This window comes from Planococcus chinensis, from assembly GCF_042681545.1.
GTDB lineage: Bacteria > Bacillota > Bacilli > Bacillales_A > Planococcaceae > Planococcus > Planococcus chinensis.
Genome location: NZ_JBHUFW010000004.1, coordinates 633,055 through 689,868, shown reverse-complemented (window position 1 = coordinate 689,868; position 56,814 = coordinate 633,055). Strand labels below are relative to the sequence as shown.

Sequence of the window (56,814 nt, the reverse complement as noted above, 5' to 3'; positions counted from 1 at the left end):
TTCCGGAAACGCCTTCGCGATGAACGGTGCAAACCGCTGCCATAACGCTTCCGCTTCTTCCATATCCGTTAAAGTAACAGGCAAATGCGGCAGATCCGCCATCCTTTGGAGCTTTGGGTTCTGCCAGAAAACCGGCTTTAACGATACAACATCCTGAAGCAACGGGTATTGCTTGATCCAATTCTCGATTTGCTGCTGGGTGAATGCCATGAAATCCTTCCTTTCCAATGACGCTTGCACTTTGACTCCATCATACACGATATCGATTATTTTTTGGCTGAAATGCTGAATATTTTAGCAGCGGCGAGAAACGCCAGACCGCAAGCTGCATAGACCCACCACTCAATCTGCATGACGGGGCCGAAATCCGGAATCAGCCAAGCAGAAGAGACAATGATCGCGAACGCTGCCGCTCCGATAATCCCTGCTTTCAGATAGCCCGCACGCAGCTTCTTTTGGGGCTGGAATAGCGTGGAGCGGATGATTTTGAACAAGAGGACGACCACGGCAAAACCGACCAGCACGACCGTCCCGAATGTTATCAAGAGCCCGCTGAGCGAGGCTGAGGTGTCCACCGGCGTGAACAAAGACAAAAGAAAGTCGATCACCCCGTAGGTTAACGAGAACCATCCCGCCAAGCCGAGCACTTGCGAAAAGACGAACGCCGCCACATTGCGCTTCTTTTCGCGCGGCAGATTCTCAAGCAGCTCATCCGCCCATTCCTGCGGACGATTTCCGAAAACTTCCGCTGCTGTCTTACCATGTTCCTGGGCCTCGAGCAGATGATCCAGCACATCCATCAGGACCTCTTCGCTCGCCTGTTCATCCACGCGGAGGTCGGTCCGCAAATACAGAAGAAAATCTTCGTACACCGCCAAGTTCTCCTCGTTCAAATCCTCGCGCTTCAAGTTGTTCTGTTCAATCAAATCGGTTGCCATTCTCATCCCTTCCACCCCTTTGCAATAATTCACTGACCGGCGCAGCAATCTGCTGCCATTCCTTCGCAATCCCTTCGAGCTCTTCTTTTCCTTCGGCTGTCAAAAAATAATATTTGCGGTTCGGCCCGGATGCCGACGGCTTAATTTCACTGCGGATAAAGCCATTTTTCTGCAGGCGCAGCAAGACCGGATAAATGGTGCCATCGCTGATATCCGGCAGCCCGATGTTCTGCAGCTTTTCGGAAAGCTCATAGCCATAAACAGGTTCTGCTTCAACAACTGCCATCACGCAAGCATCCAGAACCCCTTTCAACAATTGGCTTCTGCTCGCCATATCTTCACTCCTCTTCGGTACTCGGTAAAACAAGATAGCTTGTTAAAAAAATAACTATCTTGTGTTGCCAAGTAGTTAAGTAGATAGTATACCGCTTTGAAAAATAAGTCAATCCTTCTAGAGGAAATTTACAATTTTTTCATTTACTTTCCTTATCGGCTTCTATACTTTCCTTTCCCCCTCCTATACTTTCCTTCCCTTCTAAAATACAAAAAGCCGACCCGGAGGTCAGCTCTTCAACGTGCCCGCTTTCAGGCTGTCGTGCCAGTCAGCAAGCATCGGCAGATCCTCTTCCTGGATCGCTTTCATTTCCATCGCTTCTTCGACAAGCGCCGGGAAATCCGTCAAGGTGTGGAACGTGAATCCTGCACCCGTGATTGCGTCGATCGACTGTGGCAGGTCATAAGTGAAAATCGCGACGATGCCCAAGACGTCAAAGCCTGCCGCTTTCAAGCCCTCTGCCGCCTGCAGGACCGAGCCGCCTTTGGAGATCAAATCCTCCACGACCACCACTTTTTTGCCTGGCTCGACCTTGCCTTCGATCATATTGCCCTGGCCGTGCTCTTTTGGTTTTGAACGCACATAGACCATCGGCAGTTCCAGCCTGTCGCTGACCCACGCGGCATGAGGAATGCCCGCTGTCGCGGTACCGGCCACCACTTCACAATCCGGGTAGAACTCTGTGATCAATCCTGCCAATCCTTTAGCGATTTCTTTGCGCACCTCCGGATAGGACATGGTTAAGCGGTTGTCGCAGTAAATCGGCGACTTGATGCCCGATGCCCATGTGAAGGGTTCTTGCGGACGCAGCTCCACTGCGCCGATATTCAGTAATTGCCTTGCGATATGCTGTTTCATTTATTGGCCACTCCATTCGTTTGTAATTTGGCGGTAGCTTGCTGCCGGGTCGTCTGATGTGGTGATGGCGCGTCCGACCACGATATGCGTCGAGCCTTGTAGACGTGCTTTTGCCGGAGTGGCAATCCGTTTTTGGTCATCGGCATTGCCGTCCGCGAGCCGGATGCCGGGAGTGACTTTTAGAAAGTCCTTGCCGCAAGCCTGTTCGATTGCGCCAGCTTCCATGACCGAGCAGACGACGCCGTCGAGGCCGGCGCGCTTTGCCTGTTTGGCATAATGCAGGACTGATTCCTCGAGGCTTACATAAATGAGCTGGTCTTCGTGCATTCCGGCTTCATCGGTCGAAGTCAACTGAGTCACTGCAATCAATTGCGTGCCGCTCCCCTCAAGCCCCTTCTTCGCCGCTTTCATCATGTCCATGCCGCCTGCCGCATGGACATTGGTCATATCTACCCCAAGCTTCGCCAAGCCGCGCATGGCCGACTCCACGGTGTTCGGGATATCGTGCAGTTTCAGATCAAGGAAAATCTGGTGGCCCATCGCTTTGATGCTGCGCACAAGCTCCGGCCCTTCCTGATAGAAAAGCTCCATCCCCACTTTGACAAACAGGGATTCATCGAACTTCGAAAGAAATTCCTCCACTTGCGTACGCGTGGAAAAGTCTAAGGCAATAATGGGTTTATTCACAGGCGATGGCTCCTTCCGACCAGTTCTTCAACGGATTCAAATCCGAGGCTGTGCAGTTTTTCCGGCAATTGGCTGATGATTTCAGGGCACACGAACGGATTCACGAAGTTCGCTGTCCCGACGGCTACTGCGTTGGCGCCAACCGATAAAAAGTCGATGACATCATCGATATCCGCGACGCCGCCCATTCCGATAATCGGCAAGTCGGTATGTTTGCGCACTTCATAGACCATACGGAGTGCCACGGGCTTCACGGCAGGCCCGGACAAGCCTCCGGTGATATTGGCGATGACCGGCCGCCCGGTTTTGGTATCGAGGCGCATGCCGAGCAGCGTGTTGATCATCGTGATGCCGTCCGCTCCGCCTTCTTCCACCGCATTGGCAATCTTCACAATATCGGTGACATTCGGTGAAAGTTTTACGTATACCGGCACCGAGGAGACGTCTTTGACAGCGCGCGTCAATTCGCGTGCAACATCCGGATCGGTTCCGAACGTGATGCCGCCTTGCTTGACGTTCGGGCAGGAGATATTGATCTCAAGTGCGTGGACGTTCGGCGAATTCGAAATCTCTTTCGCCACTTCCACATAATCCTCGGTCGTTGTTCCGGCGACATTGGCAATGATCGGCACCTCAAATTGTTCGAGCCAAGGCAGCTCTCCGTCCATCACTTTTTGGAGGCCGGGATTCTGGAGGCCGATGGCGTTCAGCATCCCGGCAGCCGTTTCCGCGACGCGCGGCGTCGGATTGCCGAGGCGCGTTTCCACAGTCGTCGCTTTGATCATGATTGCGCCGAGCTGGGACAGGTCATACAATTGCGCGTATTCCTTGCCGAAACCGAAGCAGCCGGAAGCCGGCATGATCGGGTTTTTCAGATCGAGTCCTGGAAGTTTTACGTTCAAATTGGTCATGAAATCACTACCCCCGCTGGAAAGACTGGCCCGTCCGAACAGACCTTGATGTAATCCGTTTCGCTTCTGGTCGTCCGGCAGACACATGCGAAGCAAGCGCCGATGCCGCAGCCCATCCGCTGTTCGTAGGACAGGAATCCTCTTTTCTCCGGATACGCCCATTGGACCGCTTCGAGCATCGGCGTCGGGCCGCAGCTGTAATAGGTGTCAAAGTCTTTTGGCAATTCATTCAGAATATGCGTCACAAAGCCTTGCGTGCCGTGGGAGCCATCTACTGTTGCAATATGTGTTTCGCCCAGCGCACGGAATTTGTCTTCATAGAAGACGGCTGTTTTGCTCTCAAAACCAAGGATATGGACCGTTTGGATTCCTTTGGCATTCAATTCTTTTGCCAGTTCATAAAGCGGGGGCACACCGATCCCGCCGCCGATCAGATACGCTTTCCCTTCCGCTTCGTCTACTGGAAAACCGTTGCCGAGCGGGCCGAGGACGTCCACCGTGTCGCCTGCTTTTTTCTCGGCCAGCAACGAAGTTCCTCTGCCTTCCGCGCGGTAGATCATCGTGAATTGCGCTTTTTCGTAATCGATCGAAGCCACTGAAATCGGCCTGCGGAGCAGCGGTTCATAGCTGTCTGCGACCCGTACATGGACAAACTGCCCGGGAGCTTTCATTTCCCCGGCCAGTTCGCCTTGCACCGTCAATTCAAAAATATGGTGGGCGATCTCCTGTTGAGCTGCTACAAGCATCCGTTCCTGTTTGATCACACGCCAGCCCCCATTTCTTCTGCAGAAAATGTCATCGATTCAATTACGCGAAGCATCGCTTCTGCCGTATCCAGCGATGTCAGGCATGGGACGCCATTTTCTACTGACTCGCGGCGGATGCGGAATCCGTCGCGTTCAGGCTGCTTGCCTTTGGTCAAGGTGTTGATGACCAGCTGCGCACGGCCGTTCTGGATGGCATCGACCAAGGTCGCGCCTTGTTCGCCGATCTTGCCGATTTCTTTGACGCGGATGCCCGCTTCTTCCAATGCTTTCGCCGTTCCTTCGGTCGCCAAGATCTGGTAGCCGATTGCTGTGAAGCGTTTTGCCAGTCCCACCGCTTCTTCTTTGTCTTTATCCGAGACCGTCATCAGTACGGTGCCATGGTCTTTGATCTCCATGCCGGCTGCGACCAGGCCTTTGAACAAGGCTTTTTCAAGCGTTGCGTCCTTGCCCATCACTTCGCCTGTCGATTTCATTTCCGGCCCGAGCGTAATGTCGACGCGGCGCAGCTTCGCGAATGAAAACACCGGCACTTTCACATAGACACCTTTGGCAAGCGGCGCAAGGCCTGGCGTATAGCCTTGCTCGACGATCGTCTGCCCGAGAATGGCTTTCATCGCGATGTTCGCCATCGGGATGGCGGTGATCTTGCTCATGAACGGCACCGTGCGGCTTGAGCGCGGGTTGACTTCGATCACAAACACTTCACCTTTTGAGATGACGTACTGGATATTCAAGAGGCCGACAATGTTCAAGCCTTTTGCCAGGCGGGTCGTATAATCAACGAGCGTATCGAGAAGCTCCTGTGAAATGTTCTGCGTCGGATAAACTGCAATCGAGTCGCCTGAATGGACCCCGGCGCGTTCGATATGTTCCATGATTCCCGGAATCAGGACGTTTTCACCGTCTGAAATGGCGTCCACTTCGATTTCAATCCCTGTCAAATAGCGGTCGACCAAGACCGGATGCTCCGGGCTTGCTTCCACTGCATGCTCCATGTAATGGCGCAGGTCCTCTTCGTTGTAGACGATTTCCATGGCGCGGCCGCCAAGGACGTATGAAGGGCGGACCAGGACCGGATAGCCGATGTCGCCAGCAATGACCACGGCTTCCTGAGCCGATACAGCAGTTTTGCCAAGCGGCTGCGGGATGCCGATTTCATGCAGCGCCGCTTCGAATTTATTGCGGTTCTCCGCACGGTCCAGATCCTCGAGAGATGTGCCAAGGATCTGCACGCCCTGCTGCTCCAATTTTTCCGCGAGGTTGATCGCTGTCTGGCCGCCGAACTGGACCACGACGCCTTTTGGCTGTTCGATTTCCACAATGTGCATGACATCTTCGACTGTCAGCGGTTCGAAATACAGTTTATCGGAAATGGAGAAATCCGTCGAAACTGTTTCCGGGTTGTTGTTGATGATGATCGCTTCGTAGCCTGCTTCTTTGATCGCCCAGACCGAATGGACGGTTGCGTAATCGAATTCAACGCCCTGGCCGATGCGGATCGGGCCGGAACCCAGCACGATGATGCTTTCTTTTTCGGTGCGGACCGACTCGTTTTCGTCTTCATAAGTCCCGTAGAAATACGGCGTTTCCGATTCGAATTCCGCAGCACATGTATCGACCATCTTGTAGACCGGCATCAATTTCTGTTCCTTGCGCCAGCGGTAGACCACTTCGGGAGTGGACTCCCACAGCATGGCGATGGTCTTATCTGCAAAGCCCATCCGCTTCGCTCCTTTCGCTGTATCGTAATCGAAAGGATGATCCTTCAACACTTCCTCGTAGCGGACAATGTTCTGGAATTTCATCAGGAAGAAGAGATCGATCTGGCTCCAGTCATGGATCGTCTCGATGCTCACACCGCGTCTCAAGGCTTCGCCGATAAAGAATAGGCGCTCGTCGCCTGCACGGCGGATGCGTTTTTCGATCCACTCGTCGCTCATCGTGTCTCCGTTTTTCAGCGCCAGATGGAACTGGCCGGTTTCAAGGGAACGCACCGCCTTCATGATCGCTTCTTCGAAATTGCGGCCCATGGCCATCACTTCGCCGGTCGCTTTCATCTGGGTGCCCAGGTTGCGTTTTGCCGATTCGAATTTATCGAACGGCCAGCGCGGAATCTTCGCGACCACATAGTCGAGCGCAGGTTCGAACGCCGCATAAGTCCGGCCGGTGACCGGATTCATCATTTCATCAAGCGTCAAGCCGACGGCAATCTTGGCTGCCAGCTTCGCGATCGGGTAGCCGGTCGCTTTCGAAGCGAGTGCAGAAGAGCGGCTGACCCGCGGATTCACTTCGATGATGTAGTAATTGAAGCTGTCCGGATCGAGCGCCAGCTGCACGTTGCAGCCGCCTTCGATTTTCAATGCACGGATGATCTTCAGTGAAACGTTTCGGAGCATCTGGTATTCGCGGTCGGAAAGTGTCTGGCTCGGCGCTACGACGATCGAGTCGCCGGTATGGATGCCCACCGGATCGATGTTTTCCATATTGCAGACAACGATGGCCGTGTCATTGGCATCGCGCATCACTTCATATTCGACTTCCTTGAAGCCGGCAATCGATTTTTCAAGCAGGCATTGCGTCACCGGGCTGTATTTCAAGCCGCTTGTAACGATTTCCTGCAATTCTTCGGGGTTGTGGCAGATCCCGCCGCCAGTGCCGCCAAGCGTAAACGCCGGGCGCACGATGACCGGGTAGCCGACGCGTTCTACAAACGTCTTGGCTTCCGCAAGGTTGTGGATGATGTCGGAATCCGGCACCGGTTCGCCGAGTTCGTTCATCAATGTCCGGAACAGGTCGCGGTCTTCCGCTTTATGGATGGCTTCAAGCTTCGTCCCAAGAATTTCAATCCCCAGTTCATCAAGAATGCCAGATTCGTCAAGCTCAATCGCCATGTTCAATCCCGTCTGTCCACCGAGCGTCGGAAGCAGGGCGTCCGGTCGCTCTTTACGCAAGATGCGGCTGACAAACTCGAGCGTGATCGGCTCGATATAGACTTTATCTGCGATTTCCGTGTCGGTCATGATGGTCGCCGGGTTGGAGTTGATCAGGATGACCCGGTACCCTTCTTCTTTGAGCGCCAGGCAGGCTTGTGTTCCGGCATAGTCAAATTCCGCCGCTTGTCCGATGACGATCGGACCTGATCCGATTACGAGAATACTTTGAATGTCTTGTCTTTTAGGCATATTGCTGCTCCTTTCGGTTTGCGCTCATCATTTCGATAAAACGGTCAAACAGGTAATTCGAGTCTTCCGGGCCTGGTGAGGATTCCGGATGGTATTGAACGGTGAAGGCCGGGAAGTCCAGATGGGCCAGCCCTTCATTCGTGCCGTCGTTCAACGCGCGGTGCGTCACTTTCAGGCGCGTGCCCTGAAGGGTCTCTTCGTCCACTGCATAACCGTGGTTCTGGGAAGTGATCTCCACTTTGCCGGTGGTCAAATCCATCACGGGGTGGTTGCCGCCGCGGTGGCCAAATTTCAATTTGAACGTATCTGCACCGCAAGCCCGTGCAAACAATTGATGGCCAAGGCAGATTCCGAAGACCGGCACCTGTCCGAGCAGTTCGCCGACGACCGCTACACATTCCTCGACGTCTTTCGGGTCTCCCGGTCCGTTCGACAGCATGACGCCGTCCGGCCCCCATGCCATGATCTCTTTTGAAGTCGTATTATAAGGGACAACGATCACATCGCAATCCCGGTTGTTCAATTCGCGCAGGATGCCGTGCTTCATCCCGTAGTCGATCAGCACGACCCGCTTGCCGCGTCCCGGGCTCGGGTAAGGGCGGGCCGTCGAGACTTGCGCCACTTGGTCCCGCGGCAGCACCGTCTCCTTCAATTTCCCGGTTACTTCATCCACATCCACGTCTTCGCCCGCCGCCGTCAAAACGCCTTTGATCGATCCTTTCGAACGGATCAGGCGCGTCAGTTTGCGTGTGTCGATGCCTTCGATCCCCGGAATTCCCTTGATGCGGAACAAGTCATCGAGCGTCGAGTTGCTGCGGAAATTCGATGGGAAGTTTGCCGCTTCGCGAACGACCATGCCTTTGACAGCCGGTTCGATCGATTCGAAATCATCGCTGTTGATGCCGTAGTTGCCGATCAAAGGATACGTCATGGTGACAATCTGCCCGCAATAGGAAGGGTCCGAAAGGATTTCCTGATAGCCTGTCATACTGGTATTGAATACCACTTCCCCAACCGACGCTGCCTCGCTGCCGAACGCCGTTCCTTCGAATACCGTACCGTCTTCTAAAATCAAATACCGTTTCATCCTTGCATCTCCTCCTGCCAAGCGATTTGTCCTTCGAATATTGTCATAACCGGCCAGCCTTTGCACTGCCAGCCGCCGAATGGCGTGTTCTTTCCTTTTGATAGGAATGCGTCTGTGTCGATCGGCTGCTCTTTCTCCAGATCCAGCAGCACCAAGTCGGCACTTTGTCCGGCTTCAATTTTCCCATACGGCAAGCCGAATGTTTCACATGGCTTTTTCGTCATCCAGTCAATCAGCTGCTGGAGTGTCCATTTGCCCGTTTCCACATAATGTGTGTAGAGCAGCGGGAATGCCGTCTCCAGGCCGACGATGCCAAACGGCGCTTTTTCCATGCCGTTCAACTTTTCCTCCAATGTATGCGGCGCATGGTCCGTGACGATAAAGTCGATCGTGCCGTCGAGCAGCCCTTCGTGCAATGCCTCTACATCTTCCTTGGCGCGCAGCGGCGGGTTCATCTTCCAGTTGGCGTCGTCTCCCGGAATGTCGTCTTCGCTGAGCAGCAAATGGTGCGGGCAGACTTCAGTCGTCACATGCACGCCTGCACGCTTCGCATCGCGGATGATGCGGACCGATTCCTTCGTCGATACGTGGCAGACGTGGTAATGGGCGCCTGCTGCTTCGGCCAACAGGATGTCGCGTGCGATATGGACCGATTCCGCAACCGATGGGATGCCCTTCAGCCCCAATTCCTTGCTGCGTTTGCCGTCGTGCATGACGCCGTCATAAATCAGGCTGTTGTCTTCACAATGTGCAACGACCGTCATGCCGATTTTTGCTGCTTCCTGCATCGTCTCAAACATCATGCCCGCTTGCTGGATGCCAACGCCGTCATCAGTGAAAGCGAACGCTCCGTTCTCCTTTAATTCTTCAAGATTCGTACGTTCCTTTCCGGCTTCCCGGATCGTGATGGACGCATACGGCAAAACTCGGATAAGCGCATTTTTTTCGATCAAAGCGTTGACATGCTGCAGATTCTCTTTCGTGTCCGGAACCGGCCGCGTATTAGGCATCGCGCAAATTGTCGTGTAGCCGCCTTTCGCTGCTGATTTCGTGCCGCTTTCAATCGTTTCTTTTTGCTCGCCGCCCGGCTCACGCAAATGCACGTGAACGTCTACAAACCCCGGTGCGATCATCCGGCCCTTGCCGTCAATTTCCATTTCTCCCTGCACAGCCAATCCGCTTCCGATTTCAGCGATTTTGCCGTCTTTTACACGGATATCCGTCGGAACCATTTCGCCCTCTTTTAGCATGTGTACGTTTTTGATGAATAAATCCATTCTCAATCTCTCCCTTTCATTGCATACTCGAGTACTGCCATCCGGACGAACACACCGTTCGCCATCTGCTTGAAGATCCGTGAACGCTTGCACTCCACCAGCTCATCCGCTATTTCCACTCCCCGGTTGATCGGGGCAGGGTGCATGATGATTGCCGAGCGTTTCATTTTCCGTTCACGCTCCACTGTCAGCCCGTAGGTTTCATGGTAATTCTCCTTGGAGAACAATGCTGCCACCGCATGGCGCTCGTGCTGCACCCGCAGCATCATGACGACATCCGTTTTTTCGATAAATTTATCGAGCTGTTCCGATGTTTCATATTCCCCGCTCCACTCCTTCGGACAGACGAACGATACTTCTGCGCCCATCTTCTCGAGCGCAGCCGCATTCGACTTGGCCACCCGGCTATGGGCGATGTCGCCGACTATCGTGACATGGATCCCGTCGAACCGGCCGAACTCCTGGTGGATCGTGTAGAGGTCGAGAAGCGATTGGGTCGGATGCTGCCCTGAGCCATCGCCGCCGTTGATGATGGCTGCTTTGCACCCTTCGAGCTCTTTGTAATATTCCTCTTCTTCGTGGCGGATGATGACGCCATCCACGCCGATCGCCTCCAAGGTGCGCACGGTGTCATACAGCGTTTCCCCTTTCAACGTGCTGGAGAAGGCCGTTTCAAAAGGAAGGACCGTCAAGCCCATCTTATGCTCCGCCATTTCAAAGCTCATTTTCGTCCGGGTGCTCGGTTCGAAGAACAAGTTGACGAACACGCCGCTCAGCCGCTGTTTCGCGCCCCGTTCAAACTCCCCTGCCCGCTGCAATAACTCCATGATGGTTCCATTGTCCAACCCTTTGATGCTCAATACATCCGGCAAAGCTGCCACATCCTTTCGATTTTCATAAAAAAACACCTTCCCGGAAGCAGGAAGGTGTGAGGAAATAAGGGCAGTCTCCGCCCTCGATCCAAATCCCTTTCCATGCCTCTCTGGACATTCATTAAAAGGTGACGATTCAATTGTCTCCAAAATCAACTTCTTGTTTGATGCGTCCCGGCAGCACCAGGTTCAGCAATACGCCGATGATGGCGGCAAGCGCCATGCCTTCGATCGAGAACGACTCGCTGAATTCAATTTTCGCTCCGCCGATCCCAATGACCAGGATGACGGATGAGATGACCAGGTTGCGCTTGTCGCCGAAATCGACGTGGTTGTCGACCAGCATGCGCAAGCCGGAAGATGCGATGATGCCGAACAGCAGGATGGAAATGCCGCCGAGCACCGCTGTCGGGATCGTTTCGATGACCGCCATCAGCTTCCCGAAGAACGAGAACGCGATGGCAAAGACCGCAGCGCCGATGATGACGTAGATGCTATAGACCCGTGTGATGGCAAGGACGCCGATATTTTCTCCGTACGTTGTCTTCGGCGGTCCGCCGACAAGCGAGGAAATCAGGGTTCCAAGGCCGTCTCCAAGAATCGAACGGTTAAGGCCCGGGTCCTTTATGTAGTTGCGGTTGACGATTTTCCCCAGCACCAGCTGATGCCCGATATGTTCTGAAATGGTGACGATGGCGATCGGGACCATGATGAACAGCAATGTCGGCGTGACCGTGAAGCTGTAATCGACGCCCGGAATCAGGAAGTCCGGCACCTGGAACCAAGTTGCTTGCTGGACCGGCGCAAAATCGATGATGCCGATTGCCGCTGAGTAGATGTAGCCGGCCACAATGCCGATCAAAATCGGCATGAGGCTGATGATGTTCTTAAAGTAAATATTGCAGACGATCGCTGTCACGAGCGTTACAAGCGCCGCTGAGAAATGCAGCAGGCTGTATTGGCTGACCCCGTCGACAGTCGTGTTCATGGCCATGCCCACCGCTGTGCCCGAGAGCGCCAGGCCGATGACGATGATGACCGGGCCAACCACGATCGGCGGCAGCAGCTCCATGAGCCACCGGTAGCCGGTCTTCCAGATGATCAGCGCCACAATGGCGTAGACCAGGGACACGAACATCGCTCCGATCATCGCTGAGCCGATGCCGCCTGTTTCTGTCGCAATTGTGATCGGCACGATAAAGGCGAACGAGGAGCCGAGGTAAGCCGGCACTTTGAATTGGGTGATCAGGATGAAGATGATGGTCGCGATGCCGCTCGTCAAAAGCGCGATTGCCGGGCTCAGGCCGACCAGTTTCGGAACCAGGATCGTTGCGCCGAACATGGCGAACATGTGCTGCAGGCTCAATGAAATCCATTGGGCCGTTTTCGGTTTGTCTTGTACATCCAATATTGCTTCACTCACGTTATTTTCTCCCCAATCCTATTCGTGTATGGCTACGCGGTCGCTGCCGTCGCTTTCCTGCATTTCGACGACAATACGCTCATTGCTTGATGTCGGGATGTTCTTGCCGACGAAATCCGCCCGGATCGGCAGTTCCCGGTGGCCCCGGTCGATCAGCACTGCCAATTGGATCCCTGCAGGCCGGCCAAGATCCATTACGGCGTCCATCGCCGCCCGCACCGTGCGCCCGGTGTAGAGCACATCGTCCACGAGCACCACTTTCTTGTTGGAGATGTTGTGTGAAATATCCACTTGCTGCACGAGCGGCTCCTGGTTCTTGTTCTTGACGCTGAGGTCATCCCGGTACAGTGTAATGTCCAGTTCACCGGTCATGATCGGCTTTCCTTCGATTTGTTCAATTCGTTCCGCCAGACGCTTCGCGATGAATGCGCCGCGCGTCTTGATGCCGACCAGTACGCAGTCGTCGATGCCTTTATTGCGCTCGATGATTTCATGTGCGATGCGGGTGATGGCCCGGGCAATCGCTTTTTCATCCAAAATATCCGCTTTTTCTACCATGGTTCCACTCCTTTTTCCAAATAAAAAAACCTTTTGCCGGAGGGCAAGAGGTTATATGCGCAGAAAAAATGGGCACGGAAGACAGACCCTTCCGGCTTTAGCGTAAATACCTTCTCAGCCTCTCTGGACTGTTATTAAAGGTGTTGCTTATTCGATTGATTTGTTTCAAGTATAGAGAGGAATTTCCGCTTTGTCAATCCTTGTCGCGGAGAGATTCCAGAAGCTCTGAAAATTCCGCAGGCGGTTCAGCCGAAAATTCCATGTATTCCCCTGTTTTCGGATGGTTGAATCCGATCACTTCCGCATGCAGCGCCTGGCCGCCGATGTCCATCGTCTTTTTCGGTCCGTACTTCGGATCGCCGACAAGCGGATAGCCGATGTACTTCATATGGACGCGGATCTGGTGGGTCCGGCCGGTCTCTAAGCGGCATTCAACCAATGTGAAATTGCCGAAGCGCTCAAGAACCCGGAAATGGGTGACCGCATTCTTGCCTTTATCAATGACAGCCATCTTCTGGCGGTCTTTTGCGTCGCGTGCGATTGGGGCATCGATCGTCCCTTTGTCATGCGGAATATGGCCATGGACAAGCGCCACATATTTGCGCGTGACGGATTTTTTCACAAGCTGATCGACAAGCGAATGATGGGAAGCGTCATTTTTGGCAACCATCAATAGCCCGGAAGTGTCTTTATCGATCCGGTGCACGATTCCCGGGCGCACCACTCCGTTGATCCCAGACAAGTCTTTTACATGGTACATCAGCCCGTTGACGAGCGTGCCTCTCGAATGGCCGGGCGCCGGGTGGACAACCATGCCTCTCGGCTTGTTGACGACCAGGACATCGGCGTCTTCATAGACGATTTCAAGGTTCAGGTCTTCCGGAACCACGTCAAGCTCTTCCAGTACCGGCGGTGTGACGATGATGATATCTTCAAGCCGAACTTTGTAATTCGGTTTGACCGTTTCGCCGTTCACTTTTACAGCGCCGTCCTTCACCCAGTTCGCAATCTGCGAACGCGACCAGTCTTCATCAATTGACGAGACCGCCTTATCGACTCGGACGCCCGCCATTTCTTCAGTTATTTGTATTGTCAAATCTTCAATTTCCATTAAGACACCTTTTTCTTTTGTTGTTTTTCGTCATAAAAGACGAATATGATCATGATTACTACGCCGATCGTCAAAGCCGCATCCGCTACATTGAAAATCGGAAAATCGTAATTGATGACCGGAATGAGAACATCCACAAAATCGACAACTTCGCCCCGCAGCATACGGTCGATAAAATTCCCTACAGCTCCTCCAAGAAGGACCATCAAGCCCAATTGCAGCAGCGGCTGCCCTTTGGCGTGTTTGTGGAAATAATACAGGATGGCGATGATGACTCCGACTGTGATGATGCCGAACAGCCACATCTGGCCTTCGAGCATTCCCCATGCCGCGCCGCGGTTCCGGTGCGAAAGCCATCCTAAGTAAGGTTCAAGAACCGGGATGCGCTCCCCGAGTTCCATATTTTTTATAACGAGCCATTTGGTCCATTGATCCAAAATGATGATCAAGGCCGCGATTCCATAATAAATAAACATGTGTTTCCCCCGTCAATTCAGCAGTCATTCTATTTTACCACAAACCGGTTTAAATGAATATGCGCCCTTCCCGACACAAGGGCTGGCAATTCTCCCGCACCCCCTTCACCTGCAATAAAAAACCAGGAATACCGGCACTCCGGTATTCCTGGACAATCATCATTATGCAAACTGTTTTTCGACGACGCTTGCGCAGCGCGGGCACAGGGCCGGGTGCGAATCGTTCTGGCCGATCTCCTGGGAGATGGTCCAGCAGCGCTCGCATTTTTCGCCTTGCGCTTTTTCTACAACCACTGCAGCATCGAACGTTTTCAATGCATGTTCCGGTGCTCCTTCAAGCGGACCGCCGAATTCATATTGAGAAACGATGAACAATTGGGCCACATTGTCATCGATGGAAGACAACAGGCTGTTCAATTCTTCATTGCCATATAGGGTCACTTTCGCTTCAAGAGACTTTCCGATCGTCTTCGCTGCACGCGCTTCTTCAAGCGCTTTTAGCACATCGTCGCGGACATCCATAAAGCGGGTCCATTTCGCTTCCAGGTCGGCAAATGCCGGATGGGTTGCCGCTTCCGGGAAATCGGTCAACTGGACGCTTTCTTCCGTGACGAAGTCCAGGTAGCCCCACATCTCATCGGCCGTGTGCGGAATGATCGGCGCCGACAGCTTCAGGATCGCCATTAACGAATCGAACATAACGGTCTGCATCGCACGGCGGTGCGGATGGTCAGCCGCTTCGATATAAACGACATCTTTCGCTACATCCAGATAGAACGAGCTCAAATCATTTGCGCAATAGCCGTTCAATGCATGGTAGATGGACGAGAATTCATACGTTTCATAGCCTTTGCGCACTGCATCGATCATTTTCTGCAGTTTCATGGCCATGTACTGGTCCATCTCGCGCATGTCTTCAAATGCGACGCGGTGTTCTTTTTCATTGAAATCAGCCAAGTTTCCGTGAAGGAATTTCAGCGTATTCCGGATTTTACGGTAGACTTCCGACACTTGCTTGAAGTTGTCGTCGGAAACACGCACATCTGCCGTATAATCGACAGAAGCCACCCACAGGCGCAGGATATCAGCGCCCATCTGGTTCATCACTTTTGCCGGAACAATGACATTGCCGAGCGATTTGCTCATTTTGCGGCCGTTGCCGTCGAGTGTGAAGCCGTGGCTCAGGATGCCTTTATAAGGCGCGATGCCGTTGATCGCAACACTTGTCGTCAACGATGAGTTGAACCAGCCGCGGTACTGGTCAGAGCCTTCCAGGTACAAATCTGCCGGATAGCGAAGATCTTCGCGTTCCACCAATACCCCTTGGTGGGATGAGCCGGAGTCGAACCAGACGTCCATGATGTCCGTCTCTTTTGTGAAGATGCCGTTCGGGCTGCTCGGGTGCGTAAAGCCTGGCGGCAGCAATTCATTGACTGACCGCTCGAACCAGACGTTCGATCCGTGTTCGCGGAACAGTTCAGAGATATGCGAAATCGTTTCTTCCGTGATGACCGGATCGCCATTTTCTGCGTAGAATACCGGAATCGGTACACCCCATACCCGCTGGCGGGAAATGTTCCAGTCGCCGCGGTCGCGCAGCATGTTGAAGAGGCGCGTTTCGCCCCAAGCCGGCGTGAAGCTGGTTTCGTTGATCGCTTTCAGGATCTGGTCGCGGAACGCATCGATCGATACGAACCATTGCGCCGTCGCACGGTAGATGACCGGCTTTTTCGTGCGCCAGTCATGCGGATACGAATGCGTGATGAACGCCAGATGTTCAAGCGCACCAGCTTTATCCAGCGCTTCCGTGATCGATTTGTTCGCTTTGTCGTAGAATTCGCCTTCGAATCCAGGCGCTTCCGCCGTCATGACGCCGCGCTCATCGACCGGGCAAAGGACATCGAGGCCGTATTTTTTGCCAACCAGGAAGTCATCTTCCCCGTGGCCGGGCGCTGTATGGACACAGCCTGTCCCTGAATCCGTCGTCACGTGCTCGCCGAGCATGACGAGTGAAGTTCGGTCATAAAGCGGATGCTGCGTCAGGATATGCTCAAGCGCCGCACCTTTCATTTCGCGGACCACTTCATAATCTGTCCATTCCAGTTCCTTCGCCACTTCTTCCAGAAGCGCGCGTGCGATGACGAACAAAGAACCGTTGGCAGCCACTTCCACGTAATCCAGATCCGCATGGACCGTGATTCCCAAGTTGGCTGGAATCGTCCATGGCGTAGTTGTCCAGATGACCAGTTTCGTGCCTTCAGCCAAAACGCCTTTGCCGTCAACAACCGGGAAGGAAACATAGATGGACGGCGATTTCTTGTCGTGGTACTCGATCTCCGCTTCCGCGAGCGATGATTCGCTTGACGGGGACCAGTAGACCGGCTTCAAGCCTTTGTAGATATAGCCTTTATTGGCCATTTTGCCGAACACTTCGATTTGGCGCGCTTCATAAGCCGGCTTCAGCGTGACGTACGGATTTTCCCAGTCGCCGCGGACGCCGATGCGCTTGAATTGCGAGCGCTGGTTGTCGATCTGTTCATACGCATATTCCTCGCAGAGTTTGCGGAATTCGGCAAGCGTCAATTCTTTGCGGTTGACGCCTTTGTTCGTAAGTGCCTGTTCGATCGGCAAGCCGTGCGTGTCCCAGCCTGGAACATACGGCGCGTGGAAGCCCATCATCGAACGTGAACGGACGATCATGTCCTTCAATACTTTGTTGAGGGCGTGGCCCATATGGAGATCGCCGTTTGCGTAAGGCGGCCCGTCATGGAGAATGAAGAACGGCCGGCCGTTTGTGCGGTCCTGCACTTTTTTGTAGATGTCCATTTCATCCCATTTTTTCTGCATTTCCGGTTCGCGGTTCGGCAGGTTTCCCCGCATCGGGAAATCGGTTTTCGGCATCAATAACGTGTCTTTGTATTCCATTGAAATTCCTCCTAAAAGCATAATAAAAAGCCTCCCATCCCTGGAAAGGGACGAGAAGCTCTCGCGGTACCACCCTTGTTGCAGCGTTTAGCTGCCACTCGAAAGCCGTAACGTGGCAGGACGGAACCGGCTAGCAACTGTTCACCGGTTCTGCTCGGGAGTGATCTTCCCCACATCATTCTCATCAGGCTCCCACTGCCCCTGATTCGCTGGTTCGAATTGATATGGCTACTGTCTCCGTCAACGCGTTTGTTAACTATGGAAGAGCGCCAAAGCGCTTCCTTTTTTGTTCGTTATCTGGTAATTATAAAAGTTGTAAAGGAAAGCGTCAAGTTCAGTAGACTTCTCTTTTCTCTTCCAGCTTCTCCAGGTTCGTCGTGTCGATATCGTACTCCATCAGTGTTTCCCAGTCATCCGTATCAATCAGGTCGAGCTGTGCTTCAACCAGCATTCTGAAACGGTTGCGGAATACTTTGGACTGCTTCTTCAGCTCTTCGATCTCCATGGCGATGCGGCGGGCTTTTGTCAACGATTCGTTGACGATCCGGTCGGCGTTCTTCTCCGCCTCGCGGACAATCAGCTTCGCTTCTTTCTGGGAATTGCGGCGGACTTCTTCCGCAGCTTCCTGCGCAACGACAATTGACTTCTGGAGTGTCGCTTCGATTGTTGTGAAATGGCCGACGCGTTCATCTGTCGATTTCAAGCGGTCTTCCAATTCCTTTTTCTCACGCAGCAGCACTTCATAGTCTTTGATAATCTGATCCAAAAACTCGTTTACTTCGTCTTCCTGGTATCCGCGGAAGCCGCGGCTGAATTCTTTGTTATGTATATCCAACGGGGATAATGGCATTCGGTGCACCTCTCCTTAATAAAAACTTCATTTCTCTCCATTATACAGGTCATAGCAGCAAATATCAGTATTAATTTGCAATTTTAAAGAGGGGCGTCATTTGGCATTTTCAAGACGCCCGATCTGCAAGCGGATTTTGTCCTTTTTGGTCCGGCCTTCGATCATGCCGATCTTGATCCGCCCATATCCCCGTGAAGAGAGGATATCGGATTCGTTCAATTCAAAAGAAGGCTGCTCCTGGACGGTCCAATTGACTTTCACCTTGCCGCCGTTGATGAGGGCTGAAGCTTTTTGGCGGGAAATATTGTAGACCGATGAGATGACCGTATCAAGCCGGAGCGAACTGACGGTATGGCTTTCGTCGGTCCATTCCTCCGATGTCCCGATAAGATCCTCGGGATCCGTGACTTCTTCAAGATGGACCTTCACTTTCGCAGCCGTCGTGAAGTTGGCCTGCAAATAGCTTTTCACTTCATCCGCCACAGCAATCTGGATGCGCTGGCCTTCTATGCGGATATCCCCGTACTTGCTGCGGTCCAATCCGATGGACATCATGGACCCTAAGATATCCGGATGCTTCAAGGTGACGAATTTCACCGGATAACTCAATTCGAAAACAGTGATGCCGAAATCTTCTGGCTGCAGTTCATAATAATCCGGATACAAGAGCATCCGCTTGCGTTCAGCGTCATCGAACAAGCCGGACTCCGCCATTTTCACATCCCCGGCACCTACCACCGATTGGACGATGAACCGCTGGCGCGGGTCGAGAAAATCCGTCAATTTCGGCGTATACCGGTCCTCGACATCGATCAGCCAACCGGACACCTGTTCAATAAACCCTTGTTCCTCTTTGCGGAAATGCTGGAATAATGCTTCCATGGCAAATGCCCCTTTCGATGGAATCCATGCGTTTCAAGAAAAAAACCTCACAAGGCGTGAGGTATTTTAATAGAAATAATTGAAGAGAACGATGATCCCGTTGCTCGCCAGGTTCAAAGCGAAAATCGCAACAATTGGCGAAAAATCGATCATGCCAAGCGGCGGAATGATGCGTCTGAAAATATCCAGGTACGGGTCAGTGACTTTGGCAAGCATCTGGCCGATGCGCGATTCCCTCGCATTCGGCAGCCAGCTCATCAAAATACTGGCAATCAGCAGATACGAGTATATCTGGATAGCGTTCAATACTAAGCTTAATATAGCAACCATTTATTTTTCATGCTCCTCTTTTACTGTTGATCTTCGTAATAATAATCGGAAATGGCGCCATCCACTTCAACAGTGTCCGGTACGCACAGGAAAATATCCGTTCCGATGCGCTGGATGTCCCCGCCGAGCGCATACACTGTTCCGCTAAGGAAATCAATGATCCGCAACCCCTGGTCTTTCTCGATGCGCTGCAAGTTGACAACTACTGCGCGTTTGTTCTTCAGATTCTCAGCGATGTCCTGCGCTTCCGCGTAGACTCTCGGTTCGGCCAGAATGACCTTCGATGATTTCACAGCGCTTTGAAGGCTCACTAGATTCGACACAGTTGGTTCCACTGGTTTCTGGCTCCGTTCTTTCGTTGTATTGCGTGCGCTGGCATGGAGCGTTTCCGGCTTTTCATAGCGCGGAGACGGCGCTGGCCGCTGCGGCTGCTGCTGGACCGGTGTCCGCGGCTCGTCTTCTTCGTATTCTTCCAGGTAAAAGAAATTCTTGAACTTGTTTTTTATGCTCATCACTATGCCTCACTTTCCGACCCTACTAATGCGGTTCCTATTCGAACAAAAGTTGCGCCTTCTTGCGCAGCGACAAGGTAATCGTTGGACATGCCCATCGAGCACTCCGTGCAGGGTGCATGATCCAATCCTTGGCGGGCCACATCAAGTTGGAGCGTTTTCAATCCTTTGAACACATTGCGAATCACAGTTTCATCCGGAGTATTCGGCGCCATCGTCATAAGCCCCACTACATGGATCTTATCGAAAGCAGCGAGTGATTTGATGAAATCCACTGTTTCTTCAGGAAGAATGCCGCTTTTGGTTTCTTCCCGGGACACGTTGACCTGTACAAAACATTTGACCGGACGTTCTGCCCGCTTCTGGATTTCCTTTGCCAAGCTCATGCGGTCCAGTGAGTGCAGGAAATCAATCTCATTGATGACCTCTTTCACTTTGCGCGTCTGCAGGTTGCCGATGAAATGCCACGCAACATCTGCGTTGATTGCTTCACGTTTGCGGAGCAGCCCTTCCGGACGGTTTTCACCGAGATGCCGGATTCCGGCGGCAACCGCTTCTTCGGTGCGTTCTATGCTGACTTGTTTGGTGACAGCGATTATGTTGATGCCTGTATGGATCGTATTCAATTCTTGCTGGATGTTTTCAAAAACAGGTTTAATGGCTTTCATTCAGTCACAACTTTTCTATGGATGTTCAGTTTATTGTACCAAGTATGGGCGTAATTATCAATTGAGCCCTATTATGAAAAAACAGCTGCCCTAAGGCAGCTGTTTCAGACTGTAGACAAAGTCTAATTTGAATGAATAGGGATGCATAAGCCCGACCGGGCTGGCCACTTCGCTTTCCGTGGGCTCGGCGTCAGCCGCTTCCCTTGCTCCTGCGATTACTCGTCGCAAATTGAAAAAACATTCGCTACGCTCAGTCCAGGGTCTTCAGCTCGAGTCGCTTCGCTGCTCCCACAGGAGTCTCGTGGCCAGCACTGTCGGGAGCGTCACCTGTATCAAAAAGATGAGATTGGAGCGCTGATCCTGCTTCGGGCTGCTAGGTACAAGCTGTTGGCTTTAAAATCCGAAACGGAAGGCGGCGACTCCTGCGGGATAGCGAAGTGCCGAAATCCACTCGGACGCTAGTCCGAGTTAGTTCGGCGCGAGCCCGCGGAAAGCGTCCGCCTGAAGTGGAGGACCCAACACAGCTTCCATAAGTTTTATTCATCAAATTGAAAAATTATTCTTTTGTCTACAAGCTCAAACAGCTGCCCTCAAGGGCAGCTGTCTGGATTAGCGTCTCTTTTGTCTGTTGCGCAAGAACGTCGGAATATCCAATGCATCGTCCTGCTGTTTCTCCTGGCGGACAGGCTCCTGCTGGTACGAAGGCATCTGCTCTTCGCGGCGCTGTTCTTCACGGCGCGCTTCACGGAGTGAAGGCGGCGGAGACTGCTGCTGGATCGATTGCACACGGCTTGAGTTCAAGCCTGAACCTCTTGGCGTTCTTGGCTGCAATTGCTCTTCGTTGAAGCCGGTAGCAATGACCGTTACAACGATTTCATCTTTCAGATTGTCATTGATGACAGAACCGAAAATCATGTTTACATCTTCGTCAGAAGCTGAAGCTACGATGTCAGCTGCTTCTTGTACTTCATAAAGGCTAAGATTAGATCCGCCTGTGATGTTCATCAATACACCTTTCGCTCCGTCAACGGAAACTTCCAGCAACGGGCTTGAAACAGCTTTTTTCGCTGCTTCAGAAGCGCGGTTTTCGCCTGAAGAAACCCCGATCCCCATCAAAGCAGACCCTTTGTTGGACATGATCGTTTTCACGTCAGCAAAGTCAAGGTTGATTAGACCCGGTACAGCGATCAAATCGGAAATACCTTGGACACCTTGGCGAAGAACATTATCCGCTTCGCGGAATGCTTCAAGCATCGGTGTGCTCTTATCGACGATTTCAAGCAAACGGTCGTTCGGGATGACGATCAATGTATCGACCGATTCCTTCATCGTGCTGATACCGCTGATTGCCTGAGTCGAGCGTTTGCGGCCTTCGAAAGTGAATGGGCGTGTTACGACCCCCACTGTCAAAGCGCCGAGCTCTTTAGCGATTCCAGCGATTACCGGTGCAGCACCGGTTCCTGTACCGCCGCCCATGCCGGCAGTTACGAAGACCATATCCGCTCCGCGAAGTGCTTCTTCGATTTGTTCTTTAGTTTCTTCAGCCGCTTTTTTGCCGACTTCCGGGTTGGCGCCTGCGCCAAGCCCACGCGTCAATTTGCCGCCGATCTGAAGGCGGACTTCAGCTTTCGAAAGGTTCAAAGCTTGTGCATCCGTGTTTACTGCGATAAATTCAACGCCTTGGACGCCGTGTTCGATCATACGGTTGACTGCGTTGTTTCCGCCGCCGCCTACACCGATAACTTTAATGACTGCCGTAGCATCAATTGATGTATCAAATTCCAACATTCCGTTTCCTCCTAGGATTGCTCCGCTTTAGTTTAAGCAAGATGCAATTAATCATTTTATTCAAAGAATCTGTCAAACATCTTCTTGGCTTTTGTTACGACTCCCTCAGAATTCTGTTTCGGCTGCTTTTTAGGCTGCTGCTCATGCTGCTCGATTTTCGGAGAGTCGGCCAGAGCATAGCTTGAACCAAGACGGCCATAGAACATATCTTCCATGTAAGCGTACTGGATCAATCCTACTGCAGTCGTGTACTGCGGTTCACGCACACCGATGAATTCCGGCACGAAGATGCGGACACGTGTCTGCAGGATATGGCGCGCCAATTCCGGCAAGCCTTCAAGTTTCGCCATGCCGCCTGTCAAAACGACGCCTCCTGGAAGGTCCTGGACATTGAGGCGGTATAATTCATCCAAAATCAATTCGAAAAGTTCTTCCAGGCGAACCCCGATTATTTCAGATATGTATTTTTGGCTGTACTGCTCTTTCGTATCCGACCCGATGACCGGAACTTCGAACAATTCATCCTCTGACGCATCGTCATAGAAAGCATGCCCGTACTCAAGCTTGATTTTTTCAGCTTGTTCAGTCGGCGTCTTCAAGACGATCGACAGATCTTTCGTGACATGGTCTCCGCCGACAGGAATTACGGATGAAGCGGTCAAGTGGCCGTTTTGGAATACTGCGATCGAAGTCGATCCGCCGCCGATATCTATGCACGCCGTGCCGTGGTTCTTTTCATCTTCCGTCAAAGCATAATATCCGGCAACCAGCGGCTGCATATAGATTTCACGGATAGACAAGCCAGCACGTTCCACGCACCGTAGTACATTGTGGAGAATCGTTTTTGATGTCGTCACCATTGTACCATCCATTTCGAGGCGAATCCCAATCATCCCCCGCGGATCTTTGATTTCATCCAGGTGGTCGACGATATATTGTTCAGGAATGATGTTGACGATTTCGCGTTCCGGCGGAATCGACATCACTTGGGCCGCTTCCAATACGCGGTCAAGATCGTCATCTGTAATTTCCCGGTTTTCGCTGTTGACGGCCACGACGCCTTTGACCGGCTGGAGCATCGCTTTGTTCGCTGGGATTCCCAGGACTACTTCGTGGATTTGTTTGCCGATCATGCGCTCTGCTTGGTCAACCGCTTTTTTTATGGTTTGAACTGTAGCATCTATATCAACAATCGCACCTTTTTTAATTCCGCTTGATTTCACATTTCCGACACCGATTACATGCAATGATTTGTTAGCCATTTCTCCGATTAATACTTTAACGGATGACGAACCGATGTCTAGGCTTACGTATAATTCTGATTGACTCAATTCGTGGCACCTCCTTAGTAAACTTCTATCTTACATTCTATTGTAAACTGTGCACCTTGTCTAAGTAAAACAGTGCATCTTAGCAAATTTTCCTTCAATTCACCCATGTGACTCCCCGACTTCTTTTTTCTCAGCCCATTTTGTCAAAAGAATACGGCGGATCACCGCGATATTCTGGAACAGCCGGACCCCGAAAGCGAATATTGCGGCGAGGTACAGGTCGACCCCGATGTGTACACCAAGAAAAGCGAGGCCGGCGGCAAGTGCAATATTAAAGAAAAATCCGGATACGAACACCTTATCATCATACACCTGTTGTAAATGGGCCCTTATCCCCCCGAATAAAGTATCAAGTGCTGCCAGGACGGCAATCGACAAATAGTCCGCATATTCAGGAGGAATTTGGATATCCGTCAGCAAGCCGAGGGAAATGCCAAGAGCCAAGCCCAGTATAGATAACCACATTTTTAACTCCCCTCCCCTTTCTGCAGCTCTTTATAATCGATGTCTTTGTCGTAGGCCTCCACTGTCAGCTCCTCGACCGGGTCCGAGATCACCACCGATAAATTGGCGATATAAAAATCATCCAGAATCGTGGAGGACATCAAATGGTTGTAGAGCTTTTCGGTATTCTCCATCGAACCGGATACAATCTTGACAGTAAATGGCGGTGTCTGCAGCGGAGCCGTGTTCACGGTAGTCCGGCCATTGATATCGCGGATGGCGGTGGTGTTGATGATCCGGTTTCCATCAATCGACACGTAGAGCCCGTTGAACCGGTTGATTTCATTGACAAAACGGATCAGCAAGTCAGGTGCAATGCTTTCTATATCCAACCCCATAGCGACCGCTTCAGGAGAAGGTTCGATTGACACCTCAATTCCTGGTCCAGTCATTTCCGTGAGCCCTGCCTGTTTCCGCAGTTCTTCGACCGTGCCCTTCAGCGCTTGTTCCGGGCTGTCGCTTGCGGCCTCGCTGTATTTGGCAAGGGTTTCATCCAACAAGGAAACCTCCGAAAGCAATTCTGAATGAAGCTGCTTCTCTTGTGAAAGTTCCTGCCGGATTTCCCAAATATCCCGCGTATCGCGGGAATCTGGTTCATTGATGGTATTGAATTGTATTGCCGCCATCAGGCCGATAACAAACAGGATCAGTGAAAATCGGGAAGGGATTTTCTTTTTCATCAAATGGCCCCTCCTTTTAAGATTCCGTCAGCAATGCCGGCATTTCGATCTTTTTCCCCGGATCAAGCGTGACGATGATGTTATCGTTGACCAATTGGTCCATGACGCCGCCGGCTAGTTCCATCGAGGATTCGAGTACATCCGGTTTGCCGATCGCTTCAATCGTGAATGGCGCCGGATACTGGGTGCCGTCCACGGTGATGACCGGCCCTGTGCAGACGATATAGGAATTCCCATGGATCCGCTGGCCGTTCACAGATATGGCTTGGGCGCCCGATATGTACAGTTCATTGATAACTTGGAACACGTGGCTTTCATGGACGATGTAATCATTCGGATTCACCGATTCCGCGTCATACTCCCCGTCCTGGAGGGTCACTTTCAGCCCCTCCCCTTCCACGGGCATTGCGCCTGTAAACCGGCGCAGCGCTTCCGCTTCCTCTGCCAGCCGGGCGGAGAGGTTTTCTCCGCCTGAAAACGTTTCCTCAAACTCCTGTACAGCTGCCTGTTTTTCTTGGATTTCTTCACGCAGCGCCTTGTTCCGCTCCTGCTGGCTGATCAATTCTCCCCGGTACCGCTCTTCTTCTTCAAAAAACGCGCCGCCGGTATATTCTCCGGACTTTTTTCCGGCTTCCGACAAGCTGTATGAATAGGATAGGATAAATCCTAGCACGAGAAATACCAGTGAGAAAATGACCGACTTGCTGAAGCGGCTTTTAGGACTCTTCTTCGGTTTCTTCATCTTCCCCACCTTCCTTCTCCGGCCCGTAAACATCAGCGAAAGAGCGGAAGAATATTCCGACTTCCATATCGATGACACCCTTTTGGCCGTCCTCCAGCTGCGCAATGATGGACGGATAATAGTTCAGCTTCTCAGCCAGTGTATTCAATGTCGCTTTTACTTCATTTCCGTCGTTCATGTAAAGCGTCACCAGAAGCGCTTCTTCCTGGTCCGGATTCAAAAAGATCTGGGAAATCATGTTATAGACACCCGACTCCGTTTCAGCAAGCTGTGCAGCGAGCACTTTCAAGGTCTTCGGATCTTCAAATTGCGAAAAAATCGGACCATTGATCGAAGTAACGGGTTTGTCCAGGATATGGCCTGTTGATAACACCATTTGATAACCTGTGCCTTTGTCCAAGTAGCCGATCTTATCAAATTCCTTGATGCGGACGTCAACGCCGGTCAGCCATTTCTTTTCGACTGCGGCGATTTCCACCCAATCCAGTCCGGACAATTTAGCTTCAATGTCCTTTTCGCTGAAGGACCACATCGAATCCCCCGAAGCCAATCCGCTCGCTTCCCGGTATTCATCGGCACTGTAGTAATTTGCACCTTCAACACTGATCTCTTGGATTTTGCTGTATTTCGTCTGGCTGTAGATCAGTATGGCAAGCAGCAACAGGAAAACAAACAGCAATATGAAGAACTTGCGATTGGTTCTTTTTTTCCGCCGCTCGCGGAGCGACGGGATGCGTTCTTCGATATCGATCACTTTTTCCATAATTGCTGCTCCTTTCCGTTTAGTCGTTTGTTTCCGTCACCCGCTGGACGGCATCGATAAATGCATCCCCGCGGATTTCAAAGCTTTCATATTGGTCCCAGCTTGCACATGCAGGCGACAAGAGGATTGTGTCCCCTACTGCAGAATGGCTGACCGCTTTTTCAACGGCATCCTGCATATCGCCCGCTTTGGCGACCGCTTCTACGCCGCAGTCATGGGCAAATTCCGCAAACCTGTCTGCCGTCTCACCGAATGTGATCAGGGCTTTGACCCGGTCCATAAACGGCCGCAGCTCCTCGAGGGAATGGTTGCGCTCCAGGCCGCCGGCAAGCAGAATGACTTGCCCCGGGAAAGCTTCAAGCGCACTTTTCGTTGCAAGGGCATTGGTCGCTTTTGAATCGTTGTAGAATTTCCGCCCATTCCAGTTAAGGACGAATTGGGAGCGGTGCTTCACTCCTGTAAAGGACGTCAGGACACGGATAATGGTTTCCTTCGTCCCGCCCCATAGAAGTGATGCGGCCGTAGCTGCCAGGATGTTCTCCAGATTATGCTGTCCGCCGAGCATGATTTTCGAACGTTCGATAAGTTTCTCGCCTTGCCAATAAATGAACTCTTCATCCGCGCTGATGCTCGTGTCCGTCCGGCCTTTCAACGTGAATGGCACCAATTGGGCTTTGCATTCAGCGGCGTAAGCAGCCAGCAGCGGCTGATCGGCATTGTAGATGAAGAAGTCTTCTGCTGTCTGGTTCTGCGCGATTTTCATCTTGGAACCTCTGTAATCTTCAAGGGTTCCGTGATAATCGATATGCGCTTCGTACAGGTTGGTGATGATGGCGATATGCGGGCGGAAGCTTTCCGTCCCCTTCAACTGGAAGGAGGAAAGTTCAGTGACAATCACATTCTCAGGTGTGGCTTTTTCTGCCACTCCGCTTGCCACCGTCCCGATATTGCCGGCAATCAGCGGCTTTTTCTTATCTTGGTTGAGCATATGGAAAAGAAGCGTCGTGGTCGTCGTTTTGCCGTTCGAACCTGTAATGCCGATAAATGGTGCTTCGCTGATCAAATAGGCAAGCTCGATTTCCGTCCAGATCGGAATTCCTTTTTCAAGGGCTGCCTGGATCAGAATATTGGAATAAGGGATTCCCGGATTCTTCACAACCAGCTCAAAGCCTTCGTCCAGCAAATCTTCCGGATGTCGGCCGCAGATCACGGTAACCCCCAGATTCAATAATTCCTGTGCTTCCGGATTTTCTTCAAAAGGTTTGGAATCATTGACAGTGACAAAAGCTCCTAATTGGTGAAGGATGCGGGCAGCGGTGAAACCGCTTTTCGCAAGGCCGATCACCAGCACTTTCTTATGGTGAAGCTGTTGGACTTGTTTCACTTATAATACCTCCAATGCTACGGCGATAATGGAGGCAAGAAGACCGACTGCCCAAAAGACAGTCACAACTTTCCATTCCGACCAGCCGCTCAACTCAAAATGATGGTGAATCGGGCTCATTTTAAAAATCCGTTTCTTCCGTATTTTAAAACTGCCGACTTGTAGGATAACAGACAAAGTCTCAATGACAAAGACCAGGCCGATCAGCAGCAACAGCAATTCCTGCTTTAACAGGACTGAAACCATGGCCAGCGCTCCGCCTAATGCGAGCGAACCGGTATCCCCCATGAACACCTTTGCGGGATATTTATTGAATACCAGGAAGCCGAGCAGTGCGCCGGCTACCGAGAATGTGAACAATGCAACGCCGTACTGGTCCTGATGGATGGCGATGATGCCGAATGCGGCGAATGCGATCGATGCCGTACCTGCCACGAGTCCGTCCAGGCCATCCGTCAAGTTGACGGCATTCGAAAAACCGACGAGCCAAAAAATCAGGAATGCTACATAGAGTGCGCCTAATTCAATGGAAAACCCGGTAAATGGAATTCCCAGCGAAGTGTCGAAACCGATGCCGCTTAACAAGAAAAATGAAATAACGGCAATGACGATCTGGGCAATAAGCTTCTGCAGTGATGTGAGGCCCAAGTTCCGCTTCAGCACGACTTTGATAAAGTCATCCAAAAAGCCGATCAGGCCATATCCTGTCAAAACTAGCAGCAATACTGTAACTTCGGCAGACATCATGTCTGCAAAAAAGGCGACAGCAATCACCGTTATGATGATTGCGATTAAATACACGAGGCCGCCCATAGTCGGCGTCCCCGTTTTCTTCATATGGGATTCTGGCCCTTCTTCACGTATGCTTTGGCCGAATTTCATTCTTCTAAGCAATGGAATGAAAAGCGGCATCAGCAATACAGTCAATAAAAAAGCGAGTCCAAATCCAAGCAACAAATATACGTCCATTATAGAGCTCCTTTAATCAATAAATTATTCAACCGGTTCCTCGAGGATGATTTCCTCTGCTGGTACTTCGGCAGGGTCTTCGACAATTTCTTCTTCAGCGCCAGGCAATTCTTCCACCGGCGCTTCTTCATTCGCGTCTCCGGCCTCTTCCGCCGGCATGCCTTCAATTCCATCGGTCATCTGGACTTTGAAGAGCTCTGACGGCGGCTGCAGCCGGACGACAACAGGTTCCGCCGGCGCCACTTTCGACCCTGCAGTCAGGCTTTGGCCGACCGCAAACCCTTCGCCAGCCAGTTCCAGAGTAATGCCGCTTAGTGATTGGTAAGCAAGAAGTTCGCTTTTCGACCATCCGGCAAAGTCAGGGAGCACAGCTGCGCCTTCCGTCTTCAGGAGGACCGTGCTGCCTTCCACTACGGTTTCCCCTGCAGCAGGGTACTGGGAAACCACTTTTCCGGAATCGCCTGTCACTACACCGGTGATCCCCTGCTTCGCCAAGTGTGCCGAAACGTTGGAAGCGGATTTGCCGGTATAGTCCCCAAGCGTCATCGTTTTGGCTTCTTTTGTATTTTCAGGTTCAATATTCATATACTTCAGTCCGTTTTCCATAACAGATGTGAAGATCTTGGATACCGGAACAGAGCCGTATTCGCTTGCCGGCAGATTCGGCTGCTGGACTCCGATGTAAATCAACAGTTCCGGATCTTCCGCAGGCGCCATGCCGACGAAAGAGTAGAGGTAACCGTTTTTCCCCCGGTTGATATAGCGCCCATCTTCTCCTGGGACCTGAGCGGTACCGGTCTTTCCGGCTACGCTATAATCCTGTAAAGCGAACGGCCGGCCTGATCCGTGTTCCGATGTTACGGTCGATGCCAAAATGTCGCGTACTTGATTGGCGGTTTCGGCTGTAATCGGCTGTCCTGCTTTTTCAGGTTCGCTTTTGTGCGTAACTTCGCCCGTATCGGGATTTTTAATCTGATCGATGATATACGGCTTCATCATAACACCGCCGTTGGCAATGGCAGAAGCTGCCTGAATCATTTGGATCGGCGTTACGGTCGAACCTTGTCCATAAGTCAGCGTCAGTGTATCCACCGGAGAGCTGTCCAGAATCTTCCCTGGAGCTTCATTCGGCAGATCAATGCCTGTTTTTTGGCCAAAACCGAATGCGTCAATATAGGATTGGAAATTTTCAGCCCCCAGCCTTTCGAGCAGATAAGCCATGGAAACGTTTGACGAACGCTGGAAACCTTCCAGGAACGTTATGCTTCCCCACCCTCTTCTGCTGTTATGATCCCCGATCGTACGGTCGTAGAATTTATATGTACCCGATTCATAATATGCATTCGGGTCCCACTTGCCTTCTTCGATCGCTGCGGCCAATGTGAACATTTTCATCGGCGAACCCGGTTCGATCGTCAATTCGATGCTCTCATTCAGCCAATTCTCCGAAAGCCCTTCCCGGGTGTTCGGATCAAATGTAGGGCGTTGGGACATCCCCAGAATCTCTCCGGTTTTGGGATCGGCGATCACTGCAATCATCCTCTCGGGCGAATATTCCTCCTGCACTTTCGTCATCGCTTCTTCCAGGAAGTTCTGCAATGTCTTGTCGAGCGTCAATTGGACATTTGAACCGTCTACGGCTTCTGTTACCGCTGATTCGCTATTTGGAAGCAAGAATCCCCATTTATCGGTGCTGAACTCGATTTTGCCGTTCTTTCCAGTTAACACTTCATCATGGATCGCTTCAAGTCCCATTTTGCCTTTTGTAACCATCTGCCCATTTTCCTGTTCTTCCTTCAGTGCGAAGCCGATCAGATGGGAGGCAAAGGCACCATTGGGGTACAAGCGTTTCAGGTCCCTGACGAAAAGGATTCCCGGGAGCTCTTCTTCTTTCATCTCTAACATCTTTGTATGGCTGATTTCGCGCCCAGCCACTCCGAACTCCACTTGATAACGGTCTTTTTCCATACCGGTTTCCAATATGCTTAGAAGTTTTTCTTTCGGGGTACTTAAGTACTCAGACAGAACTTCGGCTGTTTTCTCCGCATCCGTGACATGGCGTGGATTGTTCGCTTTCTGTGTAGCGGATTCATCCACAACGGCGACCACTTTATATGTCAGCGTATCTTCCGCAATCACTTCCCCATTGCGGTCGATTATTTTTCCTCGCTTAGCTGACAGCACTTCTTCCTGGCTGTACTTCGCAGCCGCTTTGGCCGCCAGTTCCTGGCCTTCTACCGAGCCGGTCGCTTGGATCGTGACAATTCTTGCCGTTAAAAGGAAAAAGAGCCCTGCAAAAACTAAAAACAGCAGAAAGGCTCCCCATTGAAATCGAAACTTTTTTTTCATTGCCCTGGCACTACCTTTACATTTTGCTCATTTAATTTTAGGCCTTGTTCTTTCGCTTTAGCCCAAATGCGCTCGTATGTAGAAAGTTCGCTGACTTGCACAGACAAATCTGTATTTTGTTTCACTTTTTCATCGATTGAATGTTCAATTGTTTGGATCTCTTGAGTAGATGCCTGTATCACCGACTGGTTTTGCAGAACCAGCACAGCACATAATACAAAAGCAGCCAAGAAAGAAAGATAAAGCACTTTCTCGCCTTTGGTGATCAGATTCTTTTTCTTTGCGGGCACCCGGACCGGGTTTTGAGGAACGGCCGGCTGCTGTATGTATGCTTCTTTCCTTGCATGTAATGCCATTTGAACACGTCCTATTCTCTAAAATTCTCTCTAATTTGCTTTTAGTTTTTCTGTTTTTCTCTAAGTTTTTCTGCAATTCTCAGTTTCGCTGAACGCGAACGGTTGTTGACTTCAAGTTCTTCTGGTGATGGAAGAATGGGTTTTCTTGTTACGAGTTTGAGTACCGGTTCCATTCCAGCCGGAATGACTGGCATATTATGCGGCAGCTCAGGCAATGATGACGCTTCCTTGAAAATCGTCTTGCATAGCCTATCTTCCAATGAATGGAAAGTGATGACGCTGATTCTTCCGCCGACTGCCAACAGGTCGATGGCATCTTGCAATGAAGTTTCAGCTGCTCCAAGTTCATCATTTACTGCAATGCGGATTGCCTGAAATACCCGTTTTGCCGGATGTCCGCCTTTGCGCCTTGCAAAAGCCGGAATGCCGTCTTTGATGCAATCCACCAATTGCCCGGTTGTTTCAATCGGCGCTTTTTCGCGTGCAGCCTCGATTTTTCTGGCAATCTGTTTGGAGAATTTCTCTTCGCCGTAGCGGTAGAAAATCCTGACCAAATCTTCGAACGGCCATTCATTGACAACTTCATAAGCACTTAATTCTGCTGTCTGGTCCATTCTCATGTCGAGGGGGGCATCGTGGTGATAGCTGAAGCCGCGTTCCGGCGTGTCCAGCTGCGGCGATGAAACTCCCAAGTCATACAGGATGCCGTCTACTTTTTCGATTCCGCGCTGTTCCAGTTCTTCTTTGATGAATTTAAAATTCGCATGGATGAATGTGATTCTGTGCAAATAGTCTTTCAGCTGTTCTTTCGCATGGTCAATTGCGCTCATATCCTGGTCAAAACAAAACAAATGGCCTTCATCAGACAATTGTTTCACCAGATACTCGCTATGGCCAGCACCGCCGAGCGTACAATCTACATAGATGCCGTCAGGACGAATGTTCAGCCCATCAACAGTCTCGTGCAGCAGAACCGTGGTGTGATTGAACAATCCATTTCCCCCGTTTCGGTTTTTAGAAATCAAAGTCCGCTAAATTCTCCGCAATATCATTGAATGAATCCTCAGATGTTGTGAAATACTCTTCCCATGCATCTTTAGACCAAATTTCAAATCTATTTGAGACACCGAGAATAACGCATTCTTTTGTCAGTTTTGCATATGATATTAAAGTGGATGGTATATTTACGCGGCCTTGTTTATCGAGTTCGACTTCGGAAGCTCCCGAGAAGAAAAAACGGGTGAATGCACGCGCATCTTTCTTAGTAACCGGCAGTTCTTTCAATTTGTCCTCGATCTTTCGCCATTCTTCCATCGTGTAGCCAAATAAGCATTGATCCAGGCCTCGGGTTATCACAAAATTTTCCCCGAGCAGTTCACGAAATTTCGCAGGCACGATTAAACGTCCCTTTGCGTCAACGCTATGTTGATATTCTCCCATGAACATGCCCGTCACCCCACTTATTGATTTTAATGTACCACAATCCCCCACTTCCCACCACTTGTTTTTGAAATATTTCACGTATGTTACAGAAAAACATCCCAATAGAACTTCTTGAAACAAAAAAAAGCCTGCCAAGGCAGACTTTTCCGGTTTATAGGCTTACGATTTTGTGATTTTTGTTATAGTCCAATTCGAGTGCCAGCAAGCGCCGGACAAGGTCAGGGCCGTACTCATTCAGATACGGGAACGGGCTGAATACTCTCTCCTGGAAGCCTTCGTTCGGCAACAGTTCCATTTCCAAAAGATCAAAATGCGCAAATTGGGTGCTGTTCTGAAGAATCACTTCATCTTCCAGTTTGTTTTTCAAGAAGTTCAGCTGCTTCAAATGGATTCCGAGGTTCTTTTCGACAAGCGGGGTGAGTCCCCCACTTATTGACGTAAACGCTTCTTCGATTTCCTTATACGCGGCAACCAGCCCTTCTTTGGTCCGTTCGACGAGCGCTTCGGCTTCTTTTTCGCGGATGGAATCCATCAATGCCAAGCGCATTTGGGCGACTTTCCGTTCGCTGATCACTTGCGGAACGGTCAGGCCGTATTTATAAAGCAAGCTTTGGACGTGCCGGTTCACCAAAGTGATGTTGAGCCGCGGCATGACAACGGGCATCTCCATGCCCATCACCTCGAAAGCACCTTTCAGCGCCGCCCAGTAGGCCACTTCACCAGGTCCTCCGACAAAGGCGAGGACCGGGAAAACCATTTCCTGCATCAAGGGGCGCGTCACAACATTGTTGCTCAGCAGCTCTGGGTTTGTGCTGGCAATATCCAGCAATTCTTCTCGTGAATAGGAAATATCAGTGCCTTTTCCAACAAAGCGCCCCCCTTCCCGTGACAGGAGAATGCGTTCGTTGTGCACCGTGATGAACAGGTTGGCTGCCTCTTGTTCTGCACCGATCACTGCGTTATAGGAAGGGGACAATTCCGCTTCGGTTTCATAAACCGATTGTGCGATGGCTTCCGCTTTTTCGATCATCTCCTGGAAATAAGCGGACTCATAGCGCCGAAGCCCTGGATCGGCTGCGTCGATATACAGCAGCCCTTCTTCCTGGAAAAAATGATTCAGGAATGATGCGAAAAAGTCCGTGAACGTGTCCGCTTTGTCCAAGAAAGCGAAAGCCAATCCGTGCAGCTCTTTGGAATAGGCCGTCTCCGGCATGCTCCGGAAATACTCCGTCAAATAAGATTTGATGGTCGATTTGTTGAGGGCAGCTGTAGAGGCAGAATTTTTTCCGTACTCTGTATGGGGAATGTTCAGTTTGTCCAGCCGGCCATTGACGTCCCGGTACAAATGGCTGATTTCAGCCAGATCGTGGTCTTCTCCCGCAATCCAAAAAACAGGGACAATCTTCGTATTCAATTGTTCAGAAGCTTTTTTGGCCAGGACAATCACCGAAATGGCTTTATGGATTGTATAAAGCGGTCCCGTCAAAAGCCCTGCTTGCTGGCCGGTGACAACGACGTGTGCCCCCCCTTCAAAATCGGCCAGATGCTGGCGCGCTTTTTCAGAAAGGCCGCGCGGTTCCATGTAGGACCGAATGATGCCAGCGAGTTCCCCGCGTCTTACCGGATGTTCTTTTAATTTTTCCAGCCGCGTGCTGAAGCTGCCGGCTTCCGGATTGTATGAAAAGAACCGCTGGATTTCCGGCCGCCCGTTTATGTAGTCTTCCATCAGTCTGCTCGATGGTTCTATATAGTGTTCCGTGATTTTCATGCAGATTTGTCCCCTTTTCCGTTTACATTCAAATCTACTATATCAAACACGGACTCCATTGAAAAAAAATACGCTTATAAAGGCTGTCGGCAACTGGCCGCCTTTCCCCTTTATAAGCTCAGGAATTGAAGAATTTAATGAATGTAAAGAGGAGCCCCGCGGTGCAAATGAGAAAATGGGCGAGGCTCAAAACCAGAAAGTAAACGCGCCATGTTTTGCGGGTCAACCTCGGAATCTCAATTTCTTTCGATTGTTTCCATTCGGCGACCAGCATGAGGATGGCAATGACCAGGGCACCGGAATAAGTGGCCATCGAAGCTTCATAATTCCAGATCGCAGCCGCTGCAGATGGAACGGAAAAGAACAGCAGCAAGGTGGTCCAATCGGCGGCAACGCCGATTGACCGGTACCCCAACCGCTTCCTTGCAAGCAGAATGATGATAATGAATAAAAGTGCAGGCGCCGCAAGCAGCAGCGCTCCGACGGCATATAGGATGTCCATGGCTTAAACCTCGGCTGATTTCAGAATATGGTAGAACGCCTTTAACAGCGGCAATTCGGCAGGCGCGCGCTGCAATGTATACAGCACGATGGTATCCAGCTCCATTTTCCGCCCTTCAAGCCTGTCGCTAAGCATCGAGGAAGTATTTTCCGCTGTGGAAGCGCAAAGAGCAGTCACTTCTTCAAACGGCAGCAGGTCCTCGATTTCCGGGAATGCCCGGTATAGTTCCGTATAGAGGTCTTTCAATAATTCATAGGCTGAAGGGTTCACCAGAAGTTCGCCGTTCTTGATGCCCATCAACGCAGTCAACGGATTGATAATGCTGTTCAGCAGCACTTTCCTGAACAGCATCCTGTCCGCATCGTCGTGCCATTCACTTTTCAGGGCGCGAAGCTGCAGCAGGGGAAGGAAAAACCGCTCTTCACCCCTTAACAGCGCGAACTTCACCACACCGTCCCCCGTATGGCGGATTTCATTGGCCCCGGTTTTGAGGACGCCATGTTCGACACTGCCGGCAGCGATATTGGGCTGAGGCATCCCTTTCAAGTAATCGAGGTGCATCATGCCATTCTGCAGGAAGACAATCGGATTCTTCGAACAATGTACGTTCAGTGCAGCGAGCAGCTCCTCCAATGCATCGTACTTCACAGCCAGCAAAAGAATGGCATCCTCGGGAATTCCTTCTAAGCCGGTTTGCGCTTCCACCATGTAAAACGCCCTATCTTTCTTGATTCCCTGCTCATTGATCAAATCAGCCTGTTCTTTGCTGTGCGCTACCACCTTTACATCGGCTCCGGCGTCTTTCAACAGGCAAGCCATCAGCATGCCCACCGCTCCGGCGCCAATAACAGCAAACTCCATACAATCACCCCTTAGCGAAAATGGTCCCTTGCTTCCAAAAAAGAAGCCCACCTTTGCAGGCAGGCTTCCAGGTTTATTTTATTATACAGGATAAACGGCATGTTTTCGATACGGCAAAGGCATTTCTTTTGTTTCATAAAATGCCAATCGCTGGGAAAGGACTCCGCGCAATTGATGCGGCGCCACGATCTCATCGACGATCAATTCGGATGCCAATTTATAGATATCGATTTCTTCCTTGTATTCGCGGTGTTTCTCCTGAACGTATTTGATGCGCTCTTTCGGATCTTCGATGGCTTCGATTTTGTTCGAATAAACCGCATTGACGGCTGCTTCAGGCCCCATTACCGCAATTTGCGCAGTCGGAAGCGCGATGCAGACGTCCGGCTCGAATGCCGGGCCGGCCATAGCATACAATCCGGCGCCATAAGCCTTCCGGACGATAACCGAAATCTTCGGAACGGTCGCCGAGCTCATCGCCGCGATGAATTTCGCTCCGTGGCGGATGATGCCTGCACGCTCCACTTTCGTCCCGATCATGAATCCTGGCACATCTGCAAGGAACAAGAGCGGAATGGAGAACGCGTCGCAGAGGTTGATGAATTTTGCGCCTTTATCGGCTGAATCGCCGAACAGGACGCCTCCTTTAACTTTCGGCTGGTTCGCCAAAATGCCGACTACTTGGCCGTCGATGCGGGCAATGCCGGTAATCAATTCGCCGGCGAACAATTTCTTTATGTCGAAAAAGCTGCCTTCATCCACTAGCTGGTCAATCAATTCATACATATCGAACGGCGCATTCTGGTTTTCCGGAATGATCTGTTCGAGCGTCCGTCCGGCTTTTGCAGCTTTCGCTTCGATCCGTTCCGGCTTGATGGCAAAGTTCGCCGGGAAGAATTCCAAATAACGGCGGGCTTCTGAAATCGCTTCTTCCTCACTTGCAGCCAATACGTCGCCGACGCCGCTCACTGAACAATGCATGCGTGCGCCGCCCATTTCTTCAAGCGTCACTTTTTCGCCGATGACTTTTTCAGCCATCCGCGGAGACCCTAGATACATCGATGCGTTGCCGTCGACCATAATGACGATGTCACAGAATGCCGGTATGTAGGCACCACCGGCAGCAGAAGGGCCGAACAGCACGCAGATCTGCGGCACCATTCCGGACATTCTCACCTGGTTGTGGAAAATCCTGCCCGCACCCCTACGGTTAGGAAACATATCCAGCTGGTCCGTAATGCGCGCCCCTGCCGAATCGACCAGGTAAAGCATTGGAACCTGCATCTTTTCAGCAGTTTCCTGGATGCGGATGATTTTCTCGACCGTCCGCGAACCCCAGGAACCGGCTTTTACTGTGGAATCGTTCGCCATGACGCAAACGGTTTCCCCGTTCACTTTTCCGATGGCCGTTACCACGCCGTCTGCCGGCAGATCGCCTGCTTCGACATTGGCGAATCTGCCGTCTTCGACGTAATTTTCATCGTCGAACAGGAGCTTCAGCCGGTCCCGTACAAAGAGTTTATTGCTTTCCTTCATTTTTTCGTGGTATTTCGGATGACCCCCTGCGAAAATCGACGCGAGTTTTTGTTCCAAGCGTTCGTTATAGCCGGTCGTTTCACTCGTTTTTGTCATCTATGACGCCCCCTTTGTGTAAACAATCCTTATTCTGCTAATGTGATCAGTGTTTCTTCTTCGTTGACGAAGCTTCCCACTTCAACGTGGATCTTCTCGACGCTTCCTGCTGTTTCCGATTCGACCGGAATTTCCATCTTCATCGACTCGAGCATGATGACCGCCTGCCCCGGTGTGACTGCATCCCCTTCGGATACCAATATGCTTAATACTGTTCCTGCCATTGACGCTTTCAATTCTTTCATGATCCTTGTTCCTCCTTTATTTTAACCATCCATTCCGGCAATACGGACGTTGCGTATTCGCCGGAGACAAATTCTTCCGAACCGATAAATTCTTTGTACAGCGGAAGATTTGTTTTCACCCCGATTATTTCCGTTTGATCGAAAAATGCTTGCGACTTGCGCAAGGCTTCTGCCCGGTCCGCGCCGGTTATGATCACTTTAGAAATCATCGGATCATAGAACGGCGTAACGGTGTTGCCTTGTTCATAGCCGGTTTCAATGCGCGCGCCCGGCCCCCACTCGACCGTCTGCAGCAAGCCCGGTGACGGGAAGAACGTTTTCGGGTCTTCCGCATAGATGCGGTATTCGATGGAATGGCCCGTTGAACGGATGCTGTCCTGGGAGGGCAGAGTTCCGCCAGTCGCCACATCGAGCTGCCATTCCACCAAATCGAACCCCGTCACTTCTTCCGTGACCGGATGCTCCACTTGAAGGCGAGTGTTCATTTCAAGGAAATAAAATTCATTGTTTTGGTCTACGATAAATTCAACAGTTCCGGCGTTCGTGTAGTCGACAGCTTTTGCCGCTTTGACCGCCGCGTCGCATAACCGTTGGCGCACGTCTTCCGGCAGATCCGGAGACGGCGATTCTTCAATCACTTTCTGGTTGCGGCGCTGCACCGAACAATTGCGTTCGAACAAATGAACGATGTTGCCGTGCGCATCGCCGAAAATCTGGACTTCGATGTGGCGCGAATCCGCGATGAATTTCTCCAGGTAAACGACATCATCGCCGAAATAGGCCTTGGCGCGGTTTTTGACGGAAGCGAACTGCTGACTGAGCGCTTGCTCATTATCACAGCGCACCATTCCGATTCCGCCGCCGCCAGCGCTTGCTTTAAGCATTAGCGGATAGCCGATCTTGCCTGCTTCTTCAAGGGCTTCTTCAATCGTAGCTACCCCATCGACCGTTCCAGGCACCACAGGGACGCCTGCTTTGGCCATGGTTTGGCGGGATTCGAGCTTATCGCCCATCTTTTCGATGATTGCTGCAGAAGGTCCGATAAAGATCAGGCCAGCTTCTGCCACTTTGCGGGCAAAGTCCCCGTTTTCCGACAACAACCCATAGCCAGGATGAATCGCTTCGGCGTTATGCGTTTTTGCGGCTTCAATAATCTTGTCTGCTTGCAGATACGACTGCACGACCGGATTCGGTCCGATCAATACAGCTTCGGTCGCTTCACTGACGTAAGGCAGATCCCCATCAGCCTCAGAGTGGATAGCAACAGTTTCAATCCCGAGCCGTTCGCATGTGCGGATAATCCGCCGTGCAATTTCGCCCCGGTTCGCAATTAGGATCTTTTTCATATTAGAAATACCCCCAATGTTTTTCTCCCTTCTATAGCATATACGAATTTTGTAAGCGATTTCAACTATTGGCGGAAAATTTTATATTTTAGCTGCTTTCGGAAAGCATGAAGATGGGCATGCCGTTAGCCGCACCTATAAATTCCCTGCACAGTCCGGGTTACCTGCGCATGCAAAAAATAGTCACACTGGCGGAACTTCAAATCATAATAAAAAGGCTTCCAAACCGGAAGCCTTTTTTCATTCACTTTTTCGTTTTCGCCAGGAAGCGGTCCACTTCTTCATGGTGGGCGTCTTTTTCCCACAGTTCTGCGCAGCGGCGGACTTCCTGGTCAACGCGGCCTCTTAAATCAGCAGCAGTCCATTTGCGGATGGCTATCTCTTTATAGGCCCGATGGACTTCCGGACGGATTTTCTTCAGCGATTCCAGGAAATCGGCGATATCTGCATCCTCGCGTATGATTTTGGTGGCCCAGCCGATCTTTTCGAGTTCGCTTGAACCGAACGCACGGGCCTGCCCTAGCATCATCAGTGCACGGTCATGGGCAAGCGTTTCAAAAAGATACGTTCCGCCTCCCCAGCCACTTGTAATCGCCAAAGTCCCTTGAATAAATCCACATTTTGCATGTTCACGGACCAGCCGGAAATCGCACGCGGTCGCAATCTCGCAGCCGCCGCCGACTGCTGCACCATTGACGATGGCTATTACAGGAACCGGCAAGGTCTTGATGGCATACAGGACATCGCTCATGCGCTTCAGCATGCCGTATGCCTGCTCTTCTGTCCTCAACTCATGGAACACAGAGAGATCGCCGCCTGAACAGAAAGCCTGCGTGCCGGCTGCTGTAATGACGACAAACTGGATTTCTGAATTATGTACTTGCGCCACCATTTTTTCGAGCCCTTCCATGACCTCGGTGTTGATGGCATTTCGGATTTCGGGCCGGTCGATCGTAAAAGTCAGGACCGCATCCGCCACTTCGATTTTATACGACATGTCCCACCACTCCTCATTTTTGGATAGAGAAAAAGGCTATCGAGAGCCATGGCCTCTCAATAGCCTTTCAGCAGCAAATACTGTTTTATTTGCTTGCTACTACTTCTTTCCCTTTGTATGATCCACATGCTTTGCAGACGTGGTGAGCCAATTTCGATTCGCCACAGCTTGGGCAAGTTACCATGCCCGGCACTGACAATTTGAAATGTGTACGGCGTTTTCTTTTAACGGTTTTGGACGTTCTTCTAGCTGGTACAGCCATTGGTGACACCTCCTTACAATGATTCTATTCATCTGACTGATCAAAATACTTTGCTAAATCAGCAAGTCTTGGATCCGGTTTTGGTGGTGCTTCAGCTTTCTCGGCCTCCACTTGCTCATCTGTCGAATACGACCAGTCTTTGCCGCCTTTGATAACGGCTTCGTCTGCATCTTCCTTGAAGACCTGTATCGGTATCTCAAGCAAAATAAGTTCTTCGAGTACAGGCTGAAGATCAATCGTTTCAGCATCTACAAAATGAACATTATCATCCTTGCTTCCCCGGTCTTTTTCAGACCATGAGAATATTTCCACCGAATCGATGTCCACAGGGAATTCAACGTCTTCCCAAGTTCGTGCACAAGGCAAAATGAGCATGCCTTCGAGATGGAGCCTGCACGTGATTTGTTGCGAACCAATTGTGCAATGTCCTGTAACGCGGATGGGTGAAATATCGCGAATATCGCTATTGCGCTTTTTCACATCCTCCAATCGAACAGTCTGGTCAATTGGCATCCCGTCTTTGCGATGCTTTTGAAGCTGTTGAATCGCCATTTTCATAAGTATCACCTCTAAGACAACAAAGTTGATTATATAATGCACAGAAAAGGATGTCAAGATAAAATCTTGTCAGGGCAAACCCATCATCGGTATACTGTATTGTAAGTTTAACAAAGGGGCGGATCAAATGAAAGCTACAGGCATCGTTGTCGAATACAATCCATTCCATAACGGCCACCTGCACCATGCGAGGCAGGCAAAAGAAGTTTCAGGTGCGGATGCCGTAATCGCCGTGATGAGCGGACAATTCCTTCAGCGCGGCGAGCCGGCATTTGCGGATAAATGGGCACGCACTCAAATGGCGCTCGCCAATGGCATCGACCTTGTCTTCGAGCTGCCCTATGTTTATGCGACAGCGCAGGCCTCGGATTTCGCGAAAGGGGCCATCGCACTGCTGGATGCCGCCGGCTGCGAGTCTTTCTGCTTCGGCAGCGAGCAAGGAAGCATCGACCCTTTCCACGCCTCCTACAGCCTTCTCAGAGAGCACCGGGCGGCCTATGAAGCGTCTATCCACGAAGCTGTCCAAACCGGCATCAGCTACCCCAAGGCGCTGAATAAAGCCTATATGGAACTTACCGGTTCCGAATCGGGTTTTGCCGATCTGACACAGCCCAACAATATTCTTGGTTTCCACTACGTAGAAGCGGCAGAAAAAAGAGGGTCTGCCATGAAGCCGCTGACCATCCAGCGCATTTCTGCGGGCTATCACGATCCGGTCGACCGGAATTCATCGATTGCCAGCGCCACCGGCATCCGCAAAGCTTTTTTTGAAGAAGGATCGATCGAAGAAGTGTCCGCATTTCTGCCGGCGCCTTCCCTCGGGGTACTCCGAGCGTTCCATGCGGAATACGGAGCATTCGGCAGCTGGGAACGGTTCTACCCCTTGCTCCGCTACAGCATCTTGCGCGAGAAGCCCAAAAACCTCAGCCGGTTTTCGGAAGTCACGGAAGGCATTGAACACCTGATCTACGAAGCGGCCAAAAAAGAAACGGAGTTTGACGGGTTCATCCGCCGCATCAAATCCAAACGCTTTACCCGCACCCGGCTGCAGCGGATGCTGACGCACATCTATACCGGCTTCACGTGGGAACAGCTGCGCTCGTTCGAGGAGCCGTCCTACCTGCGGCTTCTCGGCATGTCGGAAACCGGGAAAAATTATTTGAACCAGAAAAAAAAGAATATCGCCCTTCCCCTCATCAGCCGGGCCGCCGATTTGGCGGACCCGATGGGAGAAGTCGATATCCATGCAAGTTTCATGTACGGGCTCGGGATGGGTTCAGGCGACATGAAAAAAGAATTCACCACCCCGCCCTGCTATTTCGGCTGAAGACCGTTCAAATATGCCAGGGCATCATCAATCGTTTTGACAGGCACCACTTTCATGTCGGTGCCTATTTTTTCTGCCGTTTTTTTGGCGACGTCGTAATTCGTCTCCTCCACACCTTCCGTTTCATCGTCGGGAGCAAAAAAGATCTCAATGCCTTCATTGTCCGCAGCCATCACTTTCTGATCGATGCCGCCGATCCGGCCGACTTTGCCGTCCGCGGCCATCGTCCCTGTGCCTGCAATATCATAGCCTTTGGTAATGTCCTCATCAAGCAATTGGTTGAGGATCTCCAACGTGAACATCAGCCCGGCAGACGGACCGCCGATTTCTTCCGAATCGATTTTAACTTCGGGAGTGGTTTGGATGGTCTTGTTCTCGACAAACGAGATGCCGAGCCCAATCCGCTCCGGCGCTGTCGGCAGCGGTGCGAGTTCGATCACATCGCTGATTTCCCGCTCTCCGCGCTTGAAGCGCACGTCCACCGCTTCCCCTTCATCCTTGCCGGCCAGATAGTCGACGAATTGGTCTTGGGTTGTGAACTCCTGTTCATCCACTGACAGCACGCGGTCGCCTGCAGCCAATACACCTTCCGCAGCTCCGCCTTCAAGGACATTCATGACATAGACGCCGTTATTGCTGATTTCATAAGGCTTTCCGGCTTGGTCGAACGCCACCTGCAAGGCATTGACCTGCGAGTCGCTCATCATTTTCAGTTGGCGGATATTGTATTCTTCGTCGCTTTCATGCGGACTCCGGACCTGGTCCGCCGGAAGGACTTTATAGCCATCCCTGAATTTTGCCATGACATAGAGCGCCGGTGTGGCGCCAAGCATTGACACCGTCATCAGGCTCAGTTCCCCCTGGTCATCTTCGTCTCCGCCGGCCACTTCCACAAGGGGACCAAGTTCATAAGCGCCTCCCGGACGTGTTATATAGGAATCCAGGGGATAAGATGACAACAGAACAGCTGAAGCTACCACAGCCGCAAAAAAAACCGTTTTTTTCTTTTTCATTGGATGCTCCCCTTCCTTCGGCAAAATGATAAAAAGCCACGAAACCCGTGGCTTACTTGTACTTCGACTTTAATGCTTCTTCAACTGCAGGCGGCACCAGGCCCGTTATACGGCCTCCATATTTCGCAACTTCCTTGACGATGCTTGAGCTGAGGAACGAATACTGGTTGTTTGAAATCATGAAGAGCGTTTCAATGTTCTCATTCAAAAAACGGTTCATCGATGTAATCTGCATCTCGTATTCAAAATCCGATACGGCGCGCAGCCCCCGGATGATAGCATTCGCTTTGACTTCAACCGAATAGTCGATCAGCAGCCCACTGAACGTGTCCACATCGACATTCGGAATGGATTCCGTGACTTCGGAAATCAAGCCCATCCGTTCTTCGACGGTGAACAGCGGATTTTTGGAGGAGTTGTTCAATACCACCACTTTGACTTCATCAAAAATCGTCGAAGCCCGTTTGATGATATCCAAATGCCCCATTGTAATCGGGTCGAAACTTCCTGGCACAACTGCAATTTTACTCAAAATCTTCTCCCTCTTCCCCTTTAAAGCGATAAATTGAAATGATGGTGCTACCGTATAATTCCTTCTTAAAACGCTCGTAATATTTTGTGCGGCTGCTGAGCTCGACATCTCTGTCATGTTCGCAGACGACGATCGAATCATCCGTCATAATGCCAAGCTCTGCTGCCTTGTCCATCAACCCGTATGCCTTTTCCATATGATAAGGAGGGTCCAGGAATAGAAGGCGGGCTTGGACGCCGTTTTTCTGCATCGCTTTCAGCGCCCGTTCAGCGTCAGCTTTGAACACTTCCGCCTGGCCTGAAAGCCTGGTCTTCTCCAGGTTTGCATGGATGGTCTCTATGGCTTTCCGGTCTTTGTCGGTAAAAATGGCCCGGTCGATGCCGCGGCTCAGCGCTTCAATGCCGAGGCCGCCGCTCCCTGCAAACAGATCAAGGGCATATCCGCCGTCAAAAAACGGGCCGATCATATTGAAAATGGATTCTTTCACTTTGTCTGTCGTGGGCCTTGTGGATGTGCCCGGGACTGCCTTTAGCGGCAGCCCTTTGACGGAACCTGCTACAACACGCATTTTATCGCCTCTTATAAACTGATTTTCTTGTGAAATGGACTTTCTTTAATGGTAAAATGAAATCTGGAAAGGACGTGGATTTATGATACAGCGTTTTATCGAAATAGGAGAAGGCTACGGAGATCTTTATGAACTTCGTGAACTGATCTCGACAAATCCCCATCGATTCAAGCATGGGTTTATTTTTGCTTCACCGACCAAGGAGGGCATTCCGACCTTGTCCGTCGCTGCTGCATTCGAGCCCGCTTCCGAAGGCGGCTTTATGCCGATCTACATATGCAGGGAAGGCATTCCGGAAAACTCCAAACGGCTGGGGATTTTCGAAGAAGCCGTGAAGAAGCTTGGCCACACCCCGATCAAAATGGATGTGAAGCATTCTTCGCATTTTGCTGAAAAACGGTTCTACTTCAGCCACCTGATTGCCATCCTTCGCCTGAACCACTTTATTCCGCCGATGCAATGATCAAAGGCCGATTTTGTAATCGTATTCTTTGGCTTTATCCGGTTTTGCGTTTTCATACTCGGTTTTCAGAAACGGCCGCTGCGATTCCAGCACTTGCTTGACATAGGGCAGCTTCAGTAGTTTCGCCTTGGTCGTTTCAATAACATCCTGGTCCATGTAGAGAACTGCATATTTAAGCTTGCGCGAAATGTAATGGACATGGCCATATTTGCGCAGCGATTTGGCTTGTTTCAAGTGATGCACGTAGACGATGAGGCCTTGGCGATCATGCATAATCATCCCTCTTTTCTTAACTTCTACAATACCATAGGAAAGAAACGGGCCGCAACTGAGGAAATCCGTCCGGGATAAGGCGCCGGCCGCTTCGTCGAACCCCTGCCCTTTGGGCACGATAGGTATTTCCGCACGTAAAACTAACACTCATAGCCGGAATTCGCTATAATGGCTTTAGTTGAATTTTCAAGGGGGGCACAAATCAACATGGGCAAAAAGACGAAAATAGGCTTTGCGGCCGTTGCTGTCGGCGCTGCCGCTTGGGCAGGCTCTAAAGCTCTGGCAAACCCGCAGGCACGGCCAAAAAAAGAAATCCTCAGCTATGAGTCGCCAATCGTATTGGCACATAGGGGAGGAAGCGCCATCGCCCCGGAGAACACGATGGCTGCTTTTAAAAACTCTGCCGGCTTCGGCGTACAAGGTTTTGAAATCGATATCCGCTTGACGAAAGATGAAGAAATCATTGTCTTCCACGATGAATACCTTGACCGCACCACAGACGGGGCGGGCAGAGTGGCGGAATACACGCTGGAGGAGTTGCGGAAACTGGATCTGGGGTATCACTTCCTGGCAGCCGACGGCAAGCATTCCTACCGCGGCAAAGGCGAAGGCGTGGTGACATTGAAGGAATTGCTTGAAGAATTTCCTGAGATGCACATCAATATCGATATCAAAGATTCTCCTGAAGCATATGAGGGCAGCTTGATGCCGTCAAAACTCTGGCGGCTGATCGATTCACTCGACGTCCATTCACGGGTCGTTGTGACAAGTTTCTATGATGAACAGATCGACCGCTTCAATCTGTATGCACAAAATCGTATTGCGATCGGGGCGGGCGAGAACGAAGTGAGGAAAGCCTTCACTGCTTTCAATAGCCAGTTCGGCCATCTTTACAAGCCGAGAAGCGATGTTTTCCAGATTCCGGTGCGCTCTTCCATGTTCCGTCTGGACCAGCCCCGGTTTATCGCATTTTTGGCAAACTTGAATATCCCTGTCCATTACTGGACGATCGATGCAGCCCAGGAAATCGAAGCCCTGCTCCTTGCCGGCGCTAAAGGCATCATCACCGACCGGCCGGACATCGCAATGGATGCTGTAAAGGAATTCCAAGAAAAAAACCAATAAAAAAATGTGCAACGTTGCCGTTGCACATTTTTTACATTGATCATCTTTTTGCATGAGTCCTGCACTCTTTTCAAAAGAACCGTTGCGAAATCCATTATGCAGAACAAGAGCAGCCGCCGCCGGTTCCGCAGCTCCCGCCACAAGAAGAATCGGACGAGAAGAAGGGATTGCTCGAAGGGATCTTGACCGCCTCGGAAACCGATCTCCCGATGATAAAACTGACTTGGTCTATCAGATCCTGCAGGCTGTTTTCCGCGAACCGCAGCTCCGCCACTTTTTCATTCAAATCGAGGCGGCGTTTGTCGATGCGGATCTGCTTCATCACCCGGCTATATTCCGGATGGTATTTGCCGAAGCGCTGCACTTCTTCATATTGGTCTTTCAATCTGGCAAATGCGGCAATCTCATCTGCAAGATTTTTATCATTATAGACGGCGTTATAGGCTGCCCGATATTGCTCAGCCTGCTCCGACTGTAAAATCATTTCGCTCAACTCTTCTGCAGAGTCAGTAATTTGCGCCCATTCATAGGTCATAAACATGTGTATTCCTCCTCTACACTCCCATAATAGCAGAAATACTCCCATTTTCATACATATTGAAAGGAATGGTTCCATGAATAGCTTAACTACCCAATTCGACCGCATTCTAGCAGACAGCACACCGGAAGATATTAAAATATTGACCGACTTCCTCACGAATTTCGAAAAGAAGCAGCGCGGGGAATTCGGAACGTACTTGAGCGCTTCTTTGAACATGACCAGAGAAACGGAGAACGGGACCAGCGCAGTATCAATCCCGAATACACCGTTCATCCATAACAACATCTCCATTCCGCATGGCGGGATACTCGCAGTCCTGGTGGATACAGCCATGGGGACTCTCGCTAATAGCGAAGCCCCTCCCGGCATGGCCGCAGTCACGACAAACCTTATGATTCATTACCTGGCCGTCGCCACTTCCGATACCATCACGGCGGAAGCCGCCATGATCCGCAAGGGCCGCCATACGATGGTGATCGAAAGCAATATCATCCAAGAAGACGGCAAGCATATCGCTACGGCTACAGGCTCGTTCTTCCTCGTCGAGAAAAAAAGCTGACCGCTTTTATTCCCCTTCGGCAGGTTCCGGTTCCTGCAGCAGCAGGATCTGGGTGTAATATTTTCCGAACGCCCCGACTCCGATTTCGTTGAACCGGTCGGATAGGATAGCATCGCGATGGTTTTCCGAGTTGATCCAGCCATGCACAGCCTCCATCGCATCGTAATATTGCGATGCCGTATTTTCGGCTGCACTTTCAAATTCAATCTCGGCTTCCGTCAGCCGGTTGTCGAGGCTTTCCAGCTCCACTTCCTCGCCCGAAGCCAAGTTTTTCTTGGCTGTATTCTGGCTATGGAGCGCAGCAAGGCTGCTTACGGAAGGATTGACGGCCAGCGCCTGTTTTTGATGGTGCAGGCGATAGACATTCGTCAAATCGATGATTTGCTTGGCATTCGCTTCGTCGATTGCGATTTGCAGCGTCGATGAAGGTTTGGTAATCGGCAGCAATTCGCCGGTGTACATCATGTCATAAGGCTGGTGGCGGATCAAGGTCTCGGCGTCCATAAAGCGGACAGCTTCGAGCGCATGATCCTCTTCGTCGATATACAATTGGGCATAGACATCTTCGAAACGCACCAATAAGCGCCTTTTGGTGTCTTCACCGCTTAAGCTGAACGTATAGATGCTGGAGCCGTATTTTACGGTGATTTCATTTTCTACTATTGTAAAACGGTACAGATCTTCTAGCTTCTGTCCAATTTCATATGGAGAAGCGTCCACTGCCGTGCCTGCAGCATATACTTGCACAATCTGCCCTTCTTTGACGCCCACCATCACGTAACTCGAGAAGGACTGGCTGTACACCCACCATTCATAGCCGAACGACGACGGCTCCTTTCGTGCCGGCGTCCCGTAGTCAGCCAGCCATGTTTCGGCCGGTTTGCCGACATAGGTTGATATCCCTTCAGTAGGGCGGTCCACTTCCAGCGGATCTTCCTCCAGGTCGTCGGCGGGCAGCGGATCCATCGTGACAGGGGCTTCCAGTGGTTCGTTTTCTTCAATAGATGTATCAAAATAAAAAAATACGATCAGGATGACCGATAGAAAAATCATGATGCGCAACAAGTTCTTCATTCTATCAGTCCCCTTCCGGCTCTATTTCATTAATTATAACAGCCGTCTGTATTCTGACACAATCTCGCCATTGCAACAACCAATATTTTCATCTATTATTAAAGAAGCGTGTAATCAGTTACGAGATAGAGGAGGAGATCCTATGTATTTTGAGAATACAGGACTTGAGGACTTGCGAGTAGATTTCGCATTGCTAGACGATATTATGAGAAGACATGGTTTGACCAAAGAAGGCCAATGGGATTACGAGCGCGTCACTTTCGACCGCAAATTCATCGTGCGCGAAGGAACCTATTATCTGCGTGTCTTCGCATATGCTGTTGACGGCGACATCGATTCAAACGATGCCATCGTCCACGTGATGAAGCCGGTACTTGGAAAGCATTACTACCCGCACGGCGTCGAGTACGGCGAAAGCGAGCATTTCCCAGAACACTTGGTTAAATCTTGCGTCGACGTATTGAAGGCGATCGAAACAGATCTTGCAGAATTCCGAATCAAAGCATAAACAAACCGCAGTTCATTCCTGAACTGCGGTTTTTTCTATCATCTTCCCTACATGTGCCGTCTCCAACTTGGTATAATAGGTTTATGAACAATTAAGGAGGATTGCAGTGAATAAGTGGTTTAATAAACGCGTGTTCACCATCGCCCTGGCAGTGGCGGTGTTGATTTTAATTTCCGTATACATATTGCCCATATCGATTCCGCTAATTATTGCTTTGCTGACAGCCATTCTGCTGGAGCCGCTTGTCCGGTTTATGCAAAATAAATTCAAATGGCAACGCAAATCAGCCGTCATATCCGTTTTCATCCTCTTCCTCCTGGCCATATCCGGCATCTTGTACTGGACGGTCACCCAGTTGATTGGAAGAATCATACAGTTTTCAAAAATGGTCCCTGAGTATGTGAATTCCATGACGGAAATGTGGAATGAAGTCCAAGCTTTCTTTTTCCGTTCGACGGAAGATATGCCGGTTGAAGTGGTTTCTTCTTTTGAAACCGAATTGGCCGGCTTTCTGGAAGGCATCCGGACATGGGTCGTCAATATCGTCAACTACGATACCGTGACCAACCTTTTGACCGGCATCCCTTCGTTTCTGGTCAGCTTTATCGTCTTCACGATTGCGCTGTTCCTGTTCATGCTCGAATTGCTTAATCTGAAAGAGATGCTCTTCAAACGATTGAAAGAAAGCACCGCTGAAAAAGTGCGGTTCATGGCTGCGCGGTTAAACCACGTGATTTTCGGATTCCTGAAAGCCCAGTTCCTGGTCAGTGTCATCATTTTCCTTGTTTCCCTGGTCGGCTTGTTCATCATCGTTCCTGAATATGCCATTGCCATGTCGCTGTTCATCTGGCTGATCGATTTCATCCCGATTCTCGGCTCGATCCTGGTGCTCTCTCCATGGTTCATCTATGAGTTCATCACCGGCGATATCGTCCTTGGCACTCAGCTTGCGGTACTGGCGCTGATCCTGCTGGTCATCCGCAGAACCGTCGAACCAAAAGTCATGGGCAGCCATATCGGCTTGTCGCCGCTTGCTACGCTCGTTGCCATGTATATCGGGCTTCAGCTCTTCGGCTTCCTCGGCTTTTTCATCGGTCCGCTGATCGTCATCCTGTTTACATCCGCCCGCGAAGCCGGCATGATTAAAGTCGATTTTAAAGTATAGAAAAAGGAGAACCCATGTTGGGTTCTCCTTTTGAGCTTGTAGACAAAAGAATAATTTTTCAATTCGATTAATAAAACTAATGGAAGCTGTGTAGGATCCTCCACTTCAGGCGGACGCTTTCCGCGGGCTCGCGCCGAACTAACTCGGACTAGCGTCCGAGTGGATTTCGGCACTTCGCTATCCCGCAGGAGTCGCCGCCTTCCGTTGCGGATCCTGAAGCCAGCGGCTTGTTCCCAGCAGGCCAAAGCAGGATTAATATTCTTATCTCCTCTATCAGATACAGATGATGCTCCCGACCGGGCTGGCTATGGAGACTCCTGTGGGAGCAGTAAAGGAGCGAAGCGACTGAGCGACTCGAGCTGAAGGCCCCGCAGGAAAGACATTGGTCGAAGCTTGCGAGGCCAAGTCTTTGCGACGAAGCTAGCGCAGCGATGCAGGAGCATGGTTTTTCAGTGACGAGGAGAATGAAGCCGAGCCCACGGAAAGCGAAGTGTCCAGCCCGGTCGGGCTTATGCATCTCTATTCATTCGAATTAGACTTTGTCTACAATCTGAAAGGAGAACCCATGTCGGGTTCTCCTTTTTTCTTATCCGCCTAAAATCGCTTTGAACACGGAAGTAGTGTGTCCGCCTTCGTAAATGACATACAGCAATAGATAGACCATGACTCCGGTGATGGCAGTAAAGAACCAAACGACACTTGTGACAGGCCCCAGTTTGCGGTGTTTTTCAAGGCGGTTCTTCAGTCCGAGCCAAATTGTGATCAGCCCCATGACCCCGCCTGTCGTCGCTAGTGTGATGTGGAAGATCAGGAAAATGGTGTAGAAAATCTTGTATTCGTCCGGTCCGCCAAAAGCGGTATTTCCGATAAATAATGTCCGTGAAACATAGATGATGAAGAACGTCAGCGCAGAAGCGCCAGCGGCCAGCATCATCTTTTTATGCGCTTCAATGCGGCGTTTGCTGATCAGGTACCAGCCAATCGCCACCAGTACAGCGCTCAAAACAATAAAAAACGTACTAATCGTCGGTAATAACGGCAAATTCATTCAAGTGATCCCCTTTAGCTTCATTAAGCATTATGTCTGTGGTACGCCATTTCTTTTCTGTCCTGCATAACTTTTTCAGTGATTTCGTCTGCATTGGCATTTTCGTTTCTTAACCATTCATAGAATACGAGCCACAGGAAGACCGTGAATACGAGTTCCTGCAACACTTTCATGACAATGCCGCCGGTGCGCTGGTCTTCAAGCGCGGACATCGGCGAGAATAATTCCGGGCCTGAGAGGCCTAATTGGGACAGTGTGCCAGCCGGCACACATAATGCCATTGCCTGCATCCACGCTTCTCCGTCTGTGTAGGTTGCATAGAAAGGATCTCCGCTGAAAATGATCAGCGCACAGGCAGGGGTCATCAAAACACTCAAGCCGAATAAATAAGCCAATTTTTTTAGCCCATGGAATTTATAAGAACCTTCCAAGGTATTGACGACCGGCCACCAATAAAGGATGGCAGATCCGAACAAGACCACATTGGCAGCCGCATGGAGCCAGCTGTTCATTTTCAGGAAGTCGAAAACGAGCGGAATGTGGTAAAACGAGAAAACCATGCCGAAAATGATCAGCGCCAGCATCGGCTTTGTGAAAAAGTCGAAAACCGGTTTAATGAACGGCAAGTTCACGAATGGACGCCAGATCCATGAAGGAATCCCCATGATCAATAGCGGCGGGATCAGCAGCAAAAGCAGCGCCATTGAAACCATATGCATGGTGAAGATGATATGGCCCAGCAAATCGATCGGGCCGCCCTTCACCAAATAAAGCAGGATCATGCCGGAAACAAAAAGAATTGCCTCACGCGCCTTTAAAGGTTCGCTGTCTTTGAATTTGTATCTCCACTTGGTGGCAACCAAAAAATATAAAATCGTAATTAGAACGAGAACTCCCAAGTACACTGGGCTCCAGAGCGCCTGGAATCCAAAAATACTGATCGGCATCATGCCTGATTACCTCCCTTTAACCTCAAGTACCCTCATTATATAGTGCCTCGACAGCTATATCAATGAACGAACTATGACAATTGCCGCCAAGAAAGGATTCCGGGCGGATTCTGCGGCTCAATTTCTGGCCAAAACAAAACCCCTCACCTAATAGGTGAGGGGTTCGGCTGTTTACCACCAGATAATCGTGACAAAAGTCAGGACAGTGATAAACGCAACAAAAATTCCGCTGAACATGAAGAACGCGACTGTACCGTGTCCTTTATTGCTCATGTGCATGAAATGATAAAGCTGCAGTACGACCTGAACGGCTGCCAATAGAAGAATAATCGGCACGATCAGATAATTTGAAAAGCCAGCTGCAACTGTCGTGAATGCAATCAATGTCAAGAAGATCATCATTGCAAACGATGTCAGCTGCCCGCGCATTTCTTTCGAGCGCTGGCGGCGCAAGTATTCGTATTCTGTACCGGATCTTGTTGGTGTATGAACGTCGTGTGCCATATTAACCGATCACTCCCATCAAATAGACTACAGTAAAGATAAATACCCAAACTACGTCGATAAAATGCCAGTATAGTGATGCTAAATAGAATTTCGGTGCATTGTACATGTTCAATCCGCGCTTAGAGTTGCGGAGCATCAAAGCGATGAACCAGCTAAGCCCGAACAATACGTGCGCTCCGTGGGTCCCTACAAGCGTATAGAAAGCTGAACTGAATGCGCTGTGGGTATATCCGAATCCTAAATGTACATAATGGTTGAACTCGTAGATCTCAAGCCCAAGGAACGTCAGACCAAGAAGAACGGTAATTCCAAGCCAAGCTTGCATCGCTTTGAAATTATGGTTTTTCATATGGTACATAGCGTAAACGCTTGTCAAAGACGAAGTCAAAAGAATCATTGTCATCGCGAAGACGAGCGGCAATTCAAACAAACCGGAAGCGGTAAATTCCATGCCGCTTGGCCCTTTGTCTTTCAGCGCCAGATAAGTCGCGAAAAGCGAGGCAAACGTCACAGTCTCAGCTGCAAGAAGCAGCCAAAAACCGACGAATTTATTTTTTCCTTCGAGTGTTGCTGTTTCCGGATGGTCCGGCCACGTTTGAGGGGTATATTTCTTATTTAAGTCCATCTGTTTTACCCCCTTTGGTGTTTTGAGCGTCTCTCATCAATTCTTCTTTTGTAATATGGAACCCAAGATCATCTTTCAGTGAACGCAGAAGCATTGATCCGAAAGTCATTCCAAGACCGATGATCAGGACTGGCAATGCCCATGGCTTGTCGCCGTCCATATAGTAAAGAGCCCCGAATGCCGCAATGAACATGCCAAGTGAGATGAAGACAGGAATGATCGAGCCGTTCGGCATGTGGATATCGTCAAGAGGTTCTGCATAAACCATGCCTTCTTTATTGCCTTCCATTTTCTCAATCCAGTAAGTATCAAGACCACGCACAAGCGGAGTCTGCGCGAAGTTGTAGAATGGTGCAGGTGATGGAACCGCCCATTCAAGTGTACGGCCGTCTCCCCATGGGTCGTTGCCAATACGCTCGTTTTTAACGATAGTCATGATAATGTTGATCACCAGAACGATGACACCGATTGCCATGAACAAAGCTCCGAAAGAACTGATGGCGTTGTAAAGATCCCATCCTTGGTCAGCGCCGAATGTATAAACGCGGCGCGGCATTCCCATCAAACCAAGGAAATGCTGGATGAAGAACGTCAAGTGGAATCCGATCAGGAACAACCAGAAAGTCACTTTGCCCAATTTTTCATTAAGCATCGTTCCGAACATTTTCGGCCAGTAAAGGTGTGTCGCCGCCAAGATGGCAAGTACAACCCCACCAACGATTACGTAGTGGAAATGCGCTACGATAAAGTAAGAATCGTGCAATTGGTAGTCAAGCGGCGCAATCGCTTGCATGACTCCTGTTACCCCACCGGCAACGAATGATGGAATGAACGCGATTGCGTAGAGCATCGGCGTCGTGAAGGAAATGCTTCCTCCCCAAATCGTTAAGAGCCAGTTGAAGATTTTTACGCCTGTCGGTACAGCGATGATCATTGTCGCTAAAGCGAAAACAGCGTTTGCTGTCGGCCCAAGACCAACTGTGAACATGTGGTGAGCCCAAACCATGAAGCCGTAGAAACCGATCAGGATTGTGGCAAATACTAGAGCAGTATAACCGAACAAACGCTTGCGAGAGAAAATCGCAAAGATTTCAGAGAAGATACCGAACGCCGGCAATACTAGGATGTAAACTTCAGGGTGCCCGAAGATCCAGAACAAGTGCTCCCAGATGATCGTGTTCCCTCCCATAGCTACGTCGAAGAAATTCGCGCCGAAGAGGCGGTCGAATACCATGAAGAAGATTCCCACAGTAAGTGGAGGGAAAGCGAACAAGATCAACGCAGAAGCCACGAAAGTCGTCCATGTGAACAAAGGCATTCTCATATACGTCATACCCGGTGCACGCATGTTGATGATCGTAACCAGGAAGTTGATCCCGGCGATCAGCGTACCGAAACCGGCAATCGTTAAACCAAGTGAATAGAAATCGATGCCATGGCCTTCAGATGCAAGGGCCAATGAAGCATAGTTTGTCCAACCTGCGTCTGGCGCACCGCCAAGGAACCAAGAAAGGTTCAGGAAGATACCGCCAAACAAGAATAGCCAAAACCCGAGTGAATTCAGGAACGGGAATGCTACGTCACGTGCGCCGATTTGCAAAGGCATGACCGCGTTCATGAACGCCAGCAATAATGGCATCGCTGCAAGGAAAATCATTGTTGTTCCGTGCATTGTCAATACTTCATTATATGTTCCGGCACTTAGGAAATCATTCCCTGCCTTCATCAATTGGATTCGGATCAACATCGCTTCGATACCGCCGATGACGAAGAACAAGCCACCGGAGATAAAGTACAGAATCGCGATTTTTTTATGGTCTACCGTCGTCATGTAGTCCCAAATGGTAGCACCGAAGCCCTTTTTTTGAGCAATAGAACTCACAATGTATACCTCCCTTTTTTAAGCTCCGATTCTTTTACTCTTCAACTGACAAGCTCATCAAGTAAGCAGCAAGTGCATCAAGCTCTTGCTCTGAGAATTTCTCGCCGTTGTTCAAAGATTCAGGACTAGGCATCAAGTTGCCCGGCTTGTATTGTTGTGGATCTTGAATCCACGCTTTAACATTTTCTTCATTATGTTCAAGAATTCCGGCAACGCGGTTGCGGTCGCCGAATGTAGCTACGTTCGGTCCAACTCCGCCGCCTTTTCCAACACCAGAAGTGGCGTGGCATGCGATACAAGTTTTCTCAGTGAAAAGCTGTTCGCCTTGCTGAGCAAGTTCGCCTTCAGCTGGAGTAGCTTCTTCTTGCATTGCAGCAACCCACTGATCGAATTCTTCAGGAGTTACGCTTTTGACTTTGAAGTCCATCAAAGCGTGCGAAGGGCCGCAAAGCTCGGCACATTTGCCGTAGAAGACGCCGTCTTCCAATTCAGAAGACTCTTTGTCGAACGTTAAGTAGAATGTGTTGACGTTATCTGTGTTGACGTCCAATTTACCGCCGATTGAAGGAATCCAGAAAGAGTGCTTAACGTCTGCTGAAATCAAGTTAAAGTAGACTTTCTCTCCTGTTGGCACAACTAATTCCTGAGCTGTAACAATTCCTTGTTCAGGGTATTCAAATTCCCACCAGTACAATTTAGCGTTTACATTTACCGTCAAGTTTGTCATGCTTCCGTCTTCAGCAGCAACGTCCATAGAAGAAACGTCTGCCAAGTCGAAAGTTGAATAAACTGTAGGAACTGCAAGGATTAAAAGCAATACGATCGGAATGGCAGTCCAAAGGAATTCCAAACGTGCACTTCCTTCAACTTGTTCAGGAATCAGATCTTCTCCAAGTTTTGAACGGCGGAATTTAACAATTGCCAAAATGAAGATGACGGTTACAACTAGAATGACAAATGCCATTACGATTGAAGACAAAATCAACAAGTTGAATTGGTCGCTGGCTACTTCGCCGGCTGGCAGCAATGTGGAGATCTCTTCTCGTCCACAGCCCGATAGAAAGACGAGCAGAGCCGTCATTAAAGCGAAAAGACGCCACTTTTTAAGCCCTTGTATCATAGCTTTTCATACCCCTCTCTCAATTAAATGAATGTGTTCTGATAATGTTGGGAAACTAGACGAAGACGGCGAAAATGATCATCGAAACAAATAGGATGGTCATATAATTCAACGAATAGATGAACATTGTCTTCGCCCATTTCAAATCATCCTGCGCTTTGAAGCCGCGGATAGCCAGATACAGCCAACCGGCGTTCAGAAGCGTAGCCAGAATGATAAAGCTTATTCCGAGATCCATTAACAGGAATGGCAGAGGGAACAGCAGCAAAACCCATGCAAGCATCGATTTTTTCGTGCGGTGGAATCCTTTGACTACGGGCAGCATCGGGATGCCGGCTGCACGGTATTCCTCAGTCCGCTTCATGGCCAACGCATAAAAATGCGGAGGCTGCCAGACAAACATGAT

60 protein-coding genes, 1 pseudogene and 1 other annotated feature (2 of these 62 cut by a window edge) are annotated in these 56,814 nt (G+C 50.5%); of the genes and pseudogenes, 6 read left to right on the top strand and 55 right to left on the bottom strand.

Annotated features, from left to right (window positions below; genetic code table 11):
* The 42 genes from ACFSDB_RS05710 to ACFSDB_RS05505 form a co-directional block, all read right to left on the bottom strand.
* Positions 1–210, bottom strand: partial view of a D-serine ammonia-lyase gene (locus tag ACFSDB_RS05710; protein WP_204892548.1) — the 5' end (the start) only. 1,122 nt of this gene lie to the left of the window's left edge; the window shows 210 of its 1,332 coding nt (coding positions 1–210); the start codon lies at positions 208–210; the stop codon falls past the left edge of the window.
* Positions 211–266: 56 nt separating this feature from the next.
* Entirely contained in the window at positions 267–944 is a 678-nt protein-coding gene (locus ACFSDB_RS05705; protein ID WP_204892549.1) for a DUF1129 family protein, read from the bottom strand.
* A complete protein-coding gene (locus tag ACFSDB_RS05700) occupies positions 919–1,272 on the bottom strand; it encodes a PadR family transcriptional regulator (protein WP_204892550.1) in 354 nt (117 codons plus the stop codon). Before ACFSDB_RS05700 ends, ACFSDB_RS05705 begins: the two co-directional genes overlap by 26 nt.
* Positions 1,273–1,500: 228 nt before the next feature.
* Positions 1,501–2,130: an orotate phosphoribosyltransferase gene (gene pyrE, locus ACFSDB_RS05695; RefSeq protein ID WP_204892551.1), complete on the bottom strand. Its 630-nt coding sequence runs from the start codon at positions 2,128–2,130 to the stop codon at positions 1,501–1,503.
* Positions 2,131–2,817 carry an orotidine-5'-phosphate decarboxylase gene (gene pyrF, locus ACFSDB_RS05690; protein WP_204892552.1) on the bottom strand — a complete coding sequence of 229 codons (687 nt, stop codon included), beginning with the start codon at positions 2,815–2,817 and terminating at the stop codon, positions 2,131–2,133.
* On the bottom strand, positions 2,814–3,728 hold the full coding sequence (locus ACFSDB_RS05685) for a dihydroorotate dehydrogenase (RefSeq protein ID WP_204892553.1): 915 nt from the start codon (positions 3,726–3,728) through the stop codon (positions 2,814–2,816). The genes pyrF and ACFSDB_RS05685 overlap by 4 nt, the downstream gene beginning before the upstream one ends.
* Entirely contained in the window at positions 3,725–4,492 is a 768-nt protein-coding gene (locus tag ACFSDB_RS05680) for a dihydroorotate dehydrogenase electron transfer subunit (RefSeq protein ID WP_204892554.1), read from the bottom strand. The genes ACFSDB_RS05685 and ACFSDB_RS05680 overlap by 4 nt, the downstream gene beginning before the upstream one ends.
* Positions 4,489–7,677 carry a carbamoyl-phosphate synthase large subunit gene (gene carB / locus ACFSDB_RS05675; protein WP_204892555.1) on the bottom strand — a complete coding sequence of 1,063 codons (3,189 nt, stop codon included), beginning with the start codon at positions 7,675–7,677 and terminating at the stop codon, positions 4,489–4,491. The genes ACFSDB_RS05680 and carB overlap by 4 nt, the downstream gene beginning before the upstream one ends.
* On the bottom strand, positions 7,670–8,764 hold the full coding sequence (locus ACFSDB_RS05670) for a carbamoyl phosphate synthase small subunit (protein WP_204892556.1): 1,095 nt from the start codon (positions 8,762–8,764) through the stop codon (positions 7,670–7,672). Before ACFSDB_RS05670 ends, carB begins: the two co-directional genes overlap by 8 nt.
* Positions 8,761–10,041 carry a dihydroorotase gene (locus ACFSDB_RS05665; RefSeq protein WP_204892557.1) on the bottom strand — a complete coding sequence of 427 codons (1,281 nt, stop codon included), beginning with the start codon at positions 10,039–10,041 and terminating at the stop codon, positions 8,761–8,763. Before ACFSDB_RS05665 ends, ACFSDB_RS05670 begins: the two co-directional genes overlap by 4 nt.
* 2 nt (positions 10,042–10,043) lie before the next feature.
* Complete coding sequence (locus ACFSDB_RS05660) at positions 10,044–10,913, bottom strand: aspartate carbamoyltransferase catalytic subunit (RefSeq protein ID WP_204892558.1); 870 nt, start codon at positions 10,911–10,913, stop codon at positions 10,044–10,046.
* Between the two features lie 136 nt (positions 10,914–11,049).
* Positions 11,050–12,336, bottom strand: a complete 1,287-nt coding sequence (locus ACFSDB_RS05655; protein ID WP_204892559.1) for a solute carrier family 23 protein — start codon at positions 12,334–12,336, stop codon at positions 11,050–11,052.
* An 18-nt stretch (positions 12,337–12,354) separates the two neighbouring features.
* Positions 12,355–12,894 carry a bifunctional pyr operon transcriptional regulator/uracil phosphoribosyltransferase PyrR gene (pyrR, locus tag ACFSDB_RS05650; RefSeq protein WP_204892560.1) on the bottom strand — a complete coding sequence of 180 codons (540 nt, stop codon included), beginning with the start codon at positions 12,892–12,894 and terminating at the stop codon, positions 12,355–12,357.
* A 193-nt stretch (positions 12,895–13,087) separates the two neighbouring features.
* A complete protein-coding gene (locus tag ACFSDB_RS05645) occupies positions 13,088–13,999 on the bottom strand; it encodes an RluA family pseudouridine synthase (protein ID WP_204892701.1) in 912 nt (303 codons plus the stop codon).
* A gap of 5 nt (positions 14,000–14,004) precedes the next feature.
* Entirely contained in the window at positions 14,005–14,481 is a 477-nt protein-coding gene (gene lspA / locus ACFSDB_RS05640) for a signal peptidase II (RefSeq protein ID WP_204892561.1), read from the bottom strand.
* A gap of 162 nt (positions 14,482–14,643) precedes the next feature.
* Complete coding sequence (gene ileS / locus ACFSDB_RS05635; RefSeq protein ID WP_204892562.1) at positions 14,644–17,406, bottom strand: isoleucine--tRNA ligase; 2,763 nt, start codon at positions 17,404–17,406, stop codon at positions 14,644–14,646.
* 43 nt (positions 17,407–17,449) lie between these two features.
* Positions 17,450–17,659, bottom strand: a binding site (T-box leader).
* An 81-nt stretch (positions 17,660–17,740) separates the two neighbouring features.
* On the bottom strand, positions 17,741–18,256 hold the full coding sequence (locus tag ACFSDB_RS05630) for a DivIVA domain-containing protein (protein ID WP_204892563.1): 516 nt from the start codon (positions 18,254–18,256) through the stop codon (positions 17,741–17,743).
* 96 nt (positions 18,257–18,352) lie between these two features.
* Positions 18,353–19,138 carry a YlmH family RNA-binding protein gene (locus tag ACFSDB_RS05625; protein WP_204892564.1) on the bottom strand — a complete coding sequence of 262 codons (786 nt, stop codon included), beginning with the start codon at positions 19,136–19,138 and terminating at the stop codon, positions 18,353–18,355.
* 66 nt (positions 19,139–19,204) lie between these two features.
* On the bottom strand, positions 19,205–19,468 hold the full coding sequence (locus ACFSDB_RS05620) for a YggT family protein (protein WP_204892565.1): 264 nt from the start codon (positions 19,466–19,468) through the stop codon (positions 19,205–19,207).
* A gap of 20 nt (positions 19,469–19,488) precedes the next feature.
* Positions 19,489–19,980, bottom strand: coding sequence for a cell division protein SepF (locus tag ACFSDB_RS05615; RefSeq protein WP_204892566.1), 492 nt, complete (start codon positions 19,978–19,980; stop codon positions 19,489–19,491).
* 2 nt (positions 19,981–19,982) lie between these two features.
* Positions 19,983–20,648, bottom strand: coding sequence for a YggS family pyridoxal phosphate-dependent enzyme (locus tag ACFSDB_RS05610; protein ID WP_204892567.1), 666 nt, complete (start codon positions 20,646–20,648; stop codon positions 19,983–19,985).
* A 609-nt stretch (positions 20,649–21,257) separates the two neighbouring features.
* Entirely contained in the window at positions 21,258–22,436 is a 1,179-nt protein-coding gene (gene ftsZ / locus ACFSDB_RS05605; protein WP_204892568.1) for a cell division protein FtsZ, read from the bottom strand.
* Positions 22,437–22,492: 56 nt separating this feature from the next.
* The gene (gene ftsA, locus ACFSDB_RS05600) at positions 22,493–23,767 is read right to left on the bottom strand and encodes a cell division protein FtsA (protein ID WP_204892569.1); all 1,275 of its coding nucleotides are present in this window, start codon (positions 23,765–23,767) and stop codon (positions 22,493–22,495) included.
* Positions 23,768–23,866: 99 nt separating this feature from the next.
* Complete coding sequence (locus tag ACFSDB_RS05595) at positions 23,867–24,232, bottom strand: small basic family protein (RefSeq protein ID WP_204892570.1); 366 nt, start codon at positions 24,230–24,232, stop codon at positions 23,867–23,869.
* Between the two features lie 2 nt (positions 24,233–24,234).
* A complete protein-coding gene (locus ACFSDB_RS05590; RefSeq protein WP_204892571.1) occupies positions 24,235–24,951 on the bottom strand; it encodes a DUF881 domain-containing protein in 717 nt (238 codons plus the stop codon).
* A gap of 16 nt (positions 24,952–24,967) precedes the next feature.
* Positions 24,968–25,693 carry a DUF881 domain-containing protein gene (locus ACFSDB_RS05585; protein ID WP_204892572.1) on the bottom strand — a complete coding sequence of 242 codons (726 nt, stop codon included), beginning with the start codon at positions 25,691–25,693 and terminating at the stop codon, positions 24,968–24,970.
* Positions 25,668–26,456 carry a cell division protein FtsQ/DivIB gene (locus tag ACFSDB_RS05580; protein WP_204892573.1) on the bottom strand — a complete coding sequence of 263 codons (789 nt, stop codon included), beginning with the start codon at positions 26,454–26,456 and terminating at the stop codon, positions 25,668–25,670. Before ACFSDB_RS05580 ends, ACFSDB_RS05585 begins: the two co-directional genes overlap by 26 nt.
* 19 nt (positions 26,457–26,475) lie before the next feature.
* The gene (gene murD, locus ACFSDB_RS05575; RefSeq protein ID WP_204892574.1) at positions 26,476–27,840 is read right to left on the bottom strand and encodes a UDP-N-acetylmuramoyl-L-alanine--D-glutamate ligase; all 1,365 of its coding nucleotides are present in this window, start codon (positions 27,838–27,840) and stop codon (positions 26,476–26,478) included.
* Positions 27,841–28,809: a phospho-N-acetylmuramoyl-pentapeptide-transferase gene (mraY, locus tag ACFSDB_RS05570; RefSeq protein WP_377339355.1), complete on the bottom strand. Its 969-nt coding sequence runs from the start codon at positions 28,807–28,809 to the stop codon at positions 27,841–27,843.
* 24 nt (positions 28,810–28,833) lie between these two features.
* Positions 28,834–31,158 carry a penicillin-binding protein gene (locus ACFSDB_RS05565; RefSeq protein WP_204892575.1) on the bottom strand — a complete coding sequence of 775 codons (2,325 nt, stop codon included), beginning with the start codon at positions 31,156–31,158 and terminating at the stop codon, positions 28,834–28,836.
* Entirely contained in the window at positions 31,155–31,514 is a 360-nt protein-coding gene (gene ftsL / locus ACFSDB_RS05560) for a cell division protein FtsL (RefSeq protein ID WP_204892576.1), read from the bottom strand. Before ftsL ends, ACFSDB_RS05565 begins: the two co-directional genes overlap by 4 nt.
* 41 nt (positions 31,515–31,555) lie before the next feature.
* Positions 31,556–32,506, bottom strand: coding sequence for a 16S rRNA (cytosine(1402)-N(4))-methyltransferase RsmH (gene rsmH, locus ACFSDB_RS05555; protein WP_204892577.1), 951 nt, complete (start codon positions 32,504–32,506; stop codon positions 31,556–31,558).
* A gap of 22 nt (positions 32,507–32,528) precedes the next feature.
* The gene (mraZ, locus tag ACFSDB_RS05550; RefSeq protein ID WP_204892703.1) at positions 32,529–32,960 is read right to left on the bottom strand and encodes a division/cell wall cluster transcriptional repressor MraZ; all 432 of its coding nucleotides are present in this window, start codon (positions 32,958–32,960) and stop codon (positions 32,529–32,531) included.
* A gap of 148 nt (positions 32,961–33,108) precedes the next feature.
* Positions 33,109–34,725, bottom strand: a complete 1,617-nt coding sequence (gene bshC / locus ACFSDB_RS05545; RefSeq protein WP_204892578.1) for a bacillithiol biosynthesis cysteine-adding enzyme BshC — start codon at positions 34,723–34,725, stop codon at positions 33,109–33,111.
* A gap of 118 nt (positions 34,726–34,843) precedes the next feature.
* Positions 34,844–35,227, bottom strand: a complete 384-nt coding sequence (locus ACFSDB_RS05540) for a DUF3397 family protein (protein WP_204892579.1) — start codon at positions 35,225–35,227, stop codon at positions 34,844–34,846.
* Between the two features lie 3 nt (positions 35,228–35,230).
* Entirely contained in the window at positions 35,231–36,088 is an 858-nt protein-coding gene (locus tag ACFSDB_RS05535; RefSeq protein WP_204892580.1) for a ketopantoate reductase family protein, read from the bottom strand.
* Positions 36,089–36,169: 81 nt separating this feature from the next.
* Positions 36,170–37,720 (bottom strand): acyl-CoA carboxylase subunit beta, encoded by a 1,551-nt coding sequence (locus ACFSDB_RS05530; protein ID WP_204892581.1) that lies wholly within the window; start codon positions 37,718–37,720, stop codon positions 36,170–36,172.
* Positions 37,721–37,749: 29 nt separating this feature from the next.
* On the bottom strand, positions 37,750–37,965 hold the full coding sequence (locus tag ACFSDB_RS05525; protein ID WP_204892582.1) for a biotin/lipoyl-containing protein: 216 nt from the start codon (positions 37,963–37,965) through the stop codon (positions 37,750–37,752).
* Positions 37,962–39,311: an acetyl-CoA carboxylase biotin carboxylase subunit gene (locus ACFSDB_RS05520; protein ID WP_204892583.1), complete on the bottom strand. Its 1,350-nt coding sequence runs from the start codon at positions 39,309–39,311 to the stop codon at positions 37,962–37,964. Before ACFSDB_RS05520 ends, ACFSDB_RS05525 begins: the two co-directional genes overlap by 4 nt.
* 244 nt (positions 39,312–39,555) lie before the next feature.
* Positions 39,556–40,308, bottom strand: coding sequence for an enoyl-CoA hydratase/isomerase family protein (locus ACFSDB_RS05515; RefSeq protein ID WP_204892584.1), 753 nt, complete (start codon positions 40,306–40,308; stop codon positions 39,556–39,558).
* An 85-nt stretch (positions 40,309–40,393) separates the two neighbouring features.
* Positions 40,394–40,570 (bottom strand): 50S ribosomal protein L32, encoded by a 177-nt coding sequence (gene rpmF / locus ACFSDB_RS05510; RefSeq protein WP_204892585.1) that lies wholly within the window; start codon positions 40,568–40,570, stop codon positions 40,394–40,396.
* A 24-nt stretch (positions 40,571–40,594) separates the two neighbouring features.
* Positions 40,595–41,128 carry a YceD family protein gene (locus ACFSDB_RS05505; RefSeq protein ID WP_204892586.1) on the bottom strand — a complete coding sequence of 178 codons (534 nt, stop codon included), beginning with the start codon at positions 41,126–41,128 and terminating at the stop codon, positions 40,595–40,597.
* Positions 41,129–41,255: 127 nt separating this feature from the next.
* Here ACFSDB_RS05505 and ACFSDB_RS05500 point away from each other — a divergent pair, with 127 nt between their 5' ends.
* On the top strand, positions 41,256–42,455 hold the full coding sequence (locus tag ACFSDB_RS05500) for a nucleotidyltransferase (RefSeq protein ID WP_204892587.1): 1,200 nt from the start codon (positions 41,256–41,258) through the stop codon (positions 42,453–42,455).
* On the opposite strand, the gene ACFSDB_RS05495 is transcribed toward ACFSDB_RS05500, so the two are convergent.
* From ACFSDB_RS05495 to rsmD, 3 genes are read right to left on the bottom strand one after another with little or no spacing between them, the layout of a single operon-like run.
* Positions 42,443–43,468: a SepM family pheromone-processing serine protease gene (locus tag ACFSDB_RS05495; RefSeq protein WP_204892588.1), complete on the bottom strand. Its 1,026-nt coding sequence runs from the start codon at positions 43,466–43,468 to the stop codon at positions 42,443–42,445. The two genes, ACFSDB_RS05500 and ACFSDB_RS05495, sit on opposite strands and share 13 nt — an antisense overlap.
* A 52-nt stretch (positions 43,469–43,520) precedes the next feature.
* Complete coding sequence (gene coaD / locus ACFSDB_RS05490) at positions 43,521–44,000, bottom strand: pantetheine-phosphate adenylyltransferase (RefSeq protein WP_204892589.1); 480 nt, start codon at positions 43,998–44,000, stop codon at positions 43,521–43,523.
* On the bottom strand, positions 43,993–44,568 hold the full coding sequence (gene rsmD / locus ACFSDB_RS05485; RefSeq protein WP_204892590.1) for a 16S rRNA (guanine(966)-N(2))-methyltransferase RsmD: 576 nt from the start codon (positions 44,566–44,568) through the stop codon (positions 43,993–43,995). The genes coaD and rsmD overlap by 8 nt, the downstream gene beginning before the upstream one ends.
* Before the next feature lie 82 nt (positions 44,569–44,650).
* On the opposite strand from rsmD, the gene ACFSDB_RS05480 reads away from it, so the two are divergent.
* Complete coding sequence (locus ACFSDB_RS05480; RefSeq protein WP_204892591.1) at positions 44,651–45,031, top strand: DUF7147 family protein; 381 nt, start codon at positions 44,651–44,653, stop codon at positions 45,029–45,031.
* Here the strand turns inward: ACFSDB_RS05480 and ACFSDB_RS05475 are convergent, their stop codons facing one another.
* Positions 45,032–45,304, bottom strand: a complete 273-nt coding sequence (locus ACFSDB_RS05475; RefSeq protein WP_204892592.1) for a YlbG family protein — start codon at positions 45,302–45,304, stop codon at positions 45,032–45,034.
* A gap of 207 nt (positions 45,305–45,511) precedes the next feature.
* Here ACFSDB_RS05475 and ACFSDB_RS05470 point away from each other — a divergent pair, with 207 nt between their 5' ends.
* Complete coding sequence (locus tag ACFSDB_RS05470; protein ID WP_204892593.1) at positions 45,512–46,429, top strand: glycerophosphodiester phosphodiesterase; 918 nt, start codon at positions 45,512–45,514, stop codon at positions 46,427–46,429.
* A 94-nt stretch (positions 46,430–46,523) separates the two neighbouring features.
* Here the strand turns inward: ACFSDB_RS05470 and ACFSDB_RS05465 are convergent, their stop codons facing one another.
* Positions 46,524–46,970, bottom strand: coding sequence for a YlbF/YmcA family competence regulator (locus ACFSDB_RS05465; protein ID WP_204892594.1), 447 nt, complete (start codon positions 46,968–46,970; stop codon positions 46,524–46,526).
* A 73-nt stretch (positions 46,971–47,043) separates the two neighbouring features.
* On the opposite strand from ACFSDB_RS05465, the gene ACFSDB_RS05460 reads away from it, so the two are divergent.
* Positions 47,044–47,529, top strand: a complete 486-nt coding sequence (locus ACFSDB_RS05460) for a PaaI family thioesterase (RefSeq protein WP_204892595.1) — start codon at positions 47,044–47,046, stop codon at positions 47,527–47,529.
* A gap of 6 nt (positions 47,530–47,535) precedes the next feature.
* Here ACFSDB_RS05460 and ACFSDB_RS05455 read toward each other — a convergent pair whose 3' ends face one another.
* Positions 47,536–48,603: a CAP domain-containing protein gene (locus ACFSDB_RS05455; protein WP_204892596.1), complete on the bottom strand. Its 1,068-nt coding sequence runs from the start codon at positions 48,601–48,603 to the stop codon at positions 47,536–47,538.
* Between the two features lie 142 nt (positions 48,604–48,745).
* On the opposite strand from ACFSDB_RS05455, the gene ACFSDB_RS05450 reads away from it, so the two are divergent.
* Both ACFSDB_RS05450 and ytvI read left to right on the top strand, forming a co-directional pair.
* Positions 48,746–49,111, top strand: a complete 366-nt coding sequence (locus ACFSDB_RS05450; RefSeq protein ID WP_204892597.1) for a YugN family protein — start codon at positions 48,746–48,748, stop codon at positions 49,109–49,111.
* Positions 49,112–49,217: 106 nt separating this feature from the next.
* Positions 49,218–50,276 (top strand): sporulation integral membrane protein YtvI, encoded by a 1,059-nt coding sequence (ytvI, locus tag ACFSDB_RS05445; RefSeq protein ID WP_204892598.1) that lies wholly within the window; start codon positions 49,218–49,220, stop codon positions 50,274–50,276.
* Between the two features lie 586 nt (positions 50,277–50,862).
* On the opposite strand, the gene ACFSDB_RS05440 is transcribed toward ytvI, so the two are convergent.
* The 7 genes and pseudogenes from ACFSDB_RS05440 to cyoE form a co-directional block, all read right to left on the bottom strand.
* Positions 50,863–51,324: a DUF420 domain-containing protein gene (locus tag ACFSDB_RS05440; RefSeq protein WP_204892599.1), complete on the bottom strand. Its 462-nt coding sequence runs from the start codon at positions 51,322–51,324 to the stop codon at positions 50,863–50,865.
* Positions 51,325–51,347: 23 nt separating this feature from the next.
* Positions 51,348–52,271 (bottom strand): cytochrome c oxidase assembly factor CtaG, encoded by a 924-nt coding sequence (ctaG, locus tag ACFSDB_RS05435; protein ID WP_204892704.1) that lies wholly within the window; start codon positions 52,269–52,271, stop codon positions 51,348–51,350.
* A 174-nt stretch (positions 52,272–52,445) separates the two neighbouring features.
* Entirely contained in the window at positions 52,446–52,778 is a 333-nt protein-coding gene (gene ctaF, locus ACFSDB_RS05430) for a cytochrome c oxidase subunit IVB (RefSeq protein WP_204892600.1), read from the bottom strand.
* Position 52,779: 1 nt separating this feature from the next.
* Entirely contained in the window at positions 52,780–53,406 is a 627-nt protein-coding gene (locus ACFSDB_RS05425; protein WP_204892601.1) for a cytochrome (ubi)quinol oxidase subunit III, read from the bottom strand.
* A gap of 490 nt (positions 53,407–53,896) precedes the next feature.
* Positions 53,897–55,237: pseudogene (locus ACFSDB_RS05420) on the bottom strand (cbb3-type cytochrome c oxidase subunit I); the annotation flags it as partial.
* Positions 55,238–55,322: 85 nt separating this feature from the next.
* The gene (coxB, locus tag ACFSDB_RS05415; protein WP_204892603.1) at positions 55,323–56,408 is read right to left on the bottom strand and encodes a cytochrome c oxidase subunit II; all 1,086 of its coding nucleotides are present in this window, start codon (positions 56,406–56,408) and stop codon (positions 55,323–55,325) included.
* Positions 56,409–56,463: 55 nt separating this feature from the next.
* A protein-coding gene (gene cyoE, locus ACFSDB_RS05410; RefSeq protein ID WP_204892604.1) for a heme o synthase crosses the window boundary here: on the bottom strand, positions 56,464–56,814 show its 3' end. Its footprint extends 567 nt past the window's final position; the window shows 351 of its 918 coding nt (coding positions 568–918); its start codon lies beyond the right edge, outside the window; the stop codon is at positions 56,464–56,466.

Excerpts from the sequence above, each read along its gene's own strand:
- ACFSDB_RS05625 (WP_204892564.1), bottom strand. The coding sequence starts at position 19,138 with ATGGAAGCATTATTCCAGCATTTCCGCAAAGAGGAACAAGGGTTTATT.
- mraY (WP_377339355.1), bottom strand. The coding sequence starts at position 28,809 with ATGGACGTATATTTGTTGCTTGGATTTGGACTCGCTTTTTTATTGACT.
- ACFSDB_RS05520 (WP_204892583.1), bottom strand. The coding sequence starts at position 39,311 with ATGAAAAAGATCCTAATTGCGAACCGGGGCGAAATTGCACGGCGGATT.
- ACFSDB_RS05595 (WP_204892570.1), bottom strand. The coding sequence starts at position 24,232 with ATGTGGTTATCTATACTGGGCTTGGCTCTTGGCATTTCCCTCGGCTTG.
- ACFSDB_RS05475 (WP_204892592.1), bottom strand. The coding sequence starts at position 45,304 with ATGCATGATCGCCAAGGCCTCATCGTCTACGTGCATCACTTGAAACAA.
- ileS (WP_204892562.1), bottom strand. The coding sequence starts at position 17,406 with ATGGAATACAAAGACACGTTATTGATGCCGAAAACCGATTTCCCGATG.
- carB (WP_204892555.1), bottom strand. The coding sequence starts at position 7,677 with ATGCCTAAAAGACAAGACATTCAAAGTATTCTCGTAATCGGATCAGGT.
- ACFSDB_RS05590 (WP_204892571.1), bottom strand. The coding sequence starts at position 24,951 with ATGAAAAAGAAAATCCCTTCCCGATTTTCACTGATCCTGTTTGTTATC.
- ACFSDB_RS05615 (WP_204892566.1), bottom strand. The coding sequence starts at position 19,980 with ATGAGCATAAAAAACAAGTTCAAGAATTTCTTTTACCTGGAAGAATAC.
- ACFSDB_RS05440 (WP_204892599.1), bottom strand. The coding sequence starts at position 51,324 with ATGAATTTGCCGTTATTACCGACGATTAGTACGTTTTTTATTGTTTTG.
- rpmF (WP_204892585.1), bottom strand. The coding sequence starts at position 40,570 with ATGGCTGTACCAGCTAGAAGAACGTCCAAAACCGTTAAAAGAAAACGC.
- ACFSDB_RS05620 (WP_204892565.1), bottom strand. The coding sequence starts at position 19,468 with ATGGTTGCTATATTAAGCTTAGTATTGAACGCTATCCAGATATACTCG.
- ACFSDB_RS05580 (WP_204892573.1), bottom strand. The coding sequence starts at position 26,456 with ATGGAAAAAGTGATCGATATCGAAGAACGCATCCCGTCGCTCCGCGAG.
- ACFSDB_RS05700 (WP_204892550.1), bottom strand. The coding sequence starts at position 1,272 with ATGGCGAGCAGAAGCCAATTGTTGAAAGGGGTTCTGGATGCTTGCGTG.
- ACFSDB_RS05515 (WP_204892584.1), bottom strand. The coding sequence starts at position 40,308 with ATGTCGTATAAAATCGAAGTGGCGGATGCGGTCCTGACTTTTACGATC.
- ACFSDB_RS05455 (WP_204892596.1), bottom strand. The coding sequence starts at position 48,603 with ATGAAGAACTTGTTGCGCATCATGATTTTTCTATCGGTCATCCTGATC.
- ACFSDB_RS05525 (WP_204892582.1), bottom strand. The coding sequence starts at position 37,965 with ATGAAAGAATTGAAAGCGTCAATGGCAGGAACAGTATTAAGCATATTG.
- ftsZ (WP_204892568.1), bottom strand. The coding sequence starts at position 22,436 with ATGTTGGAATTTGATACATCAATTGATGCTACGGCAGTCATTAAAGTT.
- ACFSDB_RS05450 (WP_204892597.1), top strand. The coding sequence starts at position 48,746 with ATGTATTTTGAGAATACAGGACTTGAGGACTTGCGAGTAGATTTCGCA.
- ctaF (WP_204892600.1), bottom strand. The coding sequence starts at position 52,778 with ATGGCACACGACGTTCATACACCAACAAGATCCGGTACAGAATACGAA.
- ACFSDB_RS05670 (WP_204892556.1), bottom strand. The coding sequence starts at position 8,764 with ATGAAACGGTATTTGATTTTAGAAGACGGTACGGTATTCGAAGGAACG.
- ACFSDB_RS05470 (WP_204892593.1), top strand. The coding sequence starts at position 45,512 with ATGGGCAAAAAGACGAAAATAGGCTTTGCGGCCGTTGCTGTCGGCGCT.
- lspA (WP_204892561.1), bottom strand. The coding sequence starts at position 14,481 with ATGTTTATTTATTATGGAATCGCGGCCTTGATCATCATTTTGGATCAA.
- rsmD (WP_204892590.1), bottom strand. The coding sequence starts at position 44,568 with ATGCGTGTTGTAGCAGGTTCCGTCAAAGGGCTGCCGCTAAAGGCAGTC.
- ACFSDB_RS05505 (WP_204892586.1), bottom strand. The coding sequence starts at position 41,128 with ATGAAAATGGCGATTCAACAGCTTCAAAAGCATCGCAAAGACGGGATG.
- ACFSDB_RS05530 (WP_204892581.1), bottom strand. The coding sequence starts at position 37,720 with ATGACAAAAACGAGTGAAACGACCGGCTATAACGAACGCTTGGAACAA.
- ACFSDB_RS05495 (WP_204892588.1), bottom strand. The coding sequence starts at position 43,468 with ATGAAAAAGAAAAAAACGGTTTTTTTTGCGGCTGTGGTAGCTTCAGCT.
- ctaG (WP_204892704.1), bottom strand. The coding sequence starts at position 52,271 with ATGCCGATCAGTATTTTTGGATTCCAGGCGCTCTGGAGCCCAGTGTAC.
- ACFSDB_RS05480 (WP_204892591.1), top strand. The coding sequence starts at position 44,651 with ATGATACAGCGTTTTATCGAAATAGGAGAAGGCTACGGAGATCTTTAT.
- bshC (WP_204892578.1), bottom strand. The coding sequence starts at position 34,725 with ATGAAAATCACGGAACACTATATAGAACCATCGAGCAGACTGATGGAA.
- coxB (WP_204892603.1), bottom strand. The coding sequence starts at position 56,408 with ATGATACAAGGGCTTAAAAAGTGGCGTCTTTTCGCTTTAATGACGGCT.
- ACFSDB_RS05665 (WP_204892557.1), bottom strand. The coding sequence starts at position 10,041 with ATGGATTTATTCATCAAAAACGTACACATGCTAAAAGAGGGCGAAATG.
- ACFSDB_RS05610 (WP_204892567.1), bottom strand. The coding sequence starts at position 20,648 with ATGAAAGCCATTAAACCTGTTTTTGAAAACATCCAGCAAGAATTGAAT.
- ACFSDB_RS05540 (WP_204892579.1), bottom strand. The coding sequence starts at position 35,227 with ATGGACATCCTATATGCCGTCGGAGCGCTGCTGCTTGCGGCGCCTGCA.
- ACFSDB_RS05500 (WP_204892587.1), top strand. The coding sequence starts at position 41,256 with ATGAAAGCTACAGGCATCGTTGTCGAATACAATCCATTCCATAACGGC.
- ACFSDB_RS05685 (WP_204892553.1), bottom strand. The coding sequence starts at position 3,728 with ATGACCAATTTGAACGTAAAACTTCCAGGACTCGATCTGAAAAACCCG.
- ACFSDB_RS05705 (WP_204892549.1), bottom strand. The coding sequence starts at position 944 with ATGAGAATGGCAACCGATTTGATTGAACAGAACAACTTGAAGCGCGAG.
- ACFSDB_RS05630 (WP_204892563.1), bottom strand. The coding sequence starts at position 18,256 with ATGCCATTATCCCCGTTGGATATACATAACAAAGAATTCAGCCGCGGC.
- pyrE (WP_204892551.1), bottom strand. The coding sequence starts at position 2,130 with ATGAAACAGCATATCGCAAGGCAATTACTGAATATCGGCGCAGTGGAG.
- ACFSDB_RS05585 (WP_204892572.1), bottom strand. The coding sequence starts at position 25,693 with ATGAAGAAACCGAAGAAGAGTCCTAAAAGCCGCTTCAGCAAGTCGGTC.
- pyrR (WP_204892560.1), bottom strand. The coding sequence starts at position 12,894 with ATGGTAGAAAAAGCGGATATTTTGGATGAAAAAGCGATTGCCCGGGCC.
- ACFSDB_RS05425 (WP_204892601.1), bottom strand. The coding sequence starts at position 53,406 with ATGGACTTAAATAAGAAATATACCCCTCAAACGTGGCCGGACCATCCG.
- ACFSDB_RS05465 (WP_204892594.1), bottom strand. The coding sequence starts at position 46,970 with ATGTTTATGACCTATGAATGGGCGCAAATTACTGACTCTGCAGAAGAG.
- ACFSDB_RS05535 (WP_204892580.1), bottom strand. The coding sequence starts at position 36,088 with ATGGAGTTTGCTGTTATTGGCGCCGGAGCGGTGGGCATGCTGATGGCT.
- ACFSDB_RS05460 (WP_204892595.1), top strand. The coding sequence starts at position 47,044 with ATGAATAGCTTAACTACCCAATTCGACCGCATTCTAGCAGACAGCACA.
- ACFSDB_RS05565 (WP_204892575.1), bottom strand. The coding sequence starts at position 31,158 with ATGAAAAAAAAGTTTCGATTTCAATGGGGAGCCTTTCTGCTGTTTTTA.
- mraZ (WP_204892703.1), bottom strand. The coding sequence starts at position 32,960 with ATGTTCATGGGAGAATATCAACATAGCGTTGACGCAAAGGGACGTTTA.
- ftsL (WP_204892576.1), bottom strand. The coding sequence starts at position 31,514 with ATGGCATTACATGCAAGGAAAGAAGCATACATACAGCAGCCGGCCGTT.